Consider the following 55762-nt stretch of genomic DNA (forward strand, 5'->3'; position numbering starts at 1 on the left):
CAGCCGCGACCGCGCTCTGGCGGCAGCAGCGCGCCGATGATCTCCCATTCCTCATCCGAAAGCCCGATCCGCTCAGCTTTCGCCGCCGCCAAAAGACAGCGTTGAATCAACCGGCCAGTCTCATGTCAAACTTTGTCCACGAGACCTGAACAACAGGCCGGAAAATAGAAGGCCCCATTCGACCAGCGGCCGCCTTTAGCCTCAACGCGAGCCAACGCTTGCGTCGAGTCGATGACGCGACAACTGATCGTTCATCTCAGAATACAATTTAGAACCCTGCAGCGCAGTACCGCGGCCCTTTACAGGCCGCGGAACTTAGGCCCGGTTGAGCGGCATAGCGGCCAATTCGCGCGGCGGCAGTTGGGCGGGATGGGGAACAGTCACTTCCACCGCCAAAGGTGCTTCTACATCCGGCACGCGCCCACGCATTCCATGGTTTGCAGCCCAGATGGCGGCCTGGGTGCGGTTCTTGACGCGTAGCTTGCGCAGTACCGCCTTGACGTGCACCTTGACCGTCGCCTCACTGATCTCCATCCGCTTGGAGATGACCTTGTTCGGGCATCCCATGATGAGCCAGCGAAGGATTTCCAGTTCCCGGTCCGACAAGCTTGCCGCATCCACAGGCCGTTCGACCTCCAGAGCGTCCGTGAGCGTCGGCCGCGACTGCAATTCGTCGGCGAGTTGCGGTGGCAATACCCGTTCGCCCATCGCGACGAGATTCAGCGTCGCCACCAGACGATCGCAGCTGATTTCCTTGATGATATAGCCCATTGCGCCCAATCGGAACGCCTTAAGCATGATCTGGAAGTCGAAACGGTCGGACAGAACAACCAGATAGGCGCAAGGAAAGCGACGCTGAAGGACTGCAACGCTATCTGCATCCAGTTCATCAGAACCGCTATCTATCAACAGCAAAGAAGGTCCGGTATCTTCCTCCGGCACCTCCGCTCTTTGAAGCGCAGTTGCAATATTAGGATATTGGCTGACCCGGAAATCCCGTTCTATCAGGATCCGGCTCAAACCTTCCCGAACAATTGCATTTCCGCACAACAGACGCACATTGACTGGGTAAGCCATTGGGTATTCCCCTCATGATCTCTTCCACGTCCGTTAGCAGGCCCCAAACGAAGCGTGAAAGACCAGTGACCAAATGCCTGCAGTGCGACCCTTTCTTTTGGTTTCAATAACTTATGACTAGCATATTTGTGCCGCCAGAGTCCTGAATCGCTGAACGGAAATTTCGGGTTATTAACAAGATTGAGTAACATCTTGTTAATACAGCGTATTCCGATGTTAGCCTTATAGTCTATGCCTTAAGCGCAGTGCCAGAATTACTACTTTAGGCTTACAGCGATGGACCCGATCCAAAGCATATGCCTCCCTTACCGCCATTGCGAGTCTCTATTTATTAACGGTAAGTTTTAATTCTGTTCCTTAATGAGAACAATCACTTGAAGGCCATGAACTTGAGCTGGACGCAGCTGCGCAATCGCATCCCACTGCCAAGACTCGAGGCGTGGTGGATTCCATGTCACAATGGCGATGTGAACAGCGCCGCCGTCATCGCAGTACAGTGATGGTGAGGCAGACCGAAACGATCGGCCCGCGATCCTAACTGCCGTTGGGGCCGCCGGTATTGCTACCACCGCCAGCGCCGCCCATGCCGCCAGCGCCGACCGCCCCGATATTGCCGAAAATCTCATCGAACAGGCTGCGATGACGCCCAAGCGTCGGGGTCTTATCGCCAGAGGGCGAAATCTTCGCGACCTGTTCCAGACCCATGCGATCAACGGCAACCACATTGCCCGCAGCGTCGAAGCGGACATGAAGGATGGTCTGGGCTACAGGCTTGGGATTGGAAAAGGCCAGTGCCCGCATGTCCCGCGACACATAATACCAATCCTGGTCGCCAAATTGCGCTGTAAAGCTGGGACGGCCTAGAGTAGCTTCGACCGATGCCCGATTGTCTATGCCGGGCTGGATCGAATCGACCAACAGCTTGTCGACCTGATATCCCTGGTGGGTGCGAATGCGTGTGCAGCCCGATGTTCCCAGAACAAGCGCGCCAAGGCCGACGGCGAGCAACAGATGTCGGCTGAACAGACGCATGAACTTCTCCTGCCGGGACGAACCCCGGAAAACGCGAAAACCAAAGCCGCCATTGCATCGCGCGGCCCGCCGATCAATATGGAAATGCGCAAGCCCCGGCAAGGGGGGCCTATGTTCCGTTCAGCCAGGAAACCGCTTCGTCATGCCCAACCTATTCCAGCGTCTGTTCGCGCGCACCGATCCCAAGGACGCGATGCAGCCGCTCTATCAGGCCATCGTCCAGGAAGGACGTCAGCCGCATTGGTATCTGGAAGGCGAGGTGCCCGACACAATTGATGGTCGGTTTGACATGATCGTTGCCGTCCTCGCGCAGGTGCTCATGCGGTTGGAAGCTCTAAATGCGGCTCAGGAAAGCGTTTGGCTGACCGAGTTGTTCGTCGATGACATGGACGGCCAGTTGCGGCAGGAAGGCATTGGCGACGTCGTCGTCGGCAAACATATAGGCCGGATGGTCAGTGCGCTGGGCGGCCGCCTGTCGGCCTATCGTGCCGCTTTGTTGGAGAGCGCCGATTTGCGCGAAGCACTGGTCCGCAATCTTTATCGCGGCGGCGAACCAACTGAAAATGCAGTTAGCCATGTCGAATCGTCTCTCCAGGCGCGCTGGAACCGCCTGTCCGCATTATCTCGCGAGACTCTGCTGATGGGAGACCTTGGATGATCAACCCCGCGCCTGAATTTTCCCGGCCGGTCCGCGCAGACCAGATCGCTCGCCATGCACAAGGCATAACCATCACCGCCGATGCCAGCGAACGTGACGCGCTGGCGCGCCGGTTCAACCTGCTCAGGCTCGACCGGCTGGAAGCCGACTATGCGCTGAGCGAGGAAAGTGACGCGATCCTTGCGCGCGGACGAGTGCGGGCGGAACTCGCGCAGCCTTGCGTCGCCACCGGCGTGGCCGTGCCGGAGACGATCGACACCGATTTCCACCTGCGCTTCGTGAAAGAGAGCGGGGAGGAAGCGGAAGCCGAAGAGCTCGAGATTGATTCGCAGGATTGTGACATCATCGGCTATGACGGCCAGATGATCGACATGGGCGAAGCCGTGGCGGAGACCCTGGCTCTGGCGATGACCCCCTATCCCCGGTCGACGGAGGCCGACACCTTTCTGCGCGAGGCCGGCGTGCTAAGCGAGGAGCAGGCCAGCCCCTTTGCAGCATTGCTCTCCCTCAAGGACAAAAAGCCCTGAGCTGAAGCGACGGCTTGTTTCCCTTTCGTTCCTTCTATGGCATGAAAATCCGCCATGGAGTCTCCACCGCGCAAGATCATCCATATCGACATGGACGCCTTTTACGCGTCGGTAGAGCAGCGCGACGAACCGGAACTGAGGGGTAAGCCGATCGCGGTCGGGGGTGGCGGTCCACGCGGGGTCGTCGCCACCGCCAGCTATGAAGCGCGCGTCTTTGGCGTCAAGTCGGCGATGCCAGGTGCGCGGGCGCGGCGACTATGCCCGGACCTGATCTTCGTGAAGCCGCGATTTGACGCCTATCGCACCGTGTCCGCGCAGGTACGTGAGATTTTTTCCCGTTTCACCGACATCATCCAGCCGCTTTCGCTGGACGAAGCCTATCTCGACGTCACCTCCGACAAGCTGGGCCTCGCGTCAGCCACGATCGTCGCCGAGGAGATCAGGCGCATGATTCGGGAAGAGACCGGCCTGACCGCCTCGGCAGGTGTTTCCTATAACAAGTTGATCGCCAAGCTCGCTTCGGATCAGAACAAGCCCGACGGCATCTGCGTGGTGCGGCCCGGCGAGGGCGCAGACTTCATGGCGACGATGCCGGTGCGGCGAATCCATGGGGTCGGACCAGTCACAGCGCAGCGCATGCATGCCTTGGGGATCGAAACAGGCGCGGATCTGCGGTCGCGCGACCTTGCCTTCCTGCAACAGCATTTCGGCAGCGCCGCCCCCTTCTATTATCGCGCAGCGCGGGGCGAGGATGACCGGCCAGTGCATGAACGGCAGGAAAGAAAGTCGGTCAGCGTCGAAGATACCTTCCTTGAAGACCTTATTACCCGGGAAATGCTGGTCGCGGAGGTCGACCGGATCGCGCAAAGCCTATGGGGCAGGATCGAGAAAAGTGGGGCCTATGGCCGGACGGTCGTGCTGAAAATCAAGTTCGCGGACTTCCGGATCATCACCCGGTCAAGGAGCATGGCTGCGCCGGTACGGTCTCCTGAACTGCTGGCGGAAACGGCGCGCGCATTGCTGCTCGCCCAACTGCCATTGCGCATGGGCGCACGGTTGCTGGGACTGGGTGTACACAATCTTGACCAGGACGAGGACGCAGAGGCGGGGCAACAGCTGAGCTTCCCGCTCTGAACCCGGTCAGAAGGGCAACCAGTTCCGCTTTTCAGTGAACTTCATGTAACCTGCGTTGACGCCCAGCCGGTAGCCGACACCCAGCCGTATCGGGATGAGCACGACGCTGCCCCAGCGCAGATAGCTGGCCGTGAACCCGCCCACCAGATAGGCGGTGCCCTCGGCAGCCGGGAAGCGGTGGTAAAGATCTTGCGTGTCGTAGAGATTATAGACGAGCACGAAGGTATTGGACGCATTGCCGCCCACATCGAAACCGATCGACGGACCGGTCCAATAGACCTCGCGGCGTCCCTCCACCTTATGGTTCAGCGTGCCAGATCCATATCGCAGGCCGACGACGAAGGCGCCCGAGGCTTCACGCCCTGCGATGTAGGCGTTGGGACGGCCCTGATCCTTCAGGATCTTTTCGATCATTCCCGCAAGGCCCTCGGCGCCCTTTCCGAACACCCCCTCTGCCGCGCCGATCAGATCATCTTCCTGATAGGATTCGCCGGGCGTCGGGGCGGCGGGCGGTGAGTTGGCCGTTACCGGCGCGCCGGTCGCCGTGCTGTTGCCGACTGCAGGGGGCACTGAATCCTGTGCCGGCGCGTCGATTGGCGGTGCGCTGCTGTCGACGCCGGGATCGGTAGGCGTGCTATTCGACGGCGGGACTGGCGCAAGGTCGGCATCGATCGCCGTGTTGGGATCGACCGTGCGCACCTGCGCCTGTGCAGCGACAGGCGTCATTGCCATCCCCAGGGCCGCGAGGGTCCACGTGCCGCCAAGCGTCACGCGGATCGCCATCCGCTTCATCATCCCGATCATGCCAACAACTCCCCGGATACCCGCGCTCTTCAACCATCTAGCAGATTATCGGATGGCAAGCTGAAACGACAATGAACGAACGGCGACACGAGTCGATAACGGGGTGGAACGAATCTGGCCATCAGAATTGATGGAATTTCGTGACCAAGACCCGTTGCCTTGCGCGAAAGCCGCCGTTATAGCGCTTCTCGCCTAGCCGCTGTCCCGCCCCTAGCGGGCGTTCAGGCCATGTTTGGAGACGTGGGTGAGTGGCTGAAACCAACGGTTTGCTAAACCGTCGTACTGTGAATACGGTACCGAGGGTTCGAATCCCTCCGTCTCCGCCACCTTTTCCTGATCGTCGATACGACTTCCACCGCGATAGCGGGCATCAGGCCGGAATCAGTCGCCGTTCATAGCGCCAGCTTGCCCATAGCTGCTGCACCATGCGGTCGGTGGTGCGCAGGCGGCTTGGCCGAACGCGAGTCTGCGGCGGCCTATGTTCAGTAAGGAGATTGGGCGGAAGATCGCGAAAGCCGCAGACACCCAAGCCCACCATCTCCGTCGCCTGTCGGCAAAGAGCAGTGAAGCGTCGCATCACAGCGCGGTTGGGGCGCATCCGGTCACGGGAGAGCATTTCAAAGCTGTGCGTGACAACGACAAAGGCCGGGTGCCCTTCGCTCACGGCGTGCCGCAGTCCCGTGCCCATCTCCCGCGCCGACATGGCGCATATCTGGGCTGGCCGAAAACCGCCCGGGCGATCCACAATGCCGGAAACCGGCAGTTCGCATACGCCTGATCTGAGCGTCGGGCCTATTTGATTTCGCGCGTCGCTGATACGGCAACCATGGCGATGATAGGCTGGATTGACGCTACTGTCCCAAGCGATGCCGACCTGCTCCAACGCCCGAAGCGTATCATCGTTCGCCCCGAAATTTCCCGCCCGGAATGCAGTGATGGCAGGCGCCCCCGCATCCTCCAGCCACTGCCGTCCCAAGCTCAGCAGAGTGGCCTGGTCCTCCAGCGAGAAGTCGCCGATATTGCGCCCCTGCCGCCCGCCGATGGGAGATGCGGACGCCCAGCGGAGCCATTCGCTGTGGATATGCAACTGCACCTCGTGCCCCCGCCCCGCGATCGTAGCGATGATGGGCTTGAGAAATTCGACTCCGTGAACCAGCGCAGGCATGGGATCGAGAAAAAACACGCCCTTCAGGCCATGTCTTTCCAGCTCATTCATCTGCCAGAATATGCCATATGCGCCGTCGCGCACCTCGCCCCAGATGGAGCTGCGAATGTTGTCGTCGATGCCGACACCCTGCTCGTGGAACAGCGCCGACAATTCCGTGTCGATGGTGATGAGCAAGGCTGTCATGAGGACCGCCCTAACGAACTCGTATTAAGGAGCAGTAACGGGGCTGATGCGGCTACGCGAGGTTCGCAAACTCTCCATAAGCGCCCTGGAAAAACAGCAGCGGCTTGCCTGGCCTATCGACCTCCAGCCCCTTTACCCGACCAAGGACGATATAATGGTCACCAGCCTCGTGCACCGCCTCCATCGTGCAATCGATCCAGGCCACGACATCATCCAGAATTGGTGAACCCATCGTGGAGACACGATGTGTCACGCCCGCAAACTTGTCCGCGCCCTTGGCCGAAAACTGGCGACACAGCGATTGCTGGTCACTGGCCAGAATATTGACGCAAAAGCGTCCTGCCCTCTCTATCAGGGGCCAGCTGCTGGACGATTTTGCTGGGAAAAAGGCCACCAATGGCGGGTCGAGCGAGACCGAGGTGAAGGAGCCGACCACCATGCCTGTGGGAGCGCCGTCCTGACCGACGGCGGTCACGACGCAGACACCGGTGGGATAATGGCCCAGCACGCGCCGGAACGTGGCGCTATCGAATTCTACAGTATCGGTCATGACTGGCTATCCTGCAAATCTGGCGTCATAGGCGTTCTCGCAAGGACAATTCACCGCCGGCCTTCCCGCTGGCAAGTGAAAATCACCAAGCCTTCGTCCGTGGCCGGTGATTAACCGCATCCAACCGCTACCCTCTGGCGGGATAGCGCGCTACATCGCGCTATGATTGCGATTCATCCGCTGACCGGCATGCCAGAGATTTACGCCGGCGACGATTTGGCCAAGATGCTGCGCGAGGCCCTGGAGACTGCCGGGCTTTGGCCCATCCAGGAAAATGATGTGCTGGTCGTCACCCAGAAGATCCTGTCCAAGGCGGAAGGCCGCATGGCCGATCTGGACGAGGTGCGGCCCAGCCCCGAAGCGCAGGAGCTGGCGCAGGCAACGCGCAAGGACCCCCGGCTGGTCGAACTGGTGCTGCGTGAAAGCAGCGCCGTCGTACGCGCTGTACCGCATGTCCTGATCACCCGGCATCGGTTGGGTCATGTGATGGCGAACAGCGGCATCGACCGGTCGAACATTGGCCCGGGTGGAGAAGAGCGTGCTCTTTTGCTGCCGGTCGATCCCGATCGATCGGCGGCCGAACTCAGCCATGCCCTTGCCGGTGGCGATGGAATCGCGCCTGCGGTGGTCATATCGGACAGCTTCGGACGGCCGTGGCGGCATGGCGTGGTTGGCGTAGCGATTGGCGCCGCGGGATTGCCCGCGCTGGTGGATCGGCGGGGTGATGAAGACCGGGACGGTCGCCGGTTGGAGGTGACCCAGATCGCGCTCGCAGACCAGATCGCGACTGCCGCCGCTCTGGCGGCCGGGGAGGGCGCGGAGAGCATACCGGCGGTGCTGGTGCGTGGACTGGCGCTGCCGCCCGGTAATGCTCCCGCCTCCGCGCTCGTTCGCCCGGTGGAAGAGGATCTTTTCCGATGAGCCGCGTCGTCGTGCTGACCGGGGGTGTAGGCGGGGCAAAGCTGGTGCTGGGCCTGATGAAGGTTTGCCCGCCGCAGGAGGTCACCGCGATCGTCAACACCGGCGACGATTTCCGCCATCTTGGCCTCGCCGTGTCCCCCGATATCGACACGCTGCTCTACACCCTTTCGGGCAAGGCCAACGCATCGCAGGGATGGGGCCGGGAAGGCGAAAGCTGGAGCTTCATGGATGCCCTGAAATCGCTGGGTGGCGAGGACTGGTTCCTGCTGGGCGACGGCGATCTGGCGCTGCATGTCCTGCGTTCGCAGCTGCTGGCAAAGGGACAGACACTAAGCACCGTGACGGCGCGGTTCGCCGCTGCCTGGGGGATTGAACTTTCGATCATGCCCATGAGCGATGACCCGGTCGCCACTCATCTGGCGACTGATGAAGGCCACCTGTCATTCCAGCGTTATTTCGTTGAGCGTCGCTGCGCGCCCGCCGTGCAGGCGATCCACTTCGAAGGCGCAGAGGCCGCCGCACCGGCGCCCGGCGTGATCGACGCGATCACTGATCCGGATATACGAGCCATCCTGATCGCCCCGTCCAATCCCTGGCTGAGCGTGGATCCGATCCTGGCGGTTCCGGGCATCCGCGACGCCCTGGCTGCCGCCAAGGCGCCGGTCGTGGCCGTGTCCCCGATCGTGGGCGGTCAGGCGGTCAAGGGACCCACGACCAAGCTGATGGCGGAACTGGGCCTGGCCCTGACCAACCATAGCATCGCCAACCATTATGCAGGCGTGATCGACGGGCTGTTGATCGATGGGCGGGACGATGCGACGGGGCTGCCCATCGAATTTGCCGTGACCGACACGCTGATGAAAACGCTGGAGGATAGGGAGCGGGTCGGGCGCGCCGTCCTGGCGCTGGCTGACCGGATCGCCGGATAAGCCGTGCGCTGCTGGATCGTCATCCCGATCAAGGCGCCCCAAGCCTGCAAGACCCGACTGTCATCGGCGCTGGGGGATAGTGAGAGACAATCGCTGGTGGCGACGATGCTTCACCAGACCGTCTCCGCCGCACGGGCGGTGGCAGGGCGCGACCGCGTGCTGTTGCTTGGTCCATCCCGGCACGGGCTGGCGGAGGACACGCCGCTGCTCGCCGATCCGGGGCAGGGGCTGAACGCGGCACTGGCGAGTGCGCGGGATGCCGCGATAGTCCAAGATGTGCACCGCCTGATATGCCTGTCCGCCGACCTTCCAACGATCGAGCCCGGCGATGTGGCGGCTTTGCTGGATGTGCCGCGCGACGCCATCGCTCTTGCTCCTGATCGCGCGGGCACCGGCACGAACGCGTTGTCGCTGCCGCTGCCTGCGGCAGCCCCATTCCGCTTCCGCTATGGCGAATGCAGTTCTGACGCCCACCGCGCAGAGGCAGCGCGGCTCGGCCTGCCTTTCCTGTGTCTGGAAAGGCCTGGCCTTGCCCTGGACATCGACGAGCCAGAGGATATTGCGCGCTGGCAGCAGGACTGAACGGCAGGCCTCTTTTACGTCAGACAGCGATGCCAGCCGACGCCAGAACCGCCAGCGTCAGCAATTCCGACGCGTTCGATGCCATGGTCGCGATCTGCACCGACTTTTCCATACCAACCAGCATCGGTCCGATCATCGTCGTCCCGCCCAGCTCGCGCAGCAGCTTGGCCGAAATGTTGGCAGACTGCAGCCCCGGCATGACCAGGATGTTTGCGGGGCCAGACAGGCGGCTGAAAGGATAGTTTTTCATCACCGTCGGGTTGAGGGCCGCGTCGGCGGTCATTTCGCCTTCATATTCGAAGTCGACATCCCGGCCATCGAGCACCTTAAGCGCGTCGCGGATATTTTCCAGATGGCCGCCGGGCGGATTGCCGAAATTGGAGTAGGAAAGGAAGGCGACGCGCGGATCATGACCCATGCGCCGCGCCACAGCGACTGTTCCCTCTGCAATATCCGCCAGTTCATTGGCCGAAGGGCGTTCGTTGACGGTCGTATCCGCAAGAAACACCGTCTTGTCCTTCGACACCATGATATGGATGCCGAAGGGCGTGCGCCCCGCCACGGGATCCATCACCCGTTTCACCTCGCGCAACGTCTGGGCGAAGGGACGCGTCACGCCCGTGATCATCGCATCTGCATGGCCCATGCTGACCAGCAGCGCGCCAAAGATATTGCGGTCGCGGTTGACCATCCGCTCGCAGTCGCGGCGCAGATGGCCACGCCGCTGGAGCCGCTCGTAAAGACGATCGGCCATTTCAGGCACCAGCGGCGAATTGACGCTGTTATGCAGTTCAAAGCTTTCCGGGTCCTGGACGCCCAGCGTCTTCAGCTTGTCATAGACATCGTGCCTGCCGACCAGCACGGGGATTCCATAGCCAAGATCGCGGAACTGGATGGCCGCGCGCAGCACGACTTCCTCTTCCGCCTCGGCAAAGACGACGCGCTTGGGATTGGCCTTCGCGACCTCATAAGCGGTGGTAAGGACTGACGTCGTCGGATTGAGCCGAGCCTTAAGCGACTGGCGATAGGCAGCCATGTCGGCAATCGGCTTTTGCGCCACGCCGGTTTCCATCGCCGCTTGAGCGACGGCTGCGGGCACTACCTCCATCAGGCGCGGGTCAAACGGGGCGGGAATGATATAGTCGGGGCCAAAGCTGTGCGAACGGCCATAAGCCTTCGCGACTTCCTCGGGCACCTGCTCACGCGCCAGTTCGGCGATAGCATGCGCGGCGGCAACCTTCATCGGCTCGTTGATCCCGGTCGCGCGCACATCGAGCGCGCCGCGGAAGATGAAGGGGAAGCCGAGAACATTGTTCACCTGGTTCGGATAGTCCGACCGGCCCGTAGCGACGATCGCGTCGGGGCGCACCTCCAGCACATCGGGCGGAGTGATCTCCGGGTCCGGGTTTGCCATGGCGAAGATGATAGGCTTGTCCGCCATCGCCTTCACCATCTCCTGCGACACTGCCCCGGCAACCGACAGGCCCAGGAATACGTCCGCCCCCTTGATCGCCTCACCCAGCGTGCGGGCGTCGGTCTTGACCGCGTGCGCCGACTTCCACTGGTTCATGCCTTCCGTGCGGCCCTGGTAGATGACGCCCTTGCTGTCGCACATGATGACATTGTCGTGCGGCACGCCGATCGCCTTGATCAACTCCGTACAAGAGATGGACGCCGCGCCCGCGCCGTTCACGACGACCTTCATGTCCTTCATGTCGCGGCCAGTCAGCCTCGCCGCGTTGATTACGCCCGCCGCCGCGATGATGGCCGTGCCATGCTGGTCGTCATGAAAGACCGGGATGTTCATCCGCTCTTTCAGGGTCTGTTCGATAATGAAGCATTCGGGCGCCTTGATATCCTCAAGGTTGATGCCGCCGAAGGTCGGCTCCATCAGCTCAACCGCGTCGATGAACTTGTCGACATCCTCGGTCTTGAGCTCAATGTCGATGGAATCGACGTCGGCGAAGCGCTTGAACAGCACCGCCTTGCCTTCCATCACCGGCTTGGAAGCCAGCGCCCCCAGATTGCCAAGGCCAAGGATCGCCGTGCCGTTGGAGATGACCGCGACCAAATTGCCCTTTGCGGTGTAATCATAAGCGGTGGCGGGGTCTTCGGCGATAGCCCGCACCGGAACCGCGACACCGGGCGAATAGGCAAGGCTGAGGTCGCGCTGCGTCGCCATGGGCTTGGACGCGATTATCTCGATCTTGCCGGGACGGCCCGTCGAATGAAAGAACAGCGCCTCGCGCTCTGAAAATTCCACACTCGACTTGTCTGTCATGACTTACCCGTCCCCTATTTTCCTTGCCCATTGGCCCTAGCGGCAAGGAAGTCCTGTGGGCAAGCGCGAGAGCAGCTTTTTTAGCGCTCTTTCCTGATGTGCCGCTTGCGGCTATCGCCTGAGCGTCATGCATAGCCCCAAGGACATTGCCGCCAGTCAACCGACGCCGATGATGGCGCAATATCTGACGCTGAAGGCGGAAGCGCAGGATTGCCTGCTCTTCTATCGCATGGGCGATTTTTTCGAGCTTTTCTTCGATGACGCCAAGGCGGCGGCGGCGACACTCGACATTGCGCTGACCAGCCGGGGCGAGCATGGCGGCGCGCCGATCCCCATGTGCGGGGTGCCCGTGCACAGTGCGGACAGTTATCTGGCCCGGCTGATCAAGGCAGGTCACCGCGTCGCCATAGCAGAGCAGACCGAGACTCCGGCCGAGGCCAAGGCGCGAGGCGGCAAGGCCCTCGTCGCCCGGGCAATCGTCCGTTACGTGACCGCCGGCACGCTGACCGAGGAAACGCTGCTCGATACCCGTCGTGACAACATGCTCGTCGCGCTGGCGCAGACCGGCGGCGATGGCGCCGCGGAGATTGGGCTGGCCGCCGCCGACATATCCACCGGCCGGTTCGAGACACTGACGCTGCGCGCCGCTGATCTGCCCGCTGAGCTGGCGCGGCTGCGGCCGAGCGAGATCGTGGTGCCGGACGGCCTGACGCTCGATCTGGCCGATTCCCACCCCTTTGACCGCACGGCCTTTTCCAGCAACAGGGCCGAAACAGCGCTCAAGCGACTGTTTGGCGTGGCGACACTCGACGGCTTCGGGCAGTTCGGACGCGCTGAACTGGCGGCAATGGGCGGGCTGGTCGGATATCTCGATCATGCTGGCAAGGGCACCCTGCCCTTCCTCGCTCCGCCAGTGCGCAAGGCGAGCGGTGCGCATGTCGCCATCGACGCCGCAACGCGCGAGAGCCTGGAAATCATTGCGACGATGAACGGCGCGCGCGTAGGCAGTTTGCTGGGCGCGGTTGATCGCACCGTCACGGGCGCCGGCGCACGAATGCTGGCCCAGGACCTGTCGGCGCCGCTGATGGACCAGGGGCGGATCGAAGCGCGGCTGGGCCTTGTCCAGCTGTTCCATGACGATCCGCTGCTGCGCGATCAGTTGCGCGCGGCACTGCGATCGCTGCCCGATATCGGCCGAGCGCTTGGGCGCGTCGCAGTTGGCCGGGGCAGCCCGCGCGATCTGGGACAGTTGCGCGATGGGCTCAATGAAGCAAGGCTGCTGCGGGAAAGGTTGGGACGCCTTCCCGACCAGCCGCCTTTGCTGCGGCAATTGTTGCCTGCCCTTGATGGCCATGGCGCGCTGGTGGACAGCCTGACCCGCGCGCTTGTCCCCAATCCGCCGACTGAAACGACAAACGGCGGCTATATTGCCGATGGCTATGATCCGGCGCTGGATGAATTGCGCCGCATGGCCGGTGACGGACGCCGGGCGATCGCCGCGCTGGAAGCAAAATATCGCGAGCAGACCGGTATTGCGTCGCTCAAAATCCGGCATAACGGCGTTCTTGGCTATCATGTCGAGGTGCCTGCGCGCGCAGCGGACCCGCTGATGCAACCAGAGAGCGGCTTTACCCATCGTCAGACATTGGCCGGCGTGGTGCGCTTCAATTCGATAGACCTGCATGAACAGGCAGGCCGCGTCGCACAAGCAGGGGCGCATGCGCTGGTCGCTGAAGCTGCGCATCTGGAGGATCTGATCGAATCCACGCTGACGCGGAAATCCGAGATCGCGCTGGCCGCCGACGCGCTGTCGCGACTGGATGTGGCCGCGGCGCTGGCGGAGCGGGCGGCCGAAGGAGGCTGGCAGCGGCCTCACTTCTTGCCGCAGGATGGCGAAGGACCATGCCTGGAAATCATCGGCGGCCGTCATCCGGTTGTCGAGGACGCGCTGCAACGCGAAGGGCAGGCGTTTGTCGCCAATGACTGCCGACTTGGCGCCAGCGACCGGCTCTGGCTTGTCACCGGTCCCAATATGGGCGGAAAATCGACCTTCCTGCGGCAGAATGCGCTGATCGTCATCCTCGCACAGGCAGGCGCTTATGTCCCCGCGCAATCGGCCACCCTGACCCTCGTCGATCGGTTGTTCAGCCGCGTCGGCGCGTCCGACAATCTGGCGCGCGGACGATCCACCTTCATGGTCGAGATGGTCGAGACTGCCGCGATCCTCGCCCAGGCGACGGAACACAGCTTCGTCATTCTGGACGAAGTGGGGCGCGGCACATCCACCTATGACGGGCTGGCGCTGGCATGGGCAGTGGTCGAAGCCGTACATGAGGTCAATCGTTGCCGCTGCCTGTTCGCGACCCACTATCATGAACTGACGCGACTAGCCGAAACGCTCTCCGCGCTGTCGCTTCACCATGTGCGTGCGCGGGAGTGGAAGGGCGATCTTGTCCTCCTCCATGAGCTGGCCCAAGGCCCCGCCGACCGCAGCTACGGTCTGGCGGTCGCCCGATTGGCAGGCTTGCCTCCGGCGGTGCTCAAGCGCGCCAAGGACGTGCTGACCAGGCTGGAGGCTGGCAAAGCCAGGACAGGCGGCATCGCCGCAGGTCTTGACGATCTTCCGCTCTTCGCGGCTGTAGCGGCACAGGAAGAAGAGAAGGTTGACCCCCTGCGCGCCGCCCTTGAGGCGATCGATGCCGATGCGCTGTCGCCGCGTGAAGCGCTGGAGCAGCTTTATCGCTTGAAACAACTGGCCGTTGCCGGCGGCGAGGACTAGATTAAGTCCATGGTCATGCAGTTCCCCTCCCTGGGATCGCGCCGTACGATTATTGATCGGCGCGCGATTTCCGACAGCATCAACGCCCTTGCGCAGGATCATCGAAGCGATCCGGCAAAGATACGCGCGCTGATCGTCAAGGAACTGAAGGATGCCTTGGACGCCGGACGCGTGGACGTGGCGCGGCGTCTGGAAGCCAAGCCCACGCGGGGGCGAGAAGCGGTCACCGCCTTCGCCTTCCTGATCGACCAGATCCTGCGCCTGCTCTACGACGCGACGACGCATCATCTGTATCCGGCAAGCAACCGCAGCACCGGGGAGCGCATCATATTGATGGCGGTGGGCGGCTATGGACGCGGCGAGATGGCGCCGCACAGCGACGTCGATATCGCCTTCATTACACCTTGGAAGCCGACCGGCTGGACAGAGCAGGTCATCGAATCGATGCTTTATTCACTTTGGGACCTGGGCCTGAAGGTAGGGCATTCCAGTCGCTCAATCGATGAGACTATGCGCATGGCCAAGGCCGACCTGACGGTCCGCACTGCGCTGCTGGAAGCTCGCTACGTGTGGGGCGACCGGGCTCTTTACGAAGAAACCGCCAAGCGCTTCGACGCCGAAGTGATGCAAGGCACCGCCCGGGAATTCGTTACCGAAAAGCTGGGAGAGCGCGAGGAGCGGCACAAGCGGATGGGGGACAGCCGCTATGTCGTCGAACCCAATGTGAAGGAAGGCAAGGGCGGCCTGCGCGACCTGCACACGCTGTTCTGGATCGGCAAATATGTGAACCGGGTGAAATCGGTGGCCGAGCTGGTCGATGTCGGCCTGTTGACACAGCTGGAGCTACGCCAGTTCCAGAGAGCGGAGGATTTCCTCTGGGCCGTTCGCTGCCACCTGCACATGATCACGGGGCGCGCGGAAGACCGTCTGACTTTCGACTTGCAGCTGGAAACGGCGACGCGGATGCACTTCATCGGACGGCAGGGCCGATCCGGCGTTGAGCGGTTCATGCGCTATTATTTCCTGAATGCAAAAACTGTGGGCGACCTGACCGCCGTGTTCCTGGCCCACCTGGATGACCAGATGGGTCCCAAGGGGCGGCGGTATATCCCGGCTATCTTCCGCCGGCCAAAGAAGCTGGACGGCTTTGTGCTGGACCGCGGTCGCCTTGCCCTGCCGAGCGACGATTTCTTTCAGCAGGATCCGGTGCGGTTGATCGAAATCTTCGCCGTCGCGGACCGCCATGAGCTTGGCATCCACCCCAGCGCCATGCGCACGGCAAGCCGCGATGCGGGCCTTATCACCGCCAAGATCCGCCGTGATCCGCGCGCCAACGCGGCCTTCATGGATGTGCTGACATCCCCGCGTGATCCTGAAACCGTGCTGCGCTGGATGAATGAATCGACGGTGTTCGGTCGCTTCGTTCCCGATTTCCGCCGCGTCGTCGCGCAGATGCAGTTCGACATGTACCATCACTATACGGTGGACGAACACACTATCCGGGCCGTCGGTCTGCTGGCCCGGATCGAAAAGGGCGATCTGGCGCAAGATCATCCGCTCTCGACCGAGATCATGGGCAAGCTTTTGTCGCGCCGTGTGCTTTATGTCGCCGTTCTGCTGCATGACATCGCCAAGGGCAGGGGCGGCGATCACAGCATATTGGGCGCCGAGGTGGCCGAGCGACTCTGCCCGCGACTGGGCCTCAGCGCCGCCGAAACGGAAACGGTCGCGTGGCTGGTGCGCCATCACCTGCTGATGTCCGCCACCGCCTTCAAGCGCGATCTGGCCGATTACAAGACGATCCTGGACTTCGTCGAAGTCGTGCAGAGTCCCGAACGTCTGCGTCTGCTGCTGTGCCTGACCGTCGTGGATATTCGCGCGGTCGGACCCGGCGTATGGAACAGTTGGAAACGCCAGTTGCTGGGCGATCTGTATGATGCGGCGGAAGAAAAGCTGCGGCTTGGCCACAAGCAAAAAGGGCGCGGGGAGCGAGTCACGGCCAAGCAGGAGTCGCTGCGCATGGCGCTCGGCATGTCGGCCACCGATTTCCAGAAGCTGACGAACCGCCTGCCTGAATCCTACTGGATCGCGGAGCCAGAAGACATACTGATCCACAATGCCCAGCACATCCTGCAATCGGGCGACTCCCCGTTATCGATCGCGGCGCAATATTATCCGCAGCGGGGCGCAACGCTCGTCACCGTCTATGCAGCCGACCATCCGGGTCTTTTCTACCGCATTGCGGGCGCCATCCATCTGGCGGGCGGCAATATCATAGACGCGCGCATTCATACGACGCGCGATGGCGTCGCAATCGACAATTTCCTCGTGCAGGACCCGCTTGGCGGCGCGTTCCACAGCCCGGAGCAGCTGACCCGCATCCGCAACGCGATCGAGGACTCGCTCGCAAACCGGCACCGCATGATCACCAAGCTGGAAGCCCGCCCCCTGCCCCGCACCCGCGCCGAAGCGTTCCGGATCGAACCCAATGTGCTGATCGACAACAAGGCGTCGAACCGCTTCACGGTGATAGAGGTCAACGCCCGCGACCGCCCGGCCCTGCTCTTCAGCCTGGCCAATGCCCTGTTCCAGTCGAAGGTGACGGTGCACAGCGCCCATGTCGCCACTTATGGCGAGCGCGCCGTTGACACCTTTTACGTGACGGACCTTCTGGGCGGAAAGATCGAGAGCAAGGGGCGCACGCAAACGCTGGAGCGGCGTTTGCGGGATGCGGCGGACGGCGAGGTGGGCGAAGCGCTGCAACAGGCGTAAACGCCCGCGCCTACGCTATTTCCATAATGTCGCCCGGCGCGAGCATCGGCAGCAACTTGAGCATGTCGTGCTTATCGACCGCGATGCATCCGGCGGTCGGACGCCCTTCGGATAAATGGAAGAAAATGGCACTCCCCCGTCCCGGCACGGGCGGCGCGTCATTATGGCCCAGCACGACGATCACATCATAGGCATCGTCGTCCCGCAGCAGTGATTCAGCGGAGAAGGCTCGGGGCAGATGTACCGGACGGTTATAGGCCGGGTCGGCCGGGTCGTCGGACCAGCCGTCACCTTCCCTCACCCAACGCCAAGGCAGGCCAATGCCATTGGCCTCCACGCGTCCCGGCCGCAGCAGAACGCCGCGCACTGGCCAGCTGCCGGCCGGCGTGCAGCCATCGCCCTCCTGCTTTCTGTCTGCCGCGCATACCCCGCTCCTGCCAAGGGTGCATGCCATGTCCATTCCGTCGAACCGCAGCCTGCCGGCAGCGCTGTCAACGCGGATGACGGTCATAGCTGATGGCCGGTGCGGTCGCGCTTGGTGGCCAGATATTGTTCATTATGGGGATTGGATGGCAGGATGATGGGCAGCCGCTCGGTAACCTTGATACCCGCCTTTTCCAGCCCCGCCACCTTGTTGGGATTATTGGTGAGCAGGCGGACGCTTCCAATTCCCAGCAGGTCGAGCATCCGTGCCGCGACCGAAAAATCGCGCGCATCAATGGCGAAGCCCAGCCGGACATTCGCATCCACCGTATCGAACCCCTGATCCTGCAGCGCATAGGCGCGCAGCTTGTTGATCAGGCCGATGCCGCGCCCCTCCTGCCGCAGATAGAGCAGCACGCCCCAGGTCGAATCCGCGATCTGGTGCAGCGCCTGATGCAGTTGCGGCCCGCAATCGCATTTCAGGCTGCCCAGCACGTCGCCGGTCAGGCATTCGCTGTGTAACCGGACCACCGGGGGCGATGCATCACGTGTCCCGATAATGAGCGCCACATGCTCACGCGGCTCGTCCGGGCTGCGGAACGCAACGATCTCAGCCGTTTCACTGGCGGATACGGGCAGGCGGGCGCGGGTTGCTATGGCGAGATGGGTGGCATCGTCATAAGCATCCACCTCGTCCGCGCTGACCCTTGCTTCGCTATCGCCGTCCTGCGCCACGAAATAAGCTGGCAGGATGCCCGCCAGCCGTGCGAGTTTCAGCGCAGCTTTGGCGGCCAACGGAGCCGTGATCGGCTTGGCGGCGAAGGGCCCTTTCAGCGGAGACGCCAGATCGAGCACCGGGTCGGCGATTGCCATGGCGACAGCCCCGTCGATCCAGGGAGCGCGAGCGATCAGCACGGGCATGTCCGGATCAGCCGCCGCCAGCTGGTTTGCAAGTTTAAGCGTCTCGCCGCGCGCCGCAGCCACCAATATGTCCGCTTCGTCCAAGGGGTCGAAATCGGCCAGCGTGACCGCATCCGCCCCTTCGACGGCCATGATGCGCAAGCCTCCATCGGCGGCATGAACGGTCACAGCCCATCCGCGGCGCAGCGCATCGATGGCGCGGGCGGCGGCGCGCCCCTTCATGACCCGAGACCCATTAGAAGGCGAACTCCGTGATGATCGGGACATGGTCCGACGGCTTGGTCCAGCTTCGGGCGGGTTCGACAACGCGATGGGCGGTCGCCTTTTCCGCGACGTCCTGCGTCATCCACATATGGTCAAGCCGCCGCCCCCGATCCGATTCGGCCCAGTCCCGTGCGCGGTAGCTCCACCAGGTGTAGAGCCGCTCCGGCGCGGGGAAGAATTTGCGCCCAATATCGACCCAGCCGTTCGATCTCTGCAGTCGTTCAAGCAGTTCGCACTCCACCGCTGTATGGCTGACTACGTTCAACAGCTGCTTGTGGCTCCATACATCGCATTCCATCGGGGCGATGTTGAAGTCGCCGGTCAGGATCGTCGGTTTATCTTCAAGCTGCGTCGACCATTGGATCATCCGCTCCAGGAAATCGAGCTTCTGGCCGAACTTTGGATTGACGGTGCGATCCGGCACGTCCCCACCGGCCGGCACATAGACATTTTCGATCCGCACGCCATTGTCGAGCCGGACACCGACATGGCGCGCCTCCCCGTTGGCCTGCCAATCGAGCCGGTCATCCTCATGGATCGGCACCCTGCTCATGATCGCCACGCCATGATGCATGCGTTGGCCGTTCAGCACCTGATGCACATAACCCATCCTGCGGAACATATCGGTAGGGAAGATCTCATTCACCACCTTCGTTTCCTGAAGGCATAATATGTCGGGCGCTTCCTCGGTCAGGAAGCGTTCCACAATGTCGATCCGGGCGCGGACGCTGTTTATGTTCCAGGATGCGATGCTGAGTGTCTGCGGCATGGTGATCCCCTAAGACTGCACGTTGAGCGGTGCAAGGTCTGCAGGAGGCTCGCCGCAGCGAGAAAGCATCTCTACAAATTAAGACCCCCGCTCCGGGGGCATGGAACGGGGGTCTCGATCGCGCCCTTTAAGCGCTTTGCGACGGGAGCCGAGGGTCCGGGTAACAGGGGGGAAATCCCGGTCTTCGTCTCTCGCCGTGGAGTCCTTATTAGAGTTCTGGATATGAGCCGAAGATGAACAGGATTAACCGCCAATCCGTCCATCTCATCTCCGGCCCAGTTCATCCGCCCGCGGAACGCCCCTTGGGCCGCGGGTCGCTCCAGCGGAAAGCCGAATCAGCCACGGCGACACCGTAGCGTTGGTTGGACAAGCGTATCGTGGTGCGGTTGTTCTGCGAATCCAGCGCCACCCAGCCATAGAGCTGTAGTCCCGCCGGGCCAGAAGGATCCCGCTCAAAGATCATGGTGATCGTTCCGATATCGGGGCGCTTGGGGTCACGCGCCTGAACGCTGATCACCTTCGGATCGCCGGTCTGGATCAGCTTGCCGAAACGGGACAGGTCTTTTCGGGGATCAAGCAGAGCGCCAAGCGGTGAGCTCCCGATCGGCCAGCGCTGCACCTGGCGGACTTCATAGTCGATCATGGTCAGGGCTTTCCCGTCGCCGACGATCAGCATGGGCACGCCCTTCTGATACTGAAAACGGATTTTGCCGGGCTGCTTGAGGGTCAGCTTTCCTGTTAGCGTCTGGCCATTACGGTCAGTCTGAGTGAAGTCGGCGGTCATGGTCGTGACGCCGCGAATATAGGCATTCACCTGCTCAAGACCCTGCTGTCCCTGCTGCGCAACCGCAGGCGCGGTCAAATTCGGCAGGGAAGCGGCGCCAAGAGCCAGTATGAGGGGCGCAACCAGGCGCTTCATGCATTTTCCTCCGCGTTGTTAAGGGATCAAAATAGGGACGACGGATTGAACCCATGGTGAACTGATGCGTTCCTGAACCGGCGAGCTGATGACGCTCGTCCCGTCGGTAGATTGCCGGTCAGCTGTACGGTGCCGCGTGGCCAAAAAAAAGGCCGGTCCGAAGACCAGCCTGGAAGTTTTTAGGAGAGGATGCCTGAAAGGCAGTTCCTTATTGAACGGTGACGATCATTTTAGCAAATGCGGAATGCACGAACACGATTGCGTTTGATGCAATCGCGATCAGATCGGGTTGCCATTTTCGTCGCGCAACACTTCCCGGCGGCCGACATGGTTGGGCGGGCCGACCAGTCCTTCTTCTTCCATCCGTTCAATGAGGCGCGCGGCGCTGTTGTAGCCGACCCGCAGCTGGCGCTGGAGCCAGCTGGTCGATGCTTTTTGATTTTCGAAGACGAGCTGGCAGGCTTTTCGGAATAGCTGCGCATCGGGGCTGTCATCGCCCAGATCGACGCCATCGAGCGCAAAGCTGCCTTCCTCCGGTTCCTCGGTGACGGCGGAGATATAGTCGGGCTGGCCCTGCGCCCGCCAATGGTCAGCGACCACCCGCACTTCATCGTCCGAAACGAAGGGCCCGTGGACGCGCATCAATCCCTTGCCGCCGTGCATGTAGAGCATGTCGCCCTTGCCCAGCAGCTGCTCTGCGCCCTGTTCGCCCAGGATGGTGCGGCTGTCGATCTTCGACGTCACGAAGAAGCTGATGCGGGTCGGCAGGTTCGCCTTGATGACGCCGGTGATGACATCGACCGAGGGGCGCTGCGTGGCAAGGATCAGGTGAATGCCGGCTGCACGCGCCTTTTGCGCGAGACGCTGGATCAGGAATTCGACTTCCTTGCCCGCCGTCATCATCAGGTCGGCCAGCTCGTCCACGACCACCACGATCTGCGGAAGGGGCTGGAAATCCAGCTGCTCTTCTTCATAGATCGGCTTGCCGGTTTCCGGGTCGTAGCCGGTCTGGACGCGCCGGCCCAGGGGCTTGCCCTTGGCTTTGGCCGCACGAACCTTCTCATTGTAATTGGCAAGGTTGCGGACGGAGATCGACGCCATCATGCGATAGCGGTCCTCCATCTGCTCCACCGCCCATTTCAGCGCACGTATCGCCTTGGCCGGTTCGGTGACGACCGGCGATAGCAGATGCGGGATGTCGTCATAAGTCGACAGTTCCAGCATCTTGGGGTCGATCATGATGAGGCGCAGTTGATCCGGCGTCATGCGATAGAGCAGCGACAGGATCATCGCGTTCAGGCCAACCGACTTGCCCGATCCGGTCGTGCCCGCGATCAGCAAATGCGGCATCGGCGCAAGATCGGCGATGATCGGTTCGCCGGAGATATTCTTGCCCAGGATGATCGGCAGCGTGGCGTCCTGCGCGAACTGTTCGGACGTGATGAGTTCGCGGAAGGACACCCCTTCCCGATTCGCGTTGGGCAGTTCGATGCCGATGACGGTGCGGCCCGGAATAGTGGCCACGCGCGCCGACAAGGCAGACATGTTGCGGGCAATGTCGTCAGCCAGCGCGATGACGCGGCTGGCCTTGATGCCTGGCGCCGGTTCCAGTTCATACATCGTCACGACCGGGCCGGGACGAACCTCGACGATATTGCCCTTCACATGGAAGTCGTCGAGCACGGATTCCAGCAAACGCGCGTTACGTTCGAGCGCCGCCTTGTCGATCTTGTGGTTCTGGCTCACCGGAACCGGGTTCAGCAGGTCGGGGGACGGCAGCGAACTGTTGCCGAACAGGTCATCCTGCGACACTGGCGCCATCTGCCGCTGCGCCGGGGCAGGCTTGGGCGTCTGGATGGTGATGGGCGGCTTGGGTTCGTTGCTGACCGTGCGGCGCGGCGCGACCACCCGGCCGTCGGCCTCGTCCTCATCATCCAGATCCGCGGCCGCGTCAGATCCGGCCAGGGCAAAGCTGGGCCGTGGCAGGGCAAGTTTCGGCATGGTGGGGCGGCGGAGCGCCAGGATCGGCTTTTCCAGCGCCAGGCTGCGATACCAGAGGGCCAGCCCCCCTATCAGCGTCAGCACGACGAGGATTCCGGTAATCCAGCCCTGCGCCGTTCCAGCCTGAACCGACAGGCTGCGCACGCCATTGGCTGTCGCCAGGCCGAGCAGACCGCCCCAGCCGGAGGGAAGGTCTATCAGCGAATCCGGCTGGAACATGGCCAGCGCGATGCCGACGAGCGCGATGCCGCCGAAACATTTGCCGAATTGCGATTTCCACCCGGTCATGTCCTGATCGCCCCACAGGCGGCGAGCGGTGATCGCCAGCAGGGGCAGCAGCAGCGTGATCGGCACTCCGAACAGGGTGAAGAGGAAAGCGGACACCCATGCGCCGGGCCAGCCCATGATGTTCTGAACATGATCGTCGGCGACCGTCATCATCGATGGATCGCTCAGGCGGAAGCTGAGCAGCGCGAGCGCCAGGAACAGCGTGACCAGCATCAGCGCGATCGCGCTGATCAGCGCGCCGCTGCGGATCAGGCTGCGTTTCAGCATTTCGCGCCATTCCGGCGTGCGCTTCGCTCCGCGGCTGACAGCCATGGTCTTGAATGTCCCCCAAATGTTCCGTTTCGGCACAATGCGCCGAGCGGGGAGTCCGCGTCAAGAGTCCGGGCTTTCGGCTCGTCCTGGTCGAATGCGTGAATGAATTGGCGAAATGAAACGGTTTTGGCCGTCGGTGAAGCGCTATGCGATTCCTTCATGCATTTCGATCGGGCGCCTGATGCGCGCGGCGATCAGGCAACCCGCGACGATCAGCACGGCCCCCGCGATGGTGGAGAAGGTGACCCGTTCGCCAAAGGCCAGCCAGCCGATGATCGCCGCCCAGATGAAGGCGGTATATTCCACCGGGATCAGATATTGCGCCTCTGCCCGCGCATAGGCCCAGGCGAAAGCGGCGAGCGAGGTGAAGGCGAGCGCGGCGGCCGTGGCGATCAGCAGCCAGGCGTGCGCTTGGGGCATGTCGAGCCGCAACAGCGCGACGCCCGGGAGCAACCGGGCGACGAGGAAGCACAGGCCAAACAGACCGAACATCACAAGATGCTGGAAGAAGGCGACTTCGACCGGGGAGGCGAGTTGCGCCTGTTGCCGCTGGATGATGAGGTTCCAGGCAAAAAGGACGGCCGACAGCAGCACGGCGCCCGCGCCCAGCAGGGCGTCCCAGTCATAGCTGCCCTGCATCCGGCCCGAGAGGATCACTCCGACGCCCGCAAGCCCGAGCAGCGATGCCGCGACAGCGGCGCGCTCGATCCGTTCCCCCAATAGGAGCGCCGCGAGATACAGGGCGATCAGCGGAGCGATGAAGGACAAGGCGATGGCTTCGGCCAGGGGCATGCGCATGAGCGCCCAGAAGAAGAGGCTGGCCATCAAGGCGACAACGCTGCCGCGCAGCAGATGCAGCCGCAGCACCGCCCGTTCCGGCCAGCGACGGCGGGTGATGAGCATGAGGGCAAGGCCGAGCAGACTGCCGGTCAGCGCGCGCCAGAACAGCGCGTTGAAAAGGCCGATCGACAGGCTGAGCCCCTTCATCATCGCGTCCATGACGGCGAAAAGCGCGACCGCAGCCCAGCAGACGGCGAAAGGGACGGCGAGAGAGCGGGACTGGGTCATGTTCATGACATCGCTGTGGCGGTGGAAGGGGCGCGATGTTTCGCGGGTGGGGACGAAGAAGAAAAGGCTCTTTCGACTGCTGCTTTCCACTGGCGTTCGGAAGGGGCTTCGACAGGCTCGGCCCGACCGGGAGTGATAGTGAGCAAGCTAATTGTTACAAGAGCGATTGGTCGGTCCGCCACAAGCGATCGCGGGCCGGAAAACCCCCTGCCCTATTCCGCCGCCTCTGCGTTGCCCGCGTCGGTGGTTTCCGCTTCCAGCTTCGCCGCCTCGATCTCCGCCGCCTTGGCTTCGACCAGATTGACGATATGGTCGATCATGCCTTCGTCCTGGATCGTGTGATCGGTCAGGCCGGAAAGATAGACCATATGCTTGCCCGCGCCGCCGCCGGTCAGGCCAATGTCGGTTTCGCGCGCTTCGCCGGGACCATTGACCACGCAGCCCAGGACCGAGAGCGACAGCGGCGTGTGGATATGCTGGAGACGTTCCTCCAGCGCCTGAACAGTGCGGATCACGTCGAAACCCTGCCGCGCGCAGCTGGGGCAGGAAATCACCTTGACCCCGCGCGTGCGGATGCCGAGGGACTTCAGAATCTCATAGCCGACGCGCACTTCTTCTTCCGGTTCGGCGGACAGGGAAACGCGGATCGTGTCGCCGACCCCGGCCCAGAGCAGGTTGCCGATGCCGATCGCGCTTTTCACCGTGCCGCCGATCAGCCCGCCCGCTTCGGTAATGCCCAGATGCAGGGGGCAATCGACCGCTTCGGCAAGCTGCATATAGGCGGCGACGGCAAGGAATACGTCGCTTGCCTTAACCGCGACCTTATATTCGTGGAAATCCTGGTCCTGGAGCAGCTTGATATGGTCGAGCGCGCTTTCGACCAGCGCCTCGGGACAAGGTTCGCCATATTTTTCGAGCAGATCCTTTTCAAGGGAGCCGGCATTGACGCCGATGCGGATCGCGCAGCCATTGGCCTTGGCAGCGTCGACCACTTCCTTCACCCGCGCTTCGCTGCCGATATTGCCGGGATTGATGCGCAGGCAGGCCGCGCCCGCATCGGCTGCTTCCAGAGCGCGCTTATAATGGAAATGAATGTCGGCGACGATCGGCACGCGGGCGGCGCGGACGATCTGCTTCAGCGCCGCGGTCGATTCCTCATCGGGGCAGGACACGCGGATGATGTCCACGCCCACTTCCTCGCACCGGCGGATCTGATCCACGGTCGCCTTGACGTCATGGGTCGGCGTGTTGGTCATGGTCTGGACCGTGACGGGCGCACCGCCGCCCACGGGCACGTTGCCGACCATGATCTGGCGGCATTGGCGGCGAGCGATGTCGCGCCAGGGGCGAAGGCCGGGATTATGGTCGGACATGAACGAGGGGCTCCATGATGATGAAGCCCCTATAGTGATTCCCGGCCCCAGTTGAAACCGCGCTGTTAAAAGCGCGCCGTGACCGACGCGGCGATCTGATCCACATTTCCGCTGACGCGCGACAGAGTGGTCGCGGTCACACTGGCCGACCCTGAATAAAATCGGTCGGGCCGGATCACCGTCGCCTGTTCGATGAAATTATGCGCATAGCTGAAATTGACCGTCAGCGCGGGCGACATATTCCAGCTGGTCCCGGCGGACAGCCAGACACGGTCGCCATCGGGCACGCGGGTCGATTGATATTGGGGATTGGTGGGCGTGCGGTCGAACATCGTGCCCGCGCGCAACGTCAAAGCGGGGCTGACATCATATTCGCCGCCTGCGCTGACGCTGAAACTGTCGCGATATTCCGATTCCTTGACCGATGTGCCGGTGCCGGACGTTATCGAGATATCGCGGAAAACCGACCAATTATACCAGCGCGCGGTTACCATCGCACGGGCGCGCGGCGTCAACCGGTGCATCATGCTGAACGTGACGATGTCGGGCAAGCGAAGCGCGGAGGATGCGGGCGTCGTTCCGTTGACGGCGGCAAGCGGGCCGAGCAGGCCCGACAGGGTCGAGCTGCCCTCGATATGGTGATCCATTCCAGACCGGTAGTGGACGCCGAAATTGGTGACGCCATTGGTGTAGAAAAGCCCCGCGTTCCAGCCCAGCGACAGGTCGTCGCCCTTGACGCGGGACATGCCGTCGGAATCAAGCGGTGACAGGTTGGGCAGGGCGTTGGTCAGCAGCACCTTGGCATATTGCACATCCACGCCGCCGCCGATCGAGAAGCTGTCGCTGATCCGGTAGGCGAAGGAAGGCTGGACATTATAGGTTTTAAGGTCGGTATGAAGGGAATCGTAACGGCCGAAGAAATCCGGATCATAATCCAGCTTCAGCCCGAAGGGCGCGGTTACGCTCAAGCCCAGCCAGAGCCGGTCGGTGACCTGTCCCGTCGCATGAAAGCTGGGTACGGGGATCAGGCTGGCGAAGGGATTGCCGCCTGAACCCCCGGATACCGGCACGGAACCGGGAAGACCGGGGACGGTGCGGTTCGTGCCGCGATTGTCCTGCGCCGTTGATGCGAACAGCATGACGCTTCCCGCCGACATCTGGATGCCGGGCAACTGGGTCATAGCGGCGGGGTTGAAATAAACGGTGGATGGATCGTCAGCCGCCGCCGCACCGCCGGCAAGCGCGCGGCCGGTTTCCTTGGGCGATTGTTCCTGCAGGTAGAAGCCGCCAGCGATTGCCGGGGCGGGAGCCGCCATGGCGGCTGCGGTCAGGAAGCAGGCGGCTGCACTGCGGCGGAAGACCATTGAAGAACCTCTCTAAATTAATCCGGGCAGCGAATAGCAGCGATATGGTTAATTTCCAGTTCAGCAACGTAAAAACTTGTCTCTGTTGCGAATGAACAAAAAAAAGCCGCCCCGAAGGACGGCTTGGAAAGTTTTAGGAGAGGATGCCTGAAAGGCCCGTTCCTTCTGCCTTTCGACCCGGCATGCCGCAACTGCGAAAGATGGAGGCTTGATTGCGTTTCATGCAATCGTCGCTGAAATGCCATGGTTCCGTAAGGTAAAGCGATTGAAGCGCATCGCGAATTTCTGCGACCCATCAATATCGACGGGTCGTTCAGCCGTTCGGAACGACCCCTGACTGCCGCAGTTGCGAGAGTAATTGGGTGCGAAGGCGCTCCAGTCCATCATTGTCATGCGCCTCCAGCCTGGCCACCAGTTCGGCCTGCGTATTGGACGCCCGCAGGAGCCACCAGCCAGAATCGGAAGCGACGCGCGCACCGTCCGTTTCATCGACGCGCGCACCCTCCACGCGCAGGCGGGACAGAATCTCCTCCACGATTCCGAACTTGCGGCTTTCCTCAACGCGAAAGCGCAGTTCCGGGGTGTTCAGCATGACGGGCATATGGTCGTGAAGGGCAGCGATCGTCTCGCCGGACTCGCTCGCGGCACGGATCAGCCGGATCGCAGCGTAAAGACCGTCGTCGAAGCCATAATAATCGTCCGCGAACATGATGTGGCCCGTCATCTCGCCCCCCAGCGGACTGCCAACTTCCTTCATCTTGGATTTGATGTGGCTGTGCCCGGTCTTCCACATGAGCGGTCGGCCGCCAAGCGCGGCGACATGGTCGAACAGCGCCTGGCTGGACTTCACATCGGCAACGATCGTCGCGCCGGGCCGGTTTTTCAGGACCAGTTCGGCGAACAGACCGAGCAGCTGGTCGCCCTGGATAATCCGCCCCCTGCCATCGATCACCCCAATACGGTCGCCGTCGCCGTCGAAAGCCACTCCGAAATGGAGATTGTTTGAAAGGACAAGGGCGCGCAGATCCTGCAGATTCGCCTCGATCGTGGGGTCGGGGTGATGATGGGGAAAATTACCGTCTATTTCGGTGAAGAGCGTATGATGCTCACCCGGCAACAACTGGACGAGCTTGTCGATCACAGGGCCAGCCGCGCCATTGCCAGCGTCCCATCCGATGCGGCAGGGCGCACCTGCAAACCCTTGCAGCAGCCGGGCGACATAGCCGTCCATGATGTCGATGCTCTCGACCCTTCCGCTGCCTTCTTCCCAATCGCCGTCCGCCGCGATGCTGCCGAGCCGGGTAATGTCCGCGCCAAAAAAGGGTTCATGCGCCAATACCAGCTTGAAGCCATTGTGATCGGCGGGATTATGGCTGCCGGTTATCTGAATGCCGCCATCGACGTCCAGAACCGCCTCGGCATAATAGAGCATTGGCGTGGGGCCGATGCCGATGCGCAGCACATCCACGCCGCTTTGGGCAAGGCCGTCGGCGAGCGCGGATTCGAGGCGAGGCGAACTCAGCCGACCGTCGCGGCCGATCACCACCCTTGATCCGCCGCGCCGCCTGACCAGCGTGCCGAAGCTGCGGCCGACGGCATGGGCATCGCGCTCGTACAGCGTGTCGCCGAATACGCCGCGCATGTCATATTCGCGCAGCAGCGAGGGGTGGAAGCGGTGGGCCATCGACATGCCCCCTTCTATCGCATCAGCCCCGGCCTGACGCGTCCTTTTCCGCTGCCTGGGCCAGCAGCAGGTCGCGGGCGGCGTTGATTTCCGCCGCCAGTGCTTCGATCCCGCCACGGTCGGGATGGACCGAGGCGATCAGACGCCGGTGCGCCGCGCGAATCGCATTCGCGTCGGCATCTGGCCCAACGCCCAGCAGCGCGCGCGCTCTTTCGAGGCTGAGGGCCTCAGGCGATGGCGGTTTCGAACGCACGGCCTTTGGCTTCTTCTTTGCCTGATTGAAGAAGAAGTAGGCCGCTCCCATCAGCAAGGGCGCGGCCGCGATCGGTTTGCCCTTGGCCGCCATCACCGCGCCAACCAGCGCGGCGCCCAGCACCATTCCGTCCTTCACGCTCATGCGCTGCAACCGTCCCGTCCAGATGAGCCAGGCCGCAAGCCCGAGAAACAGAATGGCGAACAGGCCCACCTAGGCCGCGCCGAGCAGATCGAACGACGCCGTTTCCTCCCGGGCTGGCAAGGAAAGCCCAGACACCATTTCGCGCAGTTCCTGGCGGGCGGCGATATGGCTGACGCCCAGGTCGCCCAGATGCCCCTTGTCCAGCAGGGTGAGGCCCGAGGGGAAAAGCTCACGGAAGATGACGCGTTCCGAGAGGCCCGGAATCACGCGGAATCCGACGCGGCGGGACAGTTCCATCAGGGCGTCGCCCACGCGCTTCTTGTTGCGGGCGTCATGATGCTGGACGCGGTTGCGCAGGACGACCCAGTCGATCGAGACGCCGTCGGCCTTTGCCCGCGTCTTGCGCGCTTCGAAGATGAGTTCGGAATAAAAGGACAGGCGGCGCACCTTGAAGGTTTCGGCGTCCACCTGGCCGATCAGGTCGAAATCGACGAAACTGTCGTTCATCGGCGTCACCAGCGTATGCGCGCGGGCGGCCATGTGGCGGGCGAACACATCGTCGCGGCCGGGCGTATCGACGACCAGAAAATCCTTGCCCTGCGCAAGCGCTGCGGTCTGTTCCTCCAGCGCCTCTACCGTATCGCCCTGAAACACGGCGAAATCGGGCGCGGGCAGGTCTATGCCGCGACGCCGGGCGGTTTCGGCGCGGTTTTCCATGTAGCGGGTGACAGTGCGCTGGCGCGGGTCGAGATCGATCATGCCGACCCTGTGCCCCAGCGCCGTCAACGCGATGGCGGTGTGAACCGCCGTCGTGGATTTGCCGGTCCCGCCCTTTTCATTGGCGAAGACGATATGATGCGCGTGGGCATTCGGACCCATTGATACCCCCGTTATTATCGCAACGATTCTTGACCCTGTTGCCCGGTCATGGCTTTAGCGGGATATTCCCATTGACCGCTGCCTTATCGGAGCCATCCGTCCCGTGCAAACCCTGCGTGACTTGTCCACCCTGCGATCCGCGATTGACGCCCTGAAAAGCGACGGACGGCCTGTCGCGCTGGTGCCCACCATGGGCGCGCTGCATGAAGGCCATATGGCGCTGGTGGAGGAGGCGCGGCGACATGCCGGGCATGTGGTGGTGTCGATCTTCGTCAATCCGCGCCAGTTCGGGGCGAACGAGGATCTGGACAGCTATCCGCGCCGCGAGGCCAAGGACGCGCAGATGTTACAGACGGCGGGCGTCGACATATTGTGGGCGCCCACGCCCGAGGTCATGTACCCCAAGGGCTATGCGACCAATATTTCCGTGTCCGGCGTGACCGAAGGGCTGGACGGAGCAGCGCGGCCGGGTCATTTTGACGGCGTCGCGACGGTCGTTTCCAAGCTGCTGAACCAGGTACAGCCCCATGTCGCGCTGTTCGGCGAGAAGGATTATCAGCAGCTCGCCATGATCCGCCAGATGGTGCGCGACCTGGACATGCCCATCGAAATCATCGGCGTGCCGACGCAGCGGGCAGAAGATGGCCTGGCCCTGTCATCGCGCAACGCCTATCTGAGCGAGGATGAGCGCAAGGCCGCGCTGGCCCTGCCCCGCGCGCTGGGCGAAGCGGCGCGGCAGATGGAAAAGGGCGCGACCGTCGATTCCGCCATCGCCAAGGCGATCACGATGCTGGCCGCTCATGGATTTGACCCTATCGACTATGTGTCGCTGTGCGATGCAGTGACGCTGGAGCCAATGAGCGTGCTCGACCGCCCCGCCCGCCTGCTGGGCGCGGCGAAGCTGGGGCGGACGCGATTGATCGACAATATCGCGGTCGAGCCTTTGTAACGGCGTCTCTGGCACTCCGCGTCGGGGCGCGAGATCCCAGCTTTCGCTGGGATGACGGCCGAAATGGACGGTATGCCGAGAGTCAGAAGGGTCTGACGATTACGGCGACAACGATCACCGCCGCCGCGATTCCCGGCACTTCGTTGATGAGGCGCAGGTTCTTCTCGGTCATCGGACGCTGACCTGCGGCGAGCTTCTTCACATAGCCCGCGATCCAGCCATGATAGGCGGACAGGCCCAGGACAAAGAGCAGTTTCAGGTGAAACCAGCCGAAATGCCACGCGCCTATTTCGACCATCAGCATGAGGCCGAAGACCCAGACCAGGATGAGCGACGGGTTGAGGATGATTTTCAGCAACCGCCTTTCGCGGTCGATCCATTTCTTGTCCTCGTCAGATCCCACGGCGCATTGGTGATGATAGACGAAGAAACGCGGCATCATGAACAGCCCCGCCATCAGGAAGATGACGAAGATGAGATGGGCGGCCTTCACCCACAGATAGGCGGCGCCGAGATAGGGCATCAGCTGTCCTTTCCTTGCCGGACATAGGCGATCAACGCTTCGACATGCGCAATGGGCGTGTCAGGCAGGATGCCATGGCCAAGATTGAGGATATGCGGACGGCCCGCAAAGGCCGCGCGAATATTGTCGATGGATTCCTCCACCGCCCTGCCCCCGGCGATCAGCGCCAGCGGATCCAGATTCCCCTGCACCGGCAGCCCCTGGGGCAGGACGCGGTTGGCCCAGTGCGGATCGACGGTTTCGTCGACGCCGATCGCATCGACGCCGGTGCCGGCGGCATAGTCGGCCAGTTTTGCGCCCGCGCCCTTGGGAAAGCCGATGACGGGAATGGCGGGATGCAGGGCCTTGAGCTTTTCGACGATGCGGCGATTGGGTTCGATAACCCAGCGTTCGAACTGGAGCGGCGAAAGGCTGCCTGCCCAGCTGTCGAACAGCTGCACCGCTTCGACACCGGCCTGAATCTGGCCGGAAAGGTAAAGGACGGTGGAATCGACGATTGCGTCGATGATCGCGCCGAAGCGTTCTGGATCCTGATAGGCGAGGCGTCGGGCCGCGCCCTGATCCTTGCTGCCCTGCCCGGCGACCATATAGGTGGAAATGGTCCAGGGGCTGCCTGCAAAGCCCAGGAAAGTGACAGACGGGTCAAGCGCCGCCTTCACCTGCCGCACCGTTTCATAGACCGCCTCATAGCGGCCAAGATCGGGTTTGAGCGCGGAGAGATCCGTTTCACTGAGGATTGGCGCCAGGCGAGGCCCCTCCCCCGTTTCGAACCACAGGTCCTGGCCCATGGCGTAGGGGACGATGAGAATGTCGGAAAAGAGGATCGCGCCGTCAAAGCCGAAGCGGCGCAGCGGCTGGAGCGTGACCTCGGCGGCGGCGGCGCTGTCATAGACCAGTTCCAGGAAGCCGCCCTTTTCAGCCCGCAAGGCGCGATATTCGGGGAGATAACGACCCGCCTGACGCATCAGCCACATGGGCGGCACGGCGGGACATTCACCCTTCAGCACCGAAAGCAGCGGCTTGGTGGTTCCGGTGGAAAGGCCGGCATCTGGTCCCGTCATATACTCTCTTATAATTAGATTCTTAGAAGGATGATGATGATAGTAGGGCGCTTGGCAGCGGGGTTTATGCGCTGTGCCCCGTTTTGCCAACAGCTTGACTCTTCAAGGTCAGGGATTCGGGACCGATTCAATCCACTTGTCCACGTTACCCACAGGCTGTGGATGAAAATGACGGCCTGTTGGGGGCATGTGGATAAGATTCCGGCTAGTGGGTGCTATCCAAAAGGGGTATTTTTACCCGCAACCTATCCCTTGCTTTATCCACAGGCTCCACACAGAGATATGCGTCATGTCGCGTATCCACCTGCATCTGTTGTCGGACTCCACCGGCGAGACCCTGGAGAACATCGCCAAGGCGGCCATCGGCGCGTTTGAGAATGTCGAGGCGGTAAGGCATTTCTGGCCGATGGTCAGGTCCGATCTTCACCTGGACCGGATCATGGAGGAGATCGCCGCCAACCCGGGACTGGTGCTGTTCACCCTGTCCAATCACCAGCTGCGGCGACGGCTGGAAACCCGGTGCCGGGCGCTGGGCCTGCCGCATGTCGCGGCGCTCGACAGCGTAACGGACGCGCTGTCCAACATATTGGGGCAGGAAACGCGCAACCGTCCGGGCCGCAAACATATTCTCGACGAAGCCTATTTCGCCCGGATCGAGGCTATTCAGTTCACCATCGCCCATGATGACGGCGTGGGGCACGAAAATTGGGAGGAAGCCGACATCGTGCTGGCGGGCGTGTCGCGCGCGTCCAAGACGCCGACGTCCATCTATCTTGCCAATCGCGGGTACAAGACGGCGAACATCCCGCTGGTCGTGCAGTCGCCGCCGCCGCGCAGCCTGTTTGCACTAAAGCATCCGATGGTCGTCGGCCTGACCGTCAGCCCGGAACGGCTGGTGCAGATTCGCCGCAACCGGCTGCTTTCATTGAACCAGGCGCCCGAGACCAGCTATGTCAATCTGGACAAGGTGCAGGAGGAACTCGCCTTTGCCCGGCGCATGTTCGCCGACAATGGCTGGCCGGTGATCGACATGACCCGCCGGTCGATCGAGGAAGCGGCGGCGGCCATCATAAACCTGTTCAACGACCGCGTGCTGGCGGAAGGAAGTGACGCATGATCGTGCTGGCATCGCAAAGCGCGAGCCGCCGCGCGCTGTTGGGCGCGGCGGGCGTGTCGTTCGAGGCGTTGTCGCCCGGCGTGGACGAGGAAGCGGCCAAGGAAGCGTTGCGGGCCGACGGGCTGGACGCCCGGGCGCTGGCCGACGCGCTGGCGGAGTTGAAGGCATTGCGCGTGTCGCAGCGCGTGCCGGGCGGGCTGGTGCTGGGCTGTGACCAGACGCTGAGCCTGGACGACGGGTCGATGATCGACAAGGCGGTGGACCGGGAGGATGCCGCGCGCATCCTGCGCCTGTTGTCGGGCCGGGTGCATCATTTGCACAGCGCGGCGGTGATGGTGCTGAACGGCGAGCCGATCTGGCGGCATATCGAGCGGGTGCGAATGACGGTGCGGTCTTTGTCGGACGCGTTTATCGATGCTTATCTCGATCAGGATTGGGACCAGTGCCAATGGTGCGTCGGATGCTATCGGATCGAGGGGCCGGGCGCGCAGCTGTTCGCGAAAGTCGAGGGCAGCCAGTTCGCGATTCAGGGATTGCCGTTGCTGCCGCTGCTTGACTTTCTGCGCATCCGGGGCGTTCTGCCGTCATGACCGACAAGCTACCCTATGCCCCCTGCCCTATGCCGAGGTGATCGGCGATCCGATCGCGCACAGCAAATCGCCGCTGATCCACAATTTCTGGCTCGACTGCCTGGGGATCGAGGCGGAGTATCGCAAGACTCATGTGACAGCGGAGGGATTGGCCGCCTATTTCCTTGAGCGGCGATCCGATCCCGACTGGCTGGGGTGCAACGTCACCTTGCCCCACAAGATCGCGGTGATGGACTATACCGACGATCCGGGCGGCGTGCGCGAGCGGATCGGGGCGATGAACACGATCGCCAGCGAAACCGGCGGGCCATTGATCGGCACCAACACCGATGCGGGCGGGTTCCTGCAACCCTTGTTGCGCGACAAGTGGAAGGGGACGAGCGCGGTTCTGGTCGGCGCGGGCGGTGCAGCGCGCGCGATCCTGTTTGCGCTCACCAGCCTGGGCGTGCCGGACATCACGGTGATGGCGCGCGACCCGGCCAAGGGGCAGGCGCTCCTCGACCGGGCGAAGGTGAAGGGGCGCGTCATCGGAATGGCTGACCCGCTTCCCGCCGCGGACCTGCTGGTCAACACCAGTTCCCTGGGCATGGTGGGTCAGCCGGGGCTGGATCTGGATCTTGCCCCGCTTGTCCAGGATGCGACGGTTTATGACATCGTCTATGCGCCGCTGGAGACCGGGTTGCTCAAGGCCGCGCGGGCGCGAGGTTTGAAGGCGCTGGACGGGCTGGAGATGCTGATCGGGCAGGCGGCGCTCGCCTTCGACATATTCTTTGACGCAGAGGCGCCGCGCGACCGGGACGAGGAATTGCGGGCCTTGCTGCTGGCGGCGTGAAGCGATGAAGATCTATGGCCTGACCGGTTCGATCGGCATGGGGAAATCCGCTGTTGCCGCCATGTTGCAGCGGGAGGGCGTTCCCGTGTTCGACGCGGATGCCGCCGTGCATCGGCTGCAAGGGCCGGGCGGCAGGCTGTTGCCCGCGATCGAGGCGCGCTTTCCGGGGACGACCGGACCCAGGGGCGTCGATCGCCCGAAACTGGGCGCGGCGGTATTCGGCCATCCCCAGGAGCTGAAAGCGCTGGAGGCGATCGTCCATCCTGCCGTCCGGGAAGAGCGGATCGCGTTCCTGCGCCGTCACCGGTCGCGCGCCTTTGTCGTGCTCGATATCCCGCTGCTCTATGAAAAGCATAGCGAACGCATGCTGGCCGGCGTCATCGTCGTGAGCGCGCCTGCGTGGAAACAGCGCAAACGCGTGCTGGCGCGCGCGGGCATGACTCCAGCCAAATTCCGCAAAATTCTGCGTTTGCAGACGCCGGATGCTGAAAAGCGGCGGCGGGCTGACTATATCATCAATAGCGGGACGACTTTCGCCGAAACGCGGGCCCAGGTAAGGCGCTTGGTCGCTTGCCTTGGTGCGAAGACAGGTCGATAAGAACAAGTCCGGCAGAGTCGGTTGAAGAGGGCAATGCGCGAGATTATTTTCGACACCGAAACAACAGGGTTCGACCCCGCGTCTGGCGACCGGCTGGTGGAGATCGGTTGCATTGAACTTTTTAACCGGGTGCCCACGGGGCGGACATTCCACGCTTACTATAATCCCCAGCGCGCCATGCCCTCCGCCGCCGAGGCGATTCACGGGCTGTCCGACATATTCCTCAAGGACAAGCCGCTCTTTTCGGCAGGGGTCGAGGAATTGCTCGACTTTCTGGAGGACAGCCATCTGGTCGCGCATAATGCGCGGTTCGATTTCGGCTTCCTCAACCACGAACTGAAACTTTGCGGACGGTCCGAAGTGTCGATGGAGCGTATGATCGACACGGTGGCGATCGCGCGCCAGCTGCATCCCGGCGCCAAACATAGCCTGGACGCGCTGTGCAGCCGCTATGGCATCGACCGCAGCCACCGCATCAAGCATGGCGCGCTGCTCGACGCCGAACTGCTTGCCCAGCTTTACATTGAACTGACCGGCGGCCGTCAGATCGGCCTGGGTCTTGCACGAGAGGAGGAGAATGACGCCATTCGGGCGGAACTTGCGGCTGGTATCGCGGTTCGCCCTGTTCGTCCCGCGCGGCTTTTCACTGCCAGCGCGGCAGAGCTGGAACGGCATGCAGCGTTCGTCGCGACGCTGGAAAAGCCGCTCTGGCTGGAGGAAGCCTGAAGGCGGGGGACGATGTCCTGCCCTTCATGCTTCACGCCAACCGGACTGCTTCCCGCAGCCCGGCAAGAACAAGGAGAAGGCATATGGATATTCGTGTTTCCGGACATCAGGTCGATACGGGCGACGCGCTCAAGGAGCATGTGTGGACCCGGCTGGAGGCGATGGCCGAGAAATATTTCGCCCGCACGATTTCCGCCCAGGTCACATTCCGGCCTGCGCCCCATGGGGCTTTCCATTGCGATATCGTCTGCCATGTCATGACCGGCCTGATCCTGAAAGGAGCGGGCGAGGCGCAGGAGGCGCATCCCGCCTTCGATCAGGCGGCGGAAAAGATCGAGCGGCAGTTGAGGCGCTACATGCGCCGGTTGAAGGACCGGCATTCGCAGGCCGCGGCGGCTGAGGCGCAACGCGCCAATGGCTACGACCTCAACGGGATGGATGGGGCGGGATACACCATCTTCGCCTCAGCGCCGGAGGAAGAGGAACCGGCCGATGCGCCCCTGATCGTCGCTGAAACGCGGGTCGATATTCCCGAAGCCAGCGTGTCGGACGCGGTGATGATGCTGGACCTGCGCAACACCAATGCGCTGCTGTTCCTCAACGCCGGGACATCCGCGTACAACATGGTTTACCGCCGTCATGACGGGACGATCGGCTGGGTGGAACCACGCGGCTGACAGGGTACTGACACAGGCTCCGGCCCCAGGGCGCCAGTTGACCTAGAGCAGCAGGCAGCCTATGGGGCCGGGCTTTATATTCCCCGGCGACGCGCGATTTTTGGGGCATGGCGCGCCTCGGCTGTTCCAGGTTGGTCATGGTTCATTTCAACGATATTGTTGCGCCCGGCGCGCTCGCAACGGGCCTTTCAGTCAATGGCAAGAAGCCTCTTTTCCAGAAGATCGCGCAACTGGCTGCGGCTGCTTATCGCCTGGACGCGGACGTGGTGTCGGAAGCGCTGTTTGAACGGGAACGGTTGGGTTCGACCGGATTTGGCGGCGGAGTCGCCATACCCCACGCCAAGATACCCGGCCTGGAAAGGATGAGCGGGGTCGTGGTCCTGCTCGATCCGCCGATGATGTTCGACGCGGTGGACGAAGCGCCAGTAGATATCGTGTTCGGGCTGCTGTCGCCGGTCGATAGCGGGGCGGAACATCTCAAGACTTTGGCCCGCGTGTCCCGCTATCTGCGCGATGACGCAAATGTCGCCCGTTTGCGGGGCGCAAATTCGACCGAGGCGCTGCACGCGCTGCTGGCCGGTGGCGAATCGCGTGACGCGGCCTGAAACGCCGTCCCCGCCCAGCGGCGAGGCGGCGCATTTCCGGGCGCTGGAAAATCTGTACCGGTCTGCGCCGATCAACCGGCTTTTCCGTTCCGAGCTGACGATTCCCGAGGCGGGCCGTTCGATCATCGAATTTGATGTGGGTGAGGAACAGTTCCATGCCGCCGGTGCGGTGCATGGAACCGTCTATTTCAAGATGATGGACGACGCTGCCTTTTATGCGGCGAACAGCCTGGTCAGCGACCGGTTTTTGCTGACCACGGCGTTCAACCTGCTGTTCACGCGGCCGATCGGCCCCGGCCGAATCCGCGCCGAGGGCCGGTGGATCAGCGGCAAGCGGCGGGTATTCGTCGCCGAAGCAAGCCTGATCGACATGGAAGGCGAAGAGGTAGGCCGGGGCACCGGCACCTTCATGCGATCGCAATTTCCCCTGTCTTCCCTGCCCGGCTATGCCGGCTGACCGGCTGACCAGCGCCATGCTGGTCGGCGTCCTGATCCGGCGGACCGCAGCAGCCGGGGGCTTCGCCACGGTGCTGGCGAAAGGCGATGAAATCAGCGGCGTCATACTGATAGAAGCCGCCGAAAGAGGCCAGCGCATGGGCCTTTACGAGCGAGTCCCAACCCTGTCCGGGGGCTATCAGATGCTGCGCTGCGGCCCCGCCCCGGAGGAGGGCGCGGAGTCGTTGGCGCAATATATAGCGCGCAGGCGCAAGTCGGACCCCGACCTGTGGATAATCGAACTCGATATCGCGGATGCGGAACGGTTCGCCGCTGAAACGATCTGTTAATCTGTCCTAAAGATTGACTCTGCGTTCGCGCGCGGGCACTGGCCCCCCACGCTTAACGCGCAGGTTGCCAAATTCGCCCGTGGGGGGCGGGGGAGGTAAACACGCAGACGGGGGGCGGCCAGACGTCGTTTGTGAATTCGGGGTTTTTTTAACCTGACGTCCCCGGCCAAGAACCGCATGTTTTTGAGTTATAATGAGTCTTCGTTTGAAGGCCGCAATTACTGCGGCATTTGCTCTGTCCGCCACTGCGGCGGTTACTGCGGCCGATATGTCGAGTGCCAGCGAGGCTGCTCCTTCGGTCGTCACCCTTCCGGGAAATCAAGAGCCTGATCAGGTTCCGGCGGTCGCCAAGCCCGCTGTTGTTTTCGCCGCTCCGCGCGAAGTCGCGCAGCCGCTGAATTCTTCCGACAGCGCCGATGTGCGTGCTGACAATCTTTCCGCCCTCGTTAGCGCCCATGGCGATGCTGAAACGCTCGAAGGCGACATGCGGTGCCTGGCCGGGGCGGTTTATTTCGAATCCAAGGGTGAGAGCCTGGAAGGCCAGCTCGCCGTCGCCCGCGTCATCATCAATCGCGCAAAGTCGGGGCGGTTCGCCAACAGCCTTTGCGGCGTCGTCTATCAGCCGGGTCAATTCAGCTTCGTGCGCGGGGGCGGAATGCCGACGATCCGCACGGCAAGCGAAAGCTGGCGTCGCGCGGTGGCGATCGCGCAGATCGCCATGAAGGACGCCTGGGACAGCGCGGCCGAAGGCGCCTTGTTCTTCCACGCCCGCCGCGTTTCGCCAAGCTGGGGCAAGCGCCAGCTGGCCGCGATCGACAATCATATCTTCTATCGCTGATCCTCGGGTCGCACCTATAAGGACAGCGGGCCGGTTCAGATAATCCTGAACCGGCCTTTTCTTTTGTTCCCCGCCTGTTCTATCATGGGGGATGATGCACAGTTCCTCTCCATCCGCCGAGCAAGGCTGTTCGCCCCTGACCGATGGCACCGCGCTGGCGGTGGCCCGTGGCACGCTGCGGCTGTTCTTTCGCCATGACATGAGCGGCATATTGGAAGTGCCGCTGCCAAACGGCCGCCGGGCCGACATCATGGCGCTCGACAGCGCGGGGCGCATCACCATCGTCGAGATCAAGTGCAGTCGTGCGGACCTGCTGGGCGACATGAAATGGCCCGATTATCTGGACTATTGCGACCGCTTCTTCTGGGCTGTGCCTTCGGGATTCGACCTGTCGCTGTTTGACAGCGAGGCGTTATGGCCAGCGCGGACGGGATTGATCGTCGCCGACCAATATGACGCGGAATTGCTGCGCCCCGCACCGGTCGAACCGCTGGCGGCGGCGCGGCGCAAGGCGGAAACCCTGCGCTTTGCCCGGCGCGCTGCGCGGCGGCTGACGGCGCTGGCCGACCCGGATCATGCGGCGGAACTGGGCTGGTGACGGGGCGATGATCCAGCGCGTCGTCCCAATTATTCGCCGCCTAGAAAACCGGGCCTTGCACCGGGCCTGAGGGTGCGGGCTTGCTTTTCGCCGCGGTCACGGCTTCGACCAGACCGGGCGTGCGGGATTCCCGCTGCGCATAATCGCGCGCCGACATGCCGGCGATGGTGTCGCGCTTGTCGGCATTGGCGCCTTGCCCGATCAGCAGGCGCGTCAGGCCTACGTCACGCAACTGCACCGCGCGGATCAGCGGCGTTTCGCCACTGCCGTTCGCCTTGTCGATCTGCGCGCCGCCTGCCAGCAACGTGCGCACCCCATCCTCGAACCGCGCCTGCACGGCGTTCATGAGGGGGGTGTTGCCCCGGTTGTCCGCCAGGTCGGGATTGGCGCCCTTGGCCAGGAGGAAGGACAGCCATGTATTGTCGCGGCGGGCGATGACGATGTGCAGGGCGGTTTCACCGCTGGTGACGTCCCGGCTGTTGATGACGGTCGATCCGGGCTTCTGGACGAGGTCGGTGACCTTTTGCCCATCGGCGTCCTTCACCGCCTTCAGGAAATTATAGCCGTCGGAAAATTGCGCCTGCGCCGCAACGGGAGTCAGCAGCGCGAGCGCCATGGCGGCGGCGCGGCCTGCGCCCATCCAAGCCGGAAAACCTCTTGTCATCGTCGATAAGCCCCGTTGGCATTTGCAAAATCGGCCATAGCAGGGCATGGCTGGCCACGCCATGAACAAAGCGCTCCGCTCCGTCATCCTGCCGTTCACCGCCCTGCTGGCTGGCTGCAATATGGGTGCGGGGGGCAACGCATCAAGCGATGCGCAGAGCGCGCCCGGCGACCTGGCGGGCGCGCGGATCGGCGCGCCTTTCACCCTGACGAACCAGGATGGGGAAAAGGTGGCGTGGGACGATTTCAAGGGTCAGTATCGGCTGGTCTATTTCGGCTACAGCTATTGCCCCGATGTCTGTCCGGTCGATCTGCAACGCATCATGCAGGCGTTCACGCAGTTCGAAAAGGCTGACGCGGGACGCGCGGCGAAGGTGCAGCCGATCTTCATCAGCGTCGATCCCGAACGTGATACGCCAGCGGTGCTGAAAACCTATGTCGCTGCCTTTCACCCGCGCCTGATCGGGCTGACCGGGTCGCCCGACGAAATTGGGAAGGTTGCCAAGGATTTCGTCGTCATCTTCAACAAGGAGAAGGCGGAAGGAAGCAGCGATTATCTGGTGAGCCACAGCCGGACGCCCTATCTGTTCGGACCCGATGGACAGCCGGTGGCGCTGGTGCCGGTGGATGATCCGGGGACGGCGGATCAGGACGAGGGCGCGCCGGACAAGGTGCTCGCCTTCCTTGAAAAATGGGTCAAGTGACGGTTGGACTTCTGGGAAAAGCCACTCGATAAGCTGGACCGCGCTGAGTGGGAAGCGCTGTGCGATGGCTGCGGCAAATGCTGCCTGCACAAGGCGGAAGATGAGGATACGGGGCGCATCTACCCGACCAACGTCGCCTGCCGCCTGCTCGACCGGCATAGCGGCCAATGCACCAACTATAAGGAACGGCGCAGCTTCGTGCCCGATTGCGTGCGCCTGACGCCGCAGAAGGTGAAGACGATCGGCTGGCTTCCGCGCACCTGCGCCTATCGGCTGCGGGGGGAGGGCAAGCCGCTGCCGTCCTGGCATTATCTGATCAGCGGCGATCGGGAAGCGGTGCATCGGGCGAAGGAATCGGTGCGCGGCTGGACGATTGCCGAGGCGGACGCGGGCGACTGGGAAAATCATCTTGTCGACCGGGAACTCTGAAACCGTCATCGTCATAGACGGCGTCGCGGTTCCGGTGCGTGTGCGCCGTTCACCGGGGGCGAAGGCCTATCGGCTGTCGATGGATCATGCGCGGCGGGAATTGCGGCTGTCGCTGCCTGCAAAGGCGAACCTTAACCGTGCGCTGGGATGGGCGCAGGGGCATGAAGGGTGGGTGCGGTCGCAGATGGCAGCCCAGCCCGCGCTGGTGACTCTGGGCGATGGCGCGCTTTTCCCGCTGGAAGGACGCGAGGTGCAGGTGTGCTGGATGGCTGGCGCGCCCCGTGCGATCCGGCTGGACGGTGACCGGATGGTGCTGGGCGGCCCGCGCGAGTCCGTCGGCCAGCGCGTGTTGCGCTGGCTGAAGGCGCGGGCCAGGGCCGTGCTGGAAACGGAAAGTCACGCCATGGCGCGCGACAATGGGCTGGAAGTGGCGTCGGTGGGGATAGGCGATCCGCGCAGCCGCTGGGCCAGTTGCGCGTCGAGCGGCGCGATCCGCTATAGCTGGCGGCTGATCCTGTGCCCGCCGCATATCCGGCGCGCGACCGTGGCGCATGAGCTTGCTCATCTGCTGCATATGGATCACAGCCCGGCCTTTCACGCGGCCCATGCCCGGATATTGGGGGAGGACCCCCGGCCGGCGCGGGCATGGCTGCGCGAACATGGCGCGGCGCTGCACCGCTATATCGTCTAGGCGGTATCGACATTCAGCCCTGACGGCCTGCAAACGGCGATTTCCCGCGCTTCCGATGCTCACCTACTTTTAGTAGGCTGCGCTTCGGCTCGCGGAAAATCACCGTTTTCGGCTCGCCATCATCTGAATATTGATACCGCCTGCCATTGCATGGGCGTCGGGCGTTCAGGCCGCGCAATCATGGGCGGCGTCCGGGCGATGGGCGAGGCCACAGGTGCGGCAGACGACATGGCTGCCGGGTGTGAGGCCATGGCCAACGGCGACCCGCTCGTCAAACACGTAGCAATCACCCTGCCACCGGCTTTGCTCTTCGGGCATTTCCTCAAGATAGCGCAGGATGCCGCCGCGCAGATGATAGACGTCGTCAAAGCCGCGCGAGCGCACCAACGCCGTCGATTTTTCGCAACGGATGCCACCGGTGCAGAACATCGCGATGCGGGGTTTGCGCCCTTCATCACGCAGTTGCGCGGCGAAATTGTCGAACCAGGCCGGAAAGTCGCGGAAGGAGCGGGTGCCGGGGTCGATCGCGCCTTCAAAGCTGCCCACTGACACTTCGTACGCGTTGCGGGTGTCGATGACGATCGTGTCGGGATCGGCGATCAGGGCGTTCCATTCGGCCGGGTCGAGATGACGGCCTGCCTGCGTCGCTGGATCAAGCTTTCCCGCGCCCAGCGTCACGATCTCCGGCTTCACTTTCACCTTCATGCGGGCGAAGGGAGCCTCCGATGCGGTTGCATATTTGACGTCGAGATCGGCGCAGCCCGGCAGGGCGCGAATATGATCGATCAGCGTGGCGATGGCCTGTTCATTCCCTGCCACGGTGCCGTTGATACCTTCATGCGCGAGGATCAGCGTGCCGCAGGTGCCGAGTTGGGCGCATAGTTCCCGCAGTTGCGCAGCGAGGCCGTCGGGGTCGGCGAATGCGGCGAAGCGATAGAGCGCGGCGATGGTGAAGGACGAGGCCATGCCGCGCCCATAGCGGCTTCACCGCCCTCTTGAAAGGCCGGGCGCGAGCGCGCATAGGCGGGTCATGGTTCCCTTTTCGTTCGCGGGTCACGAGTTTCTGGCGTTGCCGGAAGCAGCGCTGTTCTGGCCCGCACAGTCGGCGCTGCTGGTTGCCGACCTGCATTTTGAGAAGGCAAGCTGGTTCGGGCGTTTCGGCCAGTTCCTGCCCCCGCATGACAGCCAGGCGACGCTGGACATGATCGAGACCCTGGTGGAGCGGACGGGCGCGCGATCCGTCTGGTCGCTGGGCGACAGTTTCCACGATGCTGACGGCGCGGCGCGGCTGCCCACAGGGGCGCGTGATAGGCTGTCGGCGCTGACGGCGCGGCTGGACTGGATCTGGATCACGGGCAATCATGACGCCGGCATGGCGGAAACGCCGGGTGGGCGGCGCATGACGGAGGCGGAGGTCGAGGGCGTCTGGTTGCGGCATGAAGCCGATCCGGCGGACCCCCGGCCGGAAATTTCGGGGCATTTCCATCCCAAATTGCGCCTGTCGCTGCGTGGACGCCATGTGTCCCGCCGCTGCTTCGTCGGATCGTCTTCCAAACTGATTCTGCCTGCCCTGGGTGCGCTGACCGGCGGGCTGGATGCGGGACATGGAGAGATTCGGCGCGTGGTTGGACCCGGCGCGATGGCGATGGTCCCTGTAGCCGACAGGATGCTGCGTTTTCCGCTGAATTGAGCCGACGTTAGGGAAACGCGACGTTAAACTGTTGCTGCTAAATCACAGGGAGCTGGAATCAGCCAGTCATTGGTGCGCAAAGGCTTGTAAAGGCTGGGTTCGCTTGCCTTTGGCTGTCTGTGTCAGCATAATCGCACTCCGAAAGTTGATGTGGGAAAACCATGCGCTGCAGGAGAGGAAAGGGTCCAATGAGCAAGAAAAATCTTTGGCTGTTGTCCGCTGGCGTGGTCGCGCTGGCTGGTTCCGTCTCCCATGTTCAGGCGCAGGAAACCGCTGTGCAGGACGTTGCGGACGAGGAAAACGTCATCATCGTCACCGCGACGCGCCGCGCCAGTCCGCTGTCCGATGTGCCCATCGCGGTTTCGGCTGTGACGGCCCAGGCTATGCAGAACAGCGGCGCCAGCGACATCCGCACCCTGAACCAGCTTGCGCCATCCTTGCTTGTATCATCGACGGGATCAGAGGCGAATGCTTCGGCGCGCATACGCGGCATCGGCACGGTCGGTGACAATCCGGGGCTGGAAAGCTCTGTGGCCGTGTTCATCGACGGGGTTTATCGCTCGCGCACGGGCGCGGGACTCAACGAACTGGGTGAGATCGAGCGGGTCGAAGTGCTGCGCGGGCCGCAGGGCACATTGTTTGGCCGCAACGCGTCGGCGGGCCTTATCAACGTCGTCAGCAAGGCGCCCGAGTTCGAGCTTGGGGGCAAGGCCGAGATCACTTACGGCAATTATGACTATTGGCGGCTGGCGGGGCGGATTACCGGCCCGGTCAGCGACAAGCTGGCGCTCAGCCTGGATGGCGTATGGTCAAAGCGCGACGGCTTTTTCGATCTGGTCGACGCCAGCGGCGACAAGGTGGGGGAAACCAACGATCGCGACCGGTATTTCGTGCGCGGACAGGCTTTGTTCGAACCCAATGACGCGCTGTCGATCCGGCTGATCGGCGACTATACCAATCGCGACGAAAGCTGTTGCGGCGCGGCCTATATCGAAACGCGTGAACGGCTGCCGGTCGCGGGCGGTGGTTACAGCACCGCGCCCTTCAATCGCATCGCTGCGATCCTGGCCGGGCAAGGCAGCGTTTTCCCGGCCGATCCCTATGACCGCAACCTGACCATCACGCCGGGTCGCGACTATGTCAGCAAGGTCAAGGATTGGGGCGTTTCGGGCGAGGTGAATTACGACCTTGGCGGGACGAAGCTGACCAGCATCACGGCCTATCGCGATTATAAGAGCCAGGATTATGGCGATTATGATTATAGCGGCGCGGACCTGCTGTATCGCGATTCCAATACCTATCGGCAGTTCCGCACCTTCACGCAGGAATTGCGCGCGCAGGGTTCGGCGTTCAATGACGTGCTCGACTGGCTCGTTGGCGGCTATTACGCGCATGAAAAGCTGACGCTGGAGGACAATATCGTCTTCGGTGCGGATTATGGCCGTTTCGCCGCCTGCCGGTTGATGGCGGGCGCAGGGGCGAACAGCAACCTGACCGCGCAGCAACTGGCGGCATGCGGCAGCGGGCTTGCCACCGGCGCGCTGATCACGGGTACGGAGGCGCAGTTGAATGCTGGCCTGATCAATGCGGGGGTTCCCGCATTGCAGGCGGGCGCGATTTCGGCGGGCCTTGGCAACGGTTTGCGGGCTCTGGCGGCCATCCCGTCCGGGTCGGGCGACGTTTCTTCGGTCTATCGTCAGAAGAGCGAGAATTGGGCGCTCTTCACGCACAATATCATTCACATCACCAAGCAGATCGATCTGACGCTGGGCCTGCGTTACACGCATGAAAGCAAGCGTTTTTCGGCTGACTTCAACAACAATAATGCAACCTGCGCGGCGTTGCAGGGATCGAGCCTGCCGACATTGGCCACCAACCCGGCGCTGGGTAGCGCGGCGGCGCTGGCAGGCGGTATCCTGACGCTTGGGTGCCTTGGCAACAGTTCGACCGGCCTCAACGCGCTCAATCTGAACGACCGGATCAGCGACGGGGAGCTTTCCGGCACCGCCGTCCTGTCATGGAAGCCAGTGGATGAGCTGCTGGTCTATGGCAGCTATTCCAAGGGCTATAAGGCGGGGGGCTATAATCTCGACCGTTTCCAGCTGGGATCGACCGGCCTCAATCCCGTGCCTGCGGTCTTTGCGCCGCGGAGCAATGCGGATGTGACCAGCCTGCGCTTTGCCGCGGAGAAGGTCGACGCGTTCGAGATCGGCCTGAAATATACCCAGCCCAAATGGAGCGCCAACATCGCGGCGTTCCGGCAGGAGTTCAAGAATTTCCAGCTGAACACCTTCAACGGCACCAGTTTCGTCGTGCAGAACATCAACGGTTGTGACGGCGCGCTGTCGGCAGGCCGGACCTGCGCCAGCGACGATGTCGGGCCGGGGCTGATCAGCCAGGGCGTCGAACTGGAACTGGCGGCGACGCCGGCGCGCAATGTCCGCGTGGCGGGCGGGTTTACCTATGCGCGGGCGAAGTTCGCCAACCGGCTGGTCGGCAGCAGCAGCGGCGCGGTGCCGCTGGATCCTGCGCTGTTCCTGTTGCCCGGATCGATCAATTCGCAGGCGCCCGAAGTCGTGACGACGGTCAGCGCGTCCTGGACGCCGGAGCTGGGCTCCAACGGCCTGTCGGCGCTTTTCTACATCGACGGGCGCATGACCAGCGACTTCAACACCGGGTCGGACCTGTTCCCCGAAAAGCGGCAGAATGGCTTTGCGGTGTTCAACGCGCGCGTCGGCCTTCGCGGGCCGCAGCAGCGTTGGGCGGTGGAATTCTGGGGCCAGAATATCTTCAACCAGGATTATACGCAGGTCGCCTTCAGCAGCCCGCTGCAATCGAGCAGTCCGGGAACGTCCACCACCGGGCAGTTTGCGCAGGGCGCGCCGATGGCGAACCAACTGATCTCTGCCTATCTGGCCGAACCTCGCACCTACGGCATCACGTTGCGCGGGAGTTTCTGATCATGCCCCGTCCGCTCGCGGGAAGCGAGCGGACGGGCGCTGGCCGTTCCCCGAACAGGGCGGTGCCCACGCGGATATCGGTCGCGCCCAGCATGATCGCCGTTTCAAAATCGCCCGACATGCCCATGGAGAGGCGATCGACGCCTTCTTCGCGCGCGATCTTTGCCAGCAGCGCGAAATAGGGGGCGGGCTCCACATCGGCGGGGGGCACGCACATCAGGCCTGCGACCGGAATGTCGGCGTCGCGCGCGGCGCGCAGCAGGGCTGGCGTGTCGGCGATGGGACAGCCGCCCTTTTGTTCTTCCGCGCCGATATTGACCTGTATGAAGCAGGGCAGGCGTTTTCCGGCCGCATCCATCGCCCTGGCGAGCGCGGTAAGCAGGGACGGGCGGTCGAGCGAATGGATGACGTCGAACAATGCAACCGCGTCCGCCGCCTTGTTCGATTGCAGCTGGCCGACGAGGTGCAGCACGATATCGGGCGTTTCGGCGCGCAGTTCGGGCCATTTGCCCTGCGCTTCCTGGACCCGGTTCTCGCCGAATGCGCGTTGCCCGGCGTCGATCAGGGGACGGATGGCGGCGGCATCCTGCGTTTTCGAGACGGCGATCAGATTGATGTCGTCGGCGGTGCGGCCGGTGAGGCGCGCGGCGCGCCCCATGGTTTCGCGCACGGCGTTCAGGCGCTCTGCGGCTTCGATGCTTTCGGTCGTCATGGCGGCTGCTATAGGCGAGGGCGATGACAGGCCGCTACGCCAAAAATTTGCCCTCTATATGGCTCGTGACTGACGAACGGGTTCCCGCTGCGACTTTGGTGGAGAGCGCGGCCCGTTTGCCTCGGGGGCGGGGGGGCGTCCTGTTTCGGCATCATGCAAGCGGAATGGCCGAGCGGCGGGCGCTGTTCGATCGGATTGCTGCGATCGCGCGGCGGCGGCGGCTGGTGCTGCTGCTGGCGGGACCGGCGCGGCAGGCGGCGGCCTGGGGCGCGGATGGATGGCATGGTCGGTCGGTCGGTGGTGCGGCGCGCCTGTTGCTGCACAGCATGGCGGTGCATGATGCGCGGGAATTGCGGGACGCGGCGCGGCGGGGGGCCGATCTTGTCTTTCTGTCGCCGCTGTTCCCGACTCGCTCGCATCCGGGGGGCAGGGTGCTGGGCCGCGCGAAATTCGCGGCATTGGCGCTTAGGGCTGGCATGCCGGTGATTGCGCTGGGCGGGGTTCAGGCGAAGCACGAGCATATGTTGCGTGGGATCGGCGCGGCCGGGTGGGCTGCTATCGATGGGCTGACTGCCGTGGGCGGCGTAGGATGATGCCGAGGTGGTACGACGGTGATGGGTGGATAGTGGACTGGCCGGTATGAAGCCATTCAAGTAAAACGCTGCCCTTGCTCGAAGGGGGAGCCTCCTGTGTTTGATTCGGTCGGCGCGTTCACTAAGCAATTTACGCCTGTAGAAGGCGGCTATCTTTATTACCCGTCCAAGAAAGACGGCGGAAAACTGGTGACGATCGATGAATATTGGCAACTAACCGAAGGCTGGAACAAGGTAGCTGGTCGCAGCGGCGTCTGGAAGGTCGCCGGCATCGTGATGGTAACGATCCTCATATGGACCATCATATCGAAGTCTTTGTCTTTACCAGATTGGACGGATTCGATCATGGTTGCCGTAACCGTGATCGGTATATCAGGGCGGCTGCTCTGGACCAGCTTCGCTCCGCGCCGTTTGGTTCGGGAGCGAACCGCAATCACCCCGCCTAGACTGGCATCGGAGACAAAGCGTCAAGCGCGAGCTTTGCTCAATTGGCGCTTCATCATCTTCGCGCTTTTGTTCAGCGGCATCGCCTTCCTGGGTTCATTGAACACGCCAGAGCGTGATTTCAAATCATGGGCTTGGCTGATTGGCAGCGGTGCGATGTTCGGCCTTTATATTTGGTTGGCCATTCAGAAATTTCGCGACAAGTGGCATTTCATCAGAAGCCATCGTGTCCGCTAACGGGGCGGTGCTTCCATCGATAGAGCGGCAACAACTGGTCGTAACCAGCCACGCTGGCGCTCCCTAGCGATGAAGCAAGGCTGACGATGTGGCGAAGTCAGGCTAGACCCGCAAAATCAGAATTTGAAGACGGTGCCCAGATAGACGGCCTGGTTATCCTGACGCTCGTCGGTCATCGGAGCCAGGCGGCCGATGACGCTGTTGTTGTAGCGCAGGCCCGCTGTCACGTTCAGGTTACGCGTCAGCGAATAAGAGCTGGCCAGATCCAGCGAATAATCCTTGTCCGCATTGGGCGTGCGGACGGCAGTGCCGGGGTCGCGGCGGCTTTCGATCATTACCTTGGTGCTGAAGCGATTCTTGCCGCCTTCATCCAGCGAGAAATTCTTTGCGCCAGCAATCTGGTCGATCGAAACCGGGTCCAGTTCCTTGCGGCCCACCGCTTCGGGCAGGGCGAACTTGCGCCAGTTATTCGCGCTGTTCAGGCTGAAGGCAACCGGAGCGATGCTGACCGGATCGAGCGTCCGGTTGACGGACACGCGATCATTGAGATCCGCGGCGCGCACCATCACGGTGACCGAACGCTGCCCGCTGAGCGAACCGCTGGTGGGGGTGAAGCGAAAATTCTGACGTCCGGCCGAGGCCGCGATCCGGGCATAGGCCGCCGCCAGACGGGGATCCTTGGTCGTGGGCGTGAAGGACGAGATGCTGCCGAGTGCGCCAAGGGATACAGGAACATCGGCGCGCATGCGGACCAGATCGGTCGCTGCGCCGATGGCAGGAGACAGCATGAAGCCGGCCAAGGCAATCGCCGAGCCCGCCAACGCCAAATGTCCCCTATTCACACGCATGACGCGAATCTCTTTCCCCACCGACGAATTTTCTAAACTTGTACACTCCAACACCGGCAATGGGTAGTGCGTCTTGACCTTTTTATCTGCGCTGTTGCACGGAACACACAGAGTCCAACGCAGGGGATGGATCGCCGTTTCCGACACTGGCCACGGCCCCTTGCCCATTGCCACGGCTTCTCTATAGAAGCGGGGCGTTTTTCTTCAATATGGGACATGCCTGATGGTCCGCCGCCTACCCGCTTCTGTTTCCGCCGGTCTGCTGCTGGCCGCGCTATTGCCGCTCGCCGCATGCGGGGGCGGGGCCAAGGAGCGCCCCAAGGCCGATCTGGCCGCGTCGAAGGTCACGACCATCGGCGTCAACAGCTATCTGTGGCGCGCTACGCTGGACACGCTGTCCTTCATGCCAATGGTGCAGACGGATTCGAACGGCGGCGTCATCGTCACCGACTGGTACGCCAATCCCAACAGCCCGAATGAGCGGATGAAGCTGACGGTGTCGATCCTGGACCAGGATCTGCGCGCCGACGCGCTGCGCGTCGCCGCCAGCCGTCAGGTCAATCAGGGCGGCCAGTGGGTCGACGCGCCGGTGCAGGCCGCGACCGTGCAGAAGCTGGAAGAAGTCATCCTGACCAAGGCGCGCGATCTGCGCCGCATGGCGATCATGGGATAAGCTCTTTCTTTCATCCGATTTTATTGAATAACGGGGCTGGGCTTGGAAGAGCTCAGCCCGCATGCATTTTGAGGACTTGAATCCATGCAAAGGCGCTTCAACCCGCTGGAGGCCGACGCCCGCTGGCAGGCCGTCTGGGACGAGAAGCAGACGTTCAAGGCGTCCGACAGCAGCGACCGCCCACGATCCTACGTGCTGGAGATGTTCCCCTATCCGTCCGGGCGCATCCATATCGGCCATGTGCGCAACTATTCGATGGGCGACGTGCTGGCGCGGTTCCGGCGGATGACCGGGCATGAGGTGCTGCATCCCATGGGCTGGGACGCGTTCGGCATGCCCGCCGAAAACGCCGCGATGGAAAAGAAGGTGCATCCGGGCGACTGGACCCGATCCAACATCGCGACGATGCGCGCGCAGTTGAAGAAGCTGGGCTTCGCTCTCGACTGGAGCCGCGAGCTGGCGACATGCGAGCCGGATTATTATGGGCAGGAACAGGCGCTGTTCCTGGACATGCTGGAAGCGGGCCTGGTCTATCGCAAGGAAAGCGCGGTCAATTGGGACCCGGTCGACATGACCGTGCTGGCCAATGAGCAGGTGATCGATGGCAAGGGCTGGCGGTCCGGCGCGCCGGTCGAGAAGCGCAAGCTGAGCCAATGGTTCCTGAAGATCACGCAATTTGCCGACGATCTGCTGGCGGGCCTCAAGACGCTCGATCAATGGCCGGAAAAAGTGCGGTTGATGCAGGAAAACTGGATCGGCAAGTCGGTCGGGCTGCAATTCCGGTTCAAGCTGGATGCGCCGGTGGGCGACATCAGCGAGGTCGAGGTGTTTTCCACCCGGCCCGACACCATTTTCGGCGCGAGCTTTGCCGCCATCGCGGCGGATCATCCGCTGGCGCTGGCGCTGGAGGCGAAGGATGCAGGACTTGCCGCCTTTGCCGAGGAATGCCGCCATAGCGGCACCGCCGCCGCCGAGATCGAGACGCAGGAAAAGAAGGGCTATGACACCGGCCTGTCGGTGATCCATCCCTTTACCGGGCGCAAGTTGCCGCTGTTCGTCGCCAATTTCGTGCTGATGGACTATGGCACCGGCGCGGTCATGGCGGTCCCGGGGCACGACCAGCGCGACCTGGACTTTGCGCGCAAATATATGCTGCCCGTCGAGCGCGTAGTCGCGGCCGAGGGCGACGAGGACAAGGGGATTGGTGACGAGGCCTATGCAGGCCCCGGACGTCTGGTGAATTCCGACTTCCTCAACGGCATGAGCGTCGAGGATGCCAAGGCCGAGGTTATCCGCCGCGCCGAGAGCGAGGGATGGGGCACCGGCACCACCGTGTTCCGCCTGCGCGACTGGGGCGTGTCGCGCCAGCGTTATTGGGGGACGCCGATCCCGGTCATCCATTGCGATGATTGCGGAGCTGTGGGCGTGCCCAAGGATCAGTTGCCCGTCCTGCTGCCCGAAGATGTCAGCTTCGACATTCCGGGCAATCCGCTCGACCGGCATCCGACCTGGAAGCATGTCGATTGCCCAAAATGCGGCAAACCCGCGCGGCGCGAGACCGACACGCTGGATACCTTCGCCGATTCCAGTTGGTATTTCATCCGCTTCGCCAGCCAGCCCAAGGACAAGCCCTTCGATCGCGAGACGGTCGAGAAATGGCTGCCCGTCGGGCAATATATCGGCGGCGTGGAACATGCGATCCTGCATCTGCTCTATGCGCGTTTCTGGACGCGCGCGTTGCAGCATATGGGGCAGATCGGGTTCGCCGAGCCGTTCACCGGCCTGTTCACGCAGGGCATGGTGACGCATGAGACGTATAAGGCTGCCATTCCTCTTAGTCCGCCTGCGGATTATGATGGCTCTAATCCAGATGCGTATGCCATCGAACGGTGGCTATCGCCTGGTGAAGTAGAGCGTCGCGACGGTAAGTGTTTTGTGATCGGCACTAACGTCGAAGTTGCCATTGGCCGCGTCGAGAAAATGTCCAAGTCCAAGAAGAATGTCGTCGATCCCGATGACATCATCGCCCAATATGGCGCGGACGCGGTGCGCTGGTTCATGCTGTCGGACAGCCCGCCGGAACGTGACCTGCCATGGACCGAGGCCGGCATCGAGGGCAGCTGGCGCTTCGTCAATCGCCTGTGGAGGCTGTTCGGTGAGGCTGACAAGGCCGCAGAGGGGCTAGACAAGGCCCTGGACCGCAAGCTGCACCAGACCATTGACGGCGTGGCCAAAGACATCGAGGCGCTGTCCTTCAACAAGGCGGTGGCCAAGATCTACGAGCTGACCAATGCGGTGGAAAAGGCCAAGCCTTCGGCCAGCCGCAGCGGCGCCATCCGCGCGCTGGCGCTGCTGGTCGCGCCGATGACCCCGCATCTGGCCGAAGAGGCGTGGGCCGACATGGGCGAGGAGGGGCTGATCGCCGAGGCGGCCTGGCCGCAGGTTGATCCGGCCTTGCTGGTCGAGGATGAGGTGACGATCGCTTGTCAGGTGATGGGCAAGCTGCGCGACACGATCACCGTGCCCAAGGGGACGTCGAAAGAGGAGCTGGAACGCCTAGCCCTCGCCGCGCCCAATGTGATGCGGACGCTGGATGGGGCGACGCCGAAAAAGGTTATCGTGGTGCCGGACCGTCTGGTGAATCTGGTCATCTAACAGGAAACAGTTCGGCCCGAGCTTGTCGATGGGCTTTTCTTCCGTAAAGACATGAGCAGGGCTTCGACAAGCTCAGCCCGAACGGTTAGAGGTTGGTCGATGAAATGCACTGTTCCCCTGTTTCTAGTCGCCCTGTCCCTCTCTGCCTGCGGGCTGCATCCCGTCTATAGCGGCGGGAGTCAGGGCGCGGTGGCGCAACGGCTGGGCAATGTCGAAATCGCGCCGATTGAGGGTAAGGGCGGCTGGCTGGTGCGCAATGCGCTCAACGACCGGCTGTCGGCGATGAGCGGCAATGGGCCAGGCTACCGGCTGGTGGTCAAGCTGGACGACCAGATCAGCGGTTTCGGCCTGCGCGCCGACGCCGCCGTCACGCGCGAGCGGCGCACGCTGCGGGCGCGTTACCAGCTGATCGATATGGCGACGGGCACGCAGGTCATCGACGACACGGCGGGGTCGGACGCGGGCATCGACGTTACGTCGAGCGAATATGCGACCATCGCCGCGGAAGACACGGCGCTGGAGCGTCTGTCGCAGACGGTCGCCGACCAGATCGTGTCCCGCCTCGCGCTGTTCGCCGCGCGGGAAAAGCAGCGTTGAAGGCCAATCGCGGACAGATTGAAAAGGCGCTCGACGCACCGCCGCCTGATATCCGGTTCTTCCTGCTGTACGGACCCGATGAGGCGGGAAGCGCGGCGCTGGGCAAGCGGCTGGAGCGGGCCATGGGGCCTGACGCCGAGCGGGTCGATCTGGACGCATCGACCCTGCGCGACGATCCGGCGCGGCTGTCCGATGAGGCGGCATCCTTTTCCATGTTCGGTGACAAAAGATGGGTGCGCATCAACGGCATGGGCGAGGAATCGCTGCCCGCGCTGACGGCGCTGCTGACGGCCGAGGCGGCGGGCAATCCGGTGATCGCAACGGCGGGGGCGTTGAAGGGAACGTCGAAGCTGCTGAAGCTGGTGCTCGACAGCCCGCTGGCCATGGCGTTTGCATCCTATCAGCCCGACGCGCGGGAGGCGGAGCAGATTGCCGTCGCCATCGCGCGGGAAGGCGGGCTGCGCCTGGGGTCGGGTCTTGCCCGGCGCATCGTCGATCTGGCCAATGGCGACCGGGCGTTGATGGCAGGGGAAGTCGAAAAGCTGGTCCTGTATCTGGATGCCGCGCCCGACCGGCCGTGCGAGGCAACCGCCGAGGCGCTGGATGCGCTGTCGGCCGACAATCCGGACGCCGATTCCGCGCCGCTGGTGAACGCGGTGCTGGGCGGCGACCTGCGCGCAATGCATCGGGAACTGGGGCGGCTGGCGGAATCCGGGACGGCCATGGCGGCGGTGCTGCGGCCGCTGCTCACCCGCGCCATGCTGATCGCCAATATCCGATTGTCCTTCGATGGCAGCGGTCGGCTGGATGCAGCGGTCGAGGCGGCTGGCAAGCAGGTTTTCTGGAAGGAAAAGGGCGTCGTCACGCGGCAGGTGCGGTTGTGGGACGCCCATGGCATTGCCCGCGCCATCCAGCGGCTGGCGCAGGCCGAACGGGCCAGCCGGTCGGGCAGGGGGCTGGGCGACCTGATGGTGCGGCACGAATTGCTGGCCATCGCGCGGCAGGCGGCGCGGGAGCGATAGGCGCGACCTGGCCGGGCCTTTGCCCGCGATCCTAAGCGCTTGATCGTGGACGCCGCCGTCGCCATATTGCCCGCCATGGACAAGCTCAATTTGACCGATGCCGAATGGCGCGAGCGCCTTTCCCCCGAACAATTTCATGTGCTTCGCGAAGCGGGCACCGAGCGCGCTTTCACCGGAAAATATAACAGCAACAAGGCGGACGGCGTCTATTATTGCGCGGGCTGTGGCGCCGAGCTGTTCGATGCTGAGGAAAAATTTGACAGCGGGTCGGGCTGGCCCAGCTTCACTGCGCCGGTCGATATCGATGCGGTGGAGGAAATTCGCGACAACAGCCACGGCATGATGCGAACCGAAGTGCGTTGCGCGACATGTGAGGGCCATTTGGGCCATGTCTTTCCCGACGGTCCGGGCGTCAACGGCCTGCGCTATTGCATGAACAGCGCGTCGCTGGACTTCAAGCCGCGTGACGAGGTTGAATAATCATTCATCGCCGGTAAAGCGTCGCTTCTCTTGAGAAGCAAGCTCTGCGGGTTGCCTGATTTCCGCTGGCGGCCCGTTCACTTAGCGCATATGCGGGCGGCATAGATGGCACGATCAGGCAAAAGCAAGGGAACGCCGGGCAAGGCGAGGCTGTGGCTGATGCGGGGCCTGAAATTCGGGCTGGTTGCGACGCTGGGCGCTCTGTTCGCCATCGTGGTGGCGGTGGTCATCGCCTATCAATCGCTTCCCAGCTATGAATCGCTGAAATCGTCGCCCAATGGCCAGATGATCCGCGTGCATGCAGCTGATGGCAGCGTAATCGTGTCGCTGGGGCCAAGTTTTGGCCGCTGGCTAGCCTATGACCAGATCCCGTCCGTGATGGTCGATGCCATGATTTCGACCGAGG

57 protein-coding genes and 1 tRNA gene (2 of these 58 only partly in view) are annotated in these 55762 nt (G+C 62.9%); 34 read left to right on the forward strand and 24 right to left on the reverse strand.

Annotated features, from left to right (window positions below):
- The 3 genes from B6S01_RS21025 to B6S01_RS08805 form a co-directional block, all read right to left on the reverse strand.
- Window positions 1-92 carry the 5' portion of a transposase gene (locus B6S01_RS21025; protein WP_157704814.1) on the reverse strand. The gene continues 79 nt to the left of window position 1, outside the view, so 92 of the gene's 171 nt are visible here — the first part of the coding sequence; its start codon is at window positions 90-92; its stop codon lies beyond the left edge, outside the window.
- A 223-nt stretch (window positions 93-315) separates the two neighbouring features.
- Window positions 316-942, reverse strand: a complete 627-nt coding sequence (locus B6S01_RS08800) for a LuxR C-terminal-related transcriptional regulator (RefSeq protein WP_231568085.1) — start codon at window positions 940-942, stop codon at window positions 316-318.
- A 669-nt stretch (window positions 943-1611) separates the two neighbouring features.
- A complete protein-coding gene (locus tag B6S01_RS08805; protein WP_037469176.1) occupies window positions 1612-2109 on the reverse strand; it encodes an outer membrane protein assembly factor BamE in 498 nt (165 codons plus the stop codon).
- A 142-nt stretch (window positions 2110-2251) separates the two neighbouring features.
- On the opposite strand from B6S01_RS08805, the gene B6S01_RS08810 reads away from it, so the two are divergent.
- Genes B6S01_RS08810 through dinB form a run of 3 tightly spaced genes read left to right on the forward strand, consistent with a single transcriptional unit; the run spans window position 2252 to window position 4428 of the window.
- A complete protein-coding gene (locus B6S01_RS08810) occupies window positions 2252-2767 on the forward strand; it encodes a ubiquinol-cytochrome C chaperone family protein (protein ID WP_037468939.1) in 516 nt (171 codons plus the stop codon).
- Window positions 2764-3294, forward strand: a complete 531-nt coding sequence (locus tag B6S01_RS08815; protein ID WP_407695223.1) for a YceD family protein — start codon at window positions 2764-2766, stop codon at window positions 3292-3294. The genes B6S01_RS08810 and B6S01_RS08815 overlap by 4 nt, the downstream gene beginning before the upstream one ends.
- A gap of 54 nt (window positions 3295-3348) precedes the next feature.
- Window positions 3349-4428: a DNA polymerase IV gene (gene dinB, locus B6S01_RS08820; protein ID WP_037468945.1), complete on the forward strand. Its 1080-nt coding sequence runs from the start codon at window positions 3349-3351 to the stop codon at window positions 4426-4428.
- A 6-nt stretch (window positions 4429-4434) separates the two neighbouring features.
- Here the strand turns inward: dinB and B6S01_RS08825 are convergent, their stop codons facing one another.
- Window positions 4435-5232 carry a DUF1134 domain-containing protein gene (locus B6S01_RS08825; RefSeq protein ID WP_037468946.1) on the reverse strand — a complete coding sequence of 266 codons (798 nt, stop codon included), beginning with the start codon at window positions 5230-5232 and terminating at the stop codon, window positions 4435-4437.
- A gap of 234 nt (window positions 5233-5466) precedes the next feature.
- Between B6S01_RS08825 and B6S01_RS08830 the strand changes: the two genes are divergently transcribed.
- Window positions 5467-5558 (forward strand) — tRNA-Ser (locus tag B6S01_RS08830).
- Window positions 5559-5602: 44 nt separating this feature from the next.
- Here the strand turns inward: B6S01_RS08830 and B6S01_RS08835 are convergent.
- On the reverse strand, window positions 5603-6583 hold the full coding sequence (locus tag B6S01_RS08835) for a polysaccharide deacetylase family protein (RefSeq protein WP_037468952.1): 981 nt from the start codon (window positions 6581-6583) through the stop codon (window positions 5603-5605).
- A 52-nt stretch (window positions 6584-6635) separates the two neighbouring features.
- The gene (locus B6S01_RS08840; RefSeq protein WP_037468954.1) at window positions 6636-7133 is read right to left on the reverse strand and encodes a flavin reductase family protein; all 498 of its coding nucleotides are present in this window, start codon (window positions 7131-7133) and stop codon (window positions 6636-6638) included.
- A 162-nt stretch (window positions 7134-7295) separates the two neighbouring features.
- Here B6S01_RS08840 and cofE point away from each other — a divergent pair, with 162 nt between their 5' ends.
- From cofE to cofC, 3 genes are read left to right on the forward strand one after another with little or no spacing between them, the layout of a single operon-like run.
- Entirely contained in the window at window positions 7296-8054 is a 759-nt protein-coding gene (cofE, locus tag B6S01_RS08845) for a coenzyme F420-0:L-glutamate ligase (protein WP_037468956.1), read from the forward strand.
- Window positions 8051-8983: a 2-phospho-L-lactate transferase gene (gene cofD / locus B6S01_RS08850; protein ID WP_037468957.1), complete on the forward strand. Its 933-nt coding sequence runs from the start codon at window positions 8051-8053 to the stop codon at window positions 8981-8983. The genes cofE and cofD overlap by 4 nt, the downstream gene beginning before the upstream one ends.
- 3 nt (window positions 8984-8986) lie before the next feature.
- Window positions 8987-9565, forward strand: a complete 579-nt coding sequence (cofC, locus tag B6S01_RS08855; protein ID WP_037468958.1) for a 2-phospho-L-lactate guanylyltransferase — start codon at window positions 8987-8989, stop codon at window positions 9563-9565.
- 19 nt (window positions 9566-9584) lie between these two features.
- Here cofC and B6S01_RS08860 read toward each other — a convergent pair whose 3' ends face one another.
- Window positions 9585-11846, reverse strand: coding sequence for an NADP-dependent malic enzyme (locus B6S01_RS08860; protein WP_037468961.1), 2262 nt, complete (start codon window positions 11844-11846; stop codon window positions 9585-9587).
- 127 nt (window positions 11847-11973) lie between these two features.
- Between B6S01_RS08860 and mutS the strand changes: the two genes are divergently transcribed.
- Window positions 11974-14625: a DNA mismatch repair protein MutS gene (gene mutS / locus B6S01_RS08865; protein ID WP_037468963.1), complete on the forward strand. Its 2652-nt coding sequence runs from the start codon at window positions 11974-11976 to the stop codon at window positions 14623-14625.
- 9 nt (window positions 14626-14634) lie between these two features.
- On the forward strand, window positions 14635-17397 hold the full coding sequence (locus B6S01_RS08870; protein WP_037468966.1) for a [protein-PII] uridylyltransferase: 2763 nt from the start codon (window positions 14635-14637) through the stop codon (window positions 17395-17397).
- Between the two features lie 10 nt (window positions 17398-17407).
- On the opposite strand, the gene B6S01_RS08875 is transcribed toward B6S01_RS08870, so the two are convergent.
- The 11 genes from B6S01_RS08875 to B6S01_RS08925 form a co-directional block, all read right to left on the reverse strand.
- Complete coding sequence (locus tag B6S01_RS08875) at window positions 17408-17908, reverse strand: L,D-transpeptidase family protein (RefSeq protein ID WP_037468970.1); 501 nt, start codon at window positions 17906-17908, stop codon at window positions 17408-17410.
- Window positions 17905-18963, reverse strand: a complete 1059-nt coding sequence (gene ribA, locus B6S01_RS08880; protein WP_037468972.1) for a GTP cyclohydrolase II — start codon at window positions 18961-18963, stop codon at window positions 17905-17907. The genes B6S01_RS08875 and ribA overlap by 4 nt, the downstream gene beginning before the upstream one ends.
- 13 nt (window positions 18964-18976) lie before the next feature.
- A complete protein-coding gene (gene xth / locus B6S01_RS08885; protein ID WP_037468974.1) occupies window positions 18977-19774 on the reverse strand; it encodes an exodeoxyribonuclease III in 798 nt (265 codons plus the stop codon).
- A gap of 280 nt (window positions 19775-20054) precedes the next feature.
- On the reverse strand, window positions 20055-20693 hold the full coding sequence (locus B6S01_RS08890; RefSeq protein ID WP_037468976.1) for a LolA family protein: 639 nt from the start codon (window positions 20691-20693) through the stop codon (window positions 20055-20057).
- 279 nt (window positions 20694-20972) lie between these two features.
- The gene (locus B6S01_RS08895; protein WP_037468979.1) at window positions 20973-23294 is read right to left on the reverse strand and encodes an FtsK/SpoIIIE family DNA translocase; all 2322 of its coding nucleotides are present in this window, start codon (window positions 23292-23294) and stop codon (window positions 20973-20975) included.
- A gap of 144 nt (window positions 23295-23438) precedes the next feature.
- Window positions 23439-24362, reverse strand: coding sequence for a DMT family transporter (locus tag B6S01_RS08900; protein WP_037469181.1), 924 nt, complete (start codon window positions 24360-24362; stop codon window positions 23439-23441).
- A gap of 212 nt (window positions 24363-24574) precedes the next feature.
- Window positions 24575-25735 carry a flavodoxin-dependent (E)-4-hydroxy-3-methylbut-2-enyl-diphosphate synthase gene (gene ispG / locus B6S01_RS08905; protein ID WP_037468982.1) on the reverse strand — a complete coding sequence of 387 codons (1161 nt, stop codon included), beginning with the start codon at window positions 25733-25735 and terminating at the stop codon, window positions 24575-24577.
- Between the two features lie 65 nt (window positions 25736-25800).
- Entirely contained in the window at window positions 25801-27099 is a 1299-nt protein-coding gene (locus tag B6S01_RS08910) for an OmpP1/FadL family transporter (RefSeq protein WP_037468985.1), read from the reverse strand.
- A gap of 313 nt (window positions 27100-27412) precedes the next feature.
- Complete coding sequence (gene pgmG / locus B6S01_RS08915) at window positions 27413-28783, reverse strand: phosphoglucomutase/phosphomannomutase PgmG (RefSeq protein WP_037468988.1); 1371 nt, start codon at window positions 28781-28783, stop codon at window positions 27413-27415.
- A 22-nt stretch (window positions 28784-28805) separates the two neighbouring features.
- The gene (locus B6S01_RS08920) at window positions 28806-29249 is read right to left on the reverse strand and encodes a J domain-containing protein (protein ID WP_037468990.1); all 444 of its coding nucleotides are present in this window, start codon (window positions 29247-29249) and stop codon (window positions 28806-28808) included.
- Entirely contained in the window at window positions 29250-30059 is an 810-nt protein-coding gene (locus B6S01_RS08925; RefSeq protein WP_037468993.1) for a division plane positioning ATPase MipZ, read from the reverse strand.
- A 103-nt stretch (window positions 30060-30162) separates the two neighbouring features.
- Here B6S01_RS08925 and panC point away from each other — a divergent pair, with 103 nt between their 5' ends.
- On the forward strand, window positions 30163-31008 hold the full coding sequence (gene panC / locus B6S01_RS08930; protein WP_037468994.1) for a pantoate--beta-alanine ligase: 846 nt from the start codon (window positions 30163-30165) through the stop codon (window positions 31006-31008).
- 82 nt (window positions 31009-31090) lie between these two features.
- Here the strand turns inward: panC and B6S01_RS08935 are convergent, their stop codons facing one another.
- A complete protein-coding gene (locus B6S01_RS08935; RefSeq protein WP_037468996.1) occupies window positions 31091-31531 on the reverse strand; it encodes a CopD family protein in 441 nt (146 codons plus the stop codon).
- Window positions 31531-32592 (reverse strand): uroporphyrinogen decarboxylase, encoded by a 1062-nt coding sequence (hemE, locus tag B6S01_RS08940; RefSeq protein WP_037469000.1) that lies wholly within the window; start codon window positions 32590-32592, stop codon window positions 31531-31533. The genes B6S01_RS08935 and hemE overlap by 1 nt, the downstream gene beginning before the upstream one ends.
- Window positions 32593-32881: 289 nt before the next feature.
- On the opposite strand from hemE, the gene B6S01_RS08945 reads away from it, so the two are divergent.
- The 11 genes from B6S01_RS08945 to B6S01_RS08995 all read left to right on the forward strand — a co-directional run bounded on the left by B6S01_RS08945 (window position 32882) and on the right by B6S01_RS08995 (window position 39958).
- The gene (locus B6S01_RS08945; RefSeq protein WP_037469002.1) at window positions 32882-33709 is read left to right on the forward strand and encodes a pyruvate, water dikinase regulatory protein; all 828 of its coding nucleotides are present in this window, start codon (window positions 32882-32884) and stop codon (window positions 33707-33709) included.
- Window positions 33706-34299: a Maf family protein gene (locus tag B6S01_RS08950; protein ID WP_037469003.1), complete on the forward strand. Its 594-nt coding sequence runs from the start codon at window positions 33706-33708 to the stop codon at window positions 34297-34299. Before B6S01_RS08945 ends, B6S01_RS08950 begins: the two co-directional genes overlap by 4 nt.
- Window positions 34300-34321: 22 nt before the next feature.
- On the forward strand, window positions 34322-35131 hold the full coding sequence (locus B6S01_RS08955) for a shikimate dehydrogenase family protein (RefSeq protein ID WP_081570450.1): 810 nt from the start codon (window positions 34322-34324) through the stop codon (window positions 35129-35131).
- Window positions 35132-35135: 4 nt separating this feature from the next.
- Entirely contained in the window at window positions 35136-35729 is a 594-nt protein-coding gene (gene coaE / locus B6S01_RS08960; protein WP_037469009.1) for a dephospho-CoA kinase, read from the forward strand.
- 33 nt (window positions 35730-35762) lie between these two features.
- Window positions 35763-36455 carry a DNA polymerase III subunit epsilon gene (dnaQ, locus tag B6S01_RS08965; RefSeq protein WP_037469011.1) on the forward strand — a complete coding sequence of 231 codons (693 nt, stop codon included), beginning with the start codon at window positions 35763-35765 and terminating at the stop codon, window positions 36453-36455.
- Window positions 36456-36538: 83 nt separating this feature from the next.
- Complete coding sequence (hpf, locus tag B6S01_RS08970) at window positions 36539-37132, forward strand: ribosome hibernation-promoting factor, HPF/YfiA family (RefSeq protein WP_037469014.1); 594 nt, start codon at window positions 36539-36541, stop codon at window positions 37130-37132.
- A 137-nt stretch (window positions 37133-37269) separates the two neighbouring features.
- On the forward strand, window positions 37270-37737 hold the full coding sequence (locus tag B6S01_RS08975) for a PTS sugar transporter subunit IIA (RefSeq protein WP_037469183.1): 468 nt from the start codon (window positions 37270-37272) through the stop codon (window positions 37735-37737).
- Entirely contained in the window at window positions 37655-38194 is a 540-nt protein-coding gene (locus B6S01_RS08980; RefSeq protein WP_051908582.1) for a PaaI family thioesterase, read from the forward strand. Before B6S01_RS08975 ends, B6S01_RS08980 begins: the two co-directional genes overlap by 83 nt.
- Window positions 38184-38522: a DUF1491 family protein gene (locus B6S01_RS08985; RefSeq protein WP_037469019.1), complete on the forward strand. Its 339-nt coding sequence runs from the start codon at window positions 38184-38186 to the stop codon at window positions 38520-38522. Before B6S01_RS08980 ends, B6S01_RS08985 begins: the two co-directional genes overlap by 11 nt.
- A 193-nt stretch (window positions 38523-38715) precedes the next feature.
- Window positions 38716-39360 carry a cell wall hydrolase gene (locus B6S01_RS08990; protein ID WP_037469020.1) on the forward strand — a complete coding sequence of 215 codons (645 nt, stop codon included), beginning with the start codon at window positions 38716-38718 and terminating at the stop codon, window positions 39358-39360.
- 91 nt (window positions 39361-39451) lie between these two features.
- A complete protein-coding gene (locus B6S01_RS08995) occupies window positions 39452-39958 on the forward strand; it encodes an MmcB family DNA repair protein (RefSeq protein ID WP_407695222.1) in 507 nt (168 codons plus the stop codon).
- Between the two features lie 40 nt (window positions 39959-39998).
- Here the strand turns inward: B6S01_RS08995 and B6S01_RS09000 are convergent, their stop codons facing one another.
- Window positions 39999-40598, reverse strand: coding sequence for an ankyrin repeat domain-containing protein (locus B6S01_RS09000; RefSeq protein WP_037469022.1), 600 nt, complete (start codon window positions 40596-40598; stop codon window positions 39999-40001).
- A 70-nt stretch (window positions 40599-40668) separates the two neighbouring features.
- On the opposite strand from B6S01_RS09000, the gene B6S01_RS09005 reads away from it, so the two are divergent.
- From B6S01_RS09005 to B6S01_RS09015, 3 genes are read left to right on the forward strand one after another with little or no spacing between them, the layout of a single operon-like run.
- Window positions 40669-41325, forward strand: coding sequence for an SCO family protein (locus tag B6S01_RS09005; protein WP_174525914.1), 657 nt, complete (start codon window positions 40669-40671; stop codon window positions 41323-41325).
- A 3-nt stretch (window positions 41326-41328) separates the two neighbouring features.
- On the forward strand, window positions 41329-41754 hold the full coding sequence (locus tag B6S01_RS09010) for a YcgN family cysteine cluster protein (protein ID WP_037469025.1): 426 nt from the start codon (window positions 41329-41331) through the stop codon (window positions 41752-41754).
- Window positions 41735-42445: a M48 family metallopeptidase gene (locus tag B6S01_RS09015; RefSeq protein ID WP_037469028.1), complete on the forward strand. Its 711-nt coding sequence runs from the start codon at window positions 41735-41737 to the stop codon at window positions 42443-42445. Before B6S01_RS09010 ends, B6S01_RS09015 begins: the two co-directional genes overlap by 20 nt.
- Window positions 42446-42610: 165 nt before the next feature.
- Here the strand turns inward: B6S01_RS09015 and trhO are convergent, their stop codons facing one another.
- Window positions 42611-43411, reverse strand: coding sequence for an oxygen-dependent tRNA uridine(34) hydroxylase TrhO (trhO, locus tag B6S01_RS09020; RefSeq protein WP_051908585.1), 801 nt, complete (start codon window positions 43409-43411; stop codon window positions 42611-42613).
- Between the two features lie 64 nt (window positions 43412-43475).
- On the opposite strand from trhO, the gene pdeM reads away from it, so the two are divergent.
- Window positions 43476-44135 carry a ligase-associated DNA damage response endonuclease PdeM gene (pdeM, locus tag B6S01_RS09025; RefSeq protein WP_037469030.1) on the forward strand — a complete coding sequence of 220 codons (660 nt, stop codon included), beginning with the start codon at window positions 43476-43478 and terminating at the stop codon, window positions 44133-44135.
- A gap of 188 nt (window positions 44136-44323) precedes the next feature.
- Complete coding sequence (locus B6S01_RS09030; protein ID WP_037469032.1) at window positions 44324-47095, forward strand: TonB-dependent receptor; 2772 nt, start codon at window positions 44324-44326, stop codon at window positions 47093-47095.
- Here B6S01_RS09030 and B6S01_RS09035 read toward each other — a convergent pair.
- Window positions 47073-47807: a YggS family pyridoxal phosphate-dependent enzyme gene (locus B6S01_RS09035; RefSeq protein WP_037469034.1), complete on the reverse strand. Its 735-nt coding sequence runs from the start codon at window positions 47805-47807 to the stop codon at window positions 47073-47075. The genes B6S01_RS09030 and B6S01_RS09035 overlap by 23 nt on opposite strands.
- A 23-nt stretch (window positions 47808-47830) precedes the next feature.
- Between B6S01_RS09035 and B6S01_RS09040 the strand changes: the two genes are divergently transcribed.
- The gene (locus B6S01_RS09040) at window positions 47831-48400 is read left to right on the forward strand and encodes a thiamine phosphate synthase (RefSeq protein WP_037469036.1); all 570 of its coding nucleotides are present in this window, start codon (window positions 47831-47833) and stop codon (window positions 48398-48400) included.
- Window positions 48401-48496: 96 nt separating this feature from the next.
- Entirely contained in the window at window positions 48497-49081 is a 585-nt protein-coding gene (locus B6S01_RS09045) for a hypothetical protein (RefSeq protein WP_037469040.1), read from the forward strand.
- Window positions 49082-49197: 116 nt separating this feature from the next.
- Here the strand turns inward: B6S01_RS09045 and B6S01_RS09050 are convergent, their stop codons facing one another.
- The gene (locus B6S01_RS09050) at window positions 49198-49929 is read right to left on the reverse strand and encodes a hypothetical protein (RefSeq protein WP_037469044.1); all 732 of its coding nucleotides are present in this window, start codon (window positions 49927-49929) and stop codon (window positions 49198-49200) included.
- 223 nt (window positions 49930-50152) lie between these two features.
- Between B6S01_RS09050 and B6S01_RS09055 the strand changes: the two genes are divergently transcribed.
- The 6 genes from B6S01_RS09055 to B6S01_RS09080 form a co-directional block, all read left to right on the forward strand.
- Window positions 50153-50602, forward strand: a complete 450-nt coding sequence (locus B6S01_RS09055) for a DUF3576 domain-containing protein (RefSeq protein WP_037469047.1) — start codon at window positions 50153-50155, stop codon at window positions 50600-50602.
- Window positions 50603-50686: 84 nt separating this feature from the next.
- The gene (gene leuS, locus B6S01_RS09060; protein ID WP_037469050.1) at window positions 50687-53257 is read left to right on the forward strand and encodes a leucine--tRNA ligase; all 2571 of its coding nucleotides are present in this window, start codon (window positions 50687-50689) and stop codon (window positions 53255-53257) included.
- 99 nt (window positions 53258-53356) lie between these two features.
- Entirely contained in the window at window positions 53357-53854 is a 498-nt protein-coding gene (gene lptE / locus B6S01_RS09065; RefSeq protein ID WP_037469053.1) for an LPS assembly lipoprotein LptE, read from the forward strand.
- The gene (gene holA / locus B6S01_RS09070) at window positions 53851-54876 is read left to right on the forward strand and encodes a DNA polymerase III subunit delta (protein ID WP_037469057.1); all 1026 of its coding nucleotides are present in this window, start codon (window positions 53851-53853) and stop codon (window positions 54874-54876) included. The genes lptE and holA overlap by 4 nt, the downstream gene beginning before the upstream one ends.
- Window positions 54877-54951: 75 nt before the next feature.
- Complete coding sequence (gene msrB, locus B6S01_RS09075; RefSeq protein WP_037469189.1) at window positions 54952-55356, forward strand: peptide-methionine (R)-S-oxide reductase MsrB; 405 nt, start codon at window positions 54952-54954, stop codon at window positions 55354-55356.
- 105 nt (window positions 55357-55461) lie between these two features.
- Window positions 55462-55762, forward strand: partial view of a transglycosylase domain-containing protein gene (locus tag B6S01_RS09080; protein WP_037469060.1) — the beginning only. 1775 nt of this gene lie beyond the right edge of the window; 301 of the gene's 2076 nt are visible here — the first part of the coding sequence; it begins with the start codon at window positions 55462-55464; its stop codon lies off the right edge, out of view.

This window comes from Sphingobium herbicidovorans, assembly GCF_002080435.1.
Classification (GTDB): Bacteria; Pseudomonadota; Alphaproteobacteria; order Sphingomonadales; family Sphingomonadaceae; genus Sphingobium; species Sphingobium herbicidovorans.

Excerpts from the sequence above, each read along its gene's own strand:
- B6S01_RS09050 (WP_037469044.1), bottom strand. The coding sequence starts at position 49,929 with ATGCGTGTGAATAGGGGACATTTGGCGTTGGCGGGCTCGGCGATTGCC.
- cofE (WP_037468956.1), top strand. The coding sequence starts at position 7,296 with ATGATTGCGATTCATCCGCTGACCGGCATGCCAGAGATTTACGCCGGC.
- B6S01_RS08900 (WP_037469181.1), bottom strand. The coding sequence starts at position 24,362 with ATGACCCAGTCCCGCTCTCTCGCCGTCCCTTTCGCCGTCTGCTGGGCT.
- B6S01_RS09005 (WP_174525914.1), top strand. The coding sequence starts at position 40,669 with ATGGCTGGCCACGCCATGAACAAAGCGCTCCGCTCCGTCATCCTGCCG.
- B6S01_RS08910 (WP_037468985.1), bottom strand. The coding sequence starts at position 27,099 with ATGGTCTTCCGCCGCAGTGCAGCCGCCTGCTTCCTGACCGCAGCCGCC.
- cofD (WP_037468957.1), top strand. The coding sequence starts at position 8,051 with ATGAGCCGCGTCGTCGTGCTGACCGGGGGTGTAGGCGGGGCAAAGCTG.
- mutS (WP_037468963.1), top strand. The coding sequence starts at position 11,974 with ATGCATAGCCCCAAGGACATTGCCGCCAGTCAACCGACGCCGATGATG.
- B6S01_RS08950 (WP_037469003.1), top strand. The coding sequence starts at position 33,706 with ATGATCGTGCTGGCATCGCAAAGCGCGAGCCGCCGCGCGCTGTTGGGC.
- B6S01_RS08810 (WP_037468939.1), top strand. The coding sequence starts at position 2,252 with ATGCCCAACCTATTCCAGCGTCTGTTCGCGCGCACCGATCCCAAGGAC.
- B6S01_RS09035 (WP_037469034.1), bottom strand. The coding sequence starts at position 47,807 with ATGACGACCGAAAGCATCGAAGCCGCAGAGCGCCTGAACGCCGTGCGC.
- B6S01_RS09040 (WP_037469036.1), top strand. The coding sequence starts at position 47,831 with ATGACAGGCCGCTACGCCAAAAATTTGCCCTCTATATGGCTCGTGACT.
- hpf (WP_037469014.1), top strand. The coding sequence starts at position 36,539 with ATGGATATTCGTGTTTCCGGACATCAGGTCGATACGGGCGACGCGCTC.
- pgmG (WP_037468988.1), bottom strand. The coding sequence starts at position 28,783 with ATGGCCCACCGCTTCCACCCCTCGCTGCTGCGCGAATATGACATGCGC.
- B6S01_RS08835 (WP_037468952.1), bottom strand. The coding sequence starts at position 6,583 with ATGACAGCCTTGCTCATCACCATCGACACGGAATTGTCGGCGCTGTTC.
- dnaQ (WP_037469011.1), top strand. The coding sequence starts at position 35,763 with ATGCGCGAGATTATTTTCGACACCGAAACAACAGGGTTCGACCCCGCG.
- xth (WP_037468974.1), bottom strand. The coding sequence starts at position 19,774 with ATGCCGCAGACACTCAGCATCGCATCCTGGAACATAAACAGCGTCCGC.
- B6S01_RS08890 (WP_037468976.1), bottom strand. The coding sequence starts at position 20,693 with ATGAAGCGCCTGGTTGCGCCCCTCATACTGGCTCTTGGCGCCGCTTCC.
- trhO (WP_051908585.1), bottom strand. The coding sequence starts at position 43,411 with ATGGCCTCGTCCTTCACCATCGCCGCGCTCTATCGCTTCGCCGCATTC.
- B6S01_RS08925 (WP_037468993.1), bottom strand. The coding sequence starts at position 30,059 with ATGGGTCCGAATGCCCACGCGCATCATATCGTCTTCGCCAATGAAAAG.
- ribA (WP_037468972.1), bottom strand. The coding sequence starts at position 18,963 with ATGAAGGGGCGCGCCGCCGCCCGCGCCATCGATGCGCTGCGCCGCGGA.
- B6S01_RS08980 (WP_051908582.1), top strand. The coding sequence starts at position 37,655 with ATGTCGCCCGTTTGCGGGGCGCAAATTCGACCGAGGCGCTGCACGCGC.
- B6S01_RS09000 (WP_037469022.1), bottom strand. The coding sequence starts at position 40,598 with ATGGGCGCAGGCCGCGCCGCCGCCATGGCGCTCGCGCTGCTGACTCCC.
- B6S01_RS08895 (WP_037468979.1), bottom strand. The coding sequence starts at position 23,294 with ATGGCTGTCAGCCGCGGAGCGAAGCGCACGCCGGAATGGCGCGAAATG.
- B6S01_RS08860 (WP_037468961.1), bottom strand. The coding sequence starts at position 11,846 with ATGACAGACAAGTCGAGTGTGGAATTTTCAGAGCGCGAGGCGCTGTTC.
- hemE (WP_037469000.1), bottom strand. The coding sequence starts at position 32,592 with ATGACGGGACCAGATGCCGGCCTTTCCACCGGAACCACCAAGCCGCTG.
- B6S01_RS09055 (WP_037469047.1), top strand. The coding sequence starts at position 50,153 with ATGGTCCGCCGCCTACCCGCTTCTGTTTCCGCCGGTCTGCTGCTGGCC.
- B6S01_RS08875 (WP_037468970.1), bottom strand. The coding sequence starts at position 17,908 with ATGACCGTCATCCGCGTTGACAGCGCTGCCGGCAGGCTGCGGTTCGAC.
- leuS (WP_037469050.1), top strand. The coding sequence starts at position 50,687 with ATGCAAAGGCGCTTCAACCCGCTGGAGGCCGACGCCCGCTGGCAGGCC.
- B6S01_RS08975 (WP_037469183.1), top strand. The coding sequence starts at position 37,270 with ATGGTTCATTTCAACGATATTGTTGCGCCCGGCGCGCTCGCAACGGGC.
- B6S01_RS09030 (WP_037469032.1), top strand. The coding sequence starts at position 44,324 with ATGAGCAAGAAAAATCTTTGGCTGTTGTCCGCTGGCGTGGTCGCGCTG.
- B6S01_RS08985 (WP_037469019.1), top strand. The coding sequence starts at position 38,184 with ATGCCGGCTGACCGGCTGACCAGCGCCATGCTGGTCGGCGTCCTGATC.
- B6S01_RS08995 (WP_407695222.1), top strand. The coding sequence starts at position 39,452 with ATGATGCACAGTTCCTCTCCATCCGCCGAGCAAGGCTGTTCGCCCCTG.
- coaE (WP_037469009.1), top strand. The coding sequence starts at position 35,136 with ATGAAGATCTATGGCCTGACCGGTTCGATCGGCATGGGGAAATCCGCT.
- B6S01_RS08805 (WP_037469176.1), bottom strand. The coding sequence starts at position 2,109 with ATGCGTCTGTTCAGCCGACATCTGTTGCTCGCCGTCGGCCTTGGCGCG.
- B6S01_RS08945 (WP_037469002.1), top strand. The coding sequence starts at position 32,882 with ATGTCGCGTATCCACCTGCATCTGTTGTCGGACTCCACCGGCGAGACC.
- pdeM (WP_037469030.1), top strand. The coding sequence starts at position 43,476 with ATGGTTCCCTTTTCGTTCGCGGGTCACGAGTTTCTGGCGTTGCCGGAA.
- B6S01_RS08825 (WP_037468946.1), bottom strand. The coding sequence starts at position 5,232 with ATGATCGGGATGATGAAGCGGATGGCGATCCGCGTGACGCTTGGCGGC.
- lptE (WP_037469053.1), top strand. The coding sequence starts at position 53,357 with ATGAAATGCACTGTTCCCCTGTTTCTAGTCGCCCTGTCCCTCTCTGCC.
- B6S01_RS08815 (WP_407695223.1), top strand. The coding sequence starts at position 2,764 with ATGATCAACCCCGCGCCTGAATTTTCCCGGCCGGTCCGCGCAGACCAG.
- ispG (WP_037468982.1), bottom strand. The coding sequence starts at position 25,735 with ATGTCCGACCATAATCCCGGCCTTCGCCCCTGGCGCGACATCGCTCGC.
- dinB (WP_037468945.1), top strand. The coding sequence starts at position 3,349 with ATGGAGTCTCCACCGCGCAAGATCATCCATATCGACATGGACGCCTTT.
- msrB (WP_037469189.1), top strand. The coding sequence starts at position 54,952 with ATGGACAAGCTCAATTTGACCGATGCCGAATGGCGCGAGCGCCTTTCC.
- B6S01_RS08870 (WP_037468966.1), top strand. The coding sequence starts at position 14,635 with ATGGTCATGCAGTTCCCCTCCCTGGGATCGCGCCGTACGATTATTGAT.
- B6S01_RS08840 (WP_037468954.1), bottom strand. The coding sequence starts at position 7,133 with ATGACCGATACTGTAGAATTCGATAGCGCCACGTTCCGGCGCGTGCTG.
- B6S01_RS08935 (WP_037468996.1), bottom strand. The coding sequence starts at position 31,531 with ATGCCCTATCTCGGCGCCGCCTATCTGTGGGTGAAGGCCGCCCATCTC.
- B6S01_RS08990 (WP_037469020.1), top strand. The coding sequence starts at position 38,716 with ATGAGTCTTCGTTTGAAGGCCGCAATTACTGCGGCATTTGCTCTGTCC.